The organism is Microbacterium sp. NPDC080005 (assembly GCF_040702445.1).
In the GTDB taxonomy this organism is placed as follows: Bacteria; Actinomycetota; Actinomycetes; order Actinomycetales; family Microbacteriaceae; genus Microbacterium; species Microbacterium oleivorans_D.
Window position 1 is genome coordinate 1 of record NZ_JBFBLD010000003.1, and the last position, 56,544, is coordinate 56,544.

Annotated in this window: 49 protein-coding genes, 3 tRNA genes and 1 pseudogene (1 of these 53 only partly in view); 29 read left to right on the forward strand and 24 right to left on the reverse strand. The window is 66.8% G+C overall.

The genetic code is table 11. The features are described 5' to 3' along the window. Positions 1-587 (reverse strand): DUF222 domain-containing protein (locus AB0259_RS13285; RefSeq protein ID WP_366222985.1); only part of this gene is annotated, 587 nt, incomplete at its 3' end. A gap of 219 nt (positions 588-806) precedes the next feature. On the opposite strand from AB0259_RS13285, the gene AB0259_RS13290 reads away from it, so the two are divergent. From AB0259_RS13290 to AB0259_RS13300, 3 genes are read left to right on the forward strand one after another with little or no spacing between them, the layout of a single operon-like run. Next, positions 807-1,577: an alpha/beta hydrolase gene (locus AB0259_RS13290; RefSeq protein WP_366222986.1), complete on the forward strand. Its 771-nt coding sequence runs from the start codon at positions 807-809 to the stop codon at positions 1,575-1,577. Further along, on the forward strand, positions 1,574-2,263 hold the full coding sequence (locus tag AB0259_RS13295; protein WP_366222987.1) for an alpha/beta hydrolase: 690 nt from the start codon (positions 1,574-1,576) through the stop codon (positions 2,261-2,263). Before AB0259_RS13290 ends, AB0259_RS13295 begins: the two co-directional genes overlap by 4 nt. A gap of 4 nt (positions 2,264-2,267) precedes the next feature. Further along, entirely contained in the window at positions 2,268-2,912 is a 645-nt protein-coding gene (locus tag AB0259_RS13300) for a hypothetical protein (protein WP_366222988.1), read from the forward strand. A gap of 12 nt (positions 2,913-2,924) precedes the next feature. Here the strand turns inward: AB0259_RS13300 and AB0259_RS13305 are convergent, their stop codons facing one another. Continuing rightward, positions 2,925-4,169 carry an isochorismate synthase gene (locus AB0259_RS13305; RefSeq protein ID WP_366222989.1) on the reverse strand — a complete coding sequence of 415 codons (1,245 nt, stop codon included), beginning with the start codon at positions 4,167-4,169 and terminating at the stop codon, positions 2,925-2,927. Between the two features lie 79 nt (positions 4,170-4,248). Between AB0259_RS13305 and AB0259_RS13310 the strand changes: the two genes are divergently transcribed. The 3 genes from AB0259_RS13310 to AB0259_RS13320 all read left to right on the forward strand — a co-directional run bounded on the left by AB0259_RS13310 (position 4,249) and on the right by AB0259_RS13320 (position 7,515). Then, entirely contained in the window at positions 4,249-4,995 is a 747-nt protein-coding gene (locus tag AB0259_RS13310; protein ID WP_251578640.1) for a demethylmenaquinone methyltransferase, read from the forward strand. Between the two features lie 23 nt (positions 4,996-5,018). Beyond that, on the forward strand, positions 5,019-6,080 hold the full coding sequence (locus AB0259_RS13315) for a polyprenyl synthetase family protein (protein WP_251578642.1): 1,062 nt from the start codon (positions 5,019-5,021) through the stop codon (positions 6,078-6,080). Positions 6,081-6,141: 61 nt separating this feature from the next. Then, the gene (locus AB0259_RS13320; protein ID WP_366222990.1) at positions 6,142-7,515 is read left to right on the forward strand and encodes an FAD-dependent oxidoreductase; all 1,374 of its coding nucleotides are present in this window, start codon (positions 6,142-6,144) and stop codon (positions 7,513-7,515) included. A gap of 9 nt (positions 7,516-7,524) precedes the next feature. Here the strand turns inward: AB0259_RS13320 and AB0259_RS13325 are convergent, their stop codons facing one another. Then, positions 7,525-8,724 (reverse strand): multidrug effflux MFS transporter, encoded by a 1,200-nt coding sequence (locus AB0259_RS13325; protein ID WP_251578646.1) that lies wholly within the window; start codon positions 8,722-8,724, stop codon positions 7,525-7,527. Next, positions 8,721-9,320: a TetR/AcrR family transcriptional regulator gene (locus AB0259_RS13330; protein WP_366222991.1), complete on the reverse strand. Its 600-nt coding sequence runs from the start codon at positions 9,318-9,320 to the stop codon at positions 8,721-8,723. The genes AB0259_RS13325 and AB0259_RS13330 overlap by 4 nt, the downstream gene beginning before the upstream one ends. A gap of 109 nt (positions 9,321-9,429) precedes the next feature. Between AB0259_RS13330 and AB0259_RS13335 the strand changes: the two genes are divergently transcribed. Then, complete coding sequence (locus AB0259_RS13335; protein ID WP_366222992.1) at positions 9,430-10,254, forward strand: sugar phosphate isomerase/epimerase; 825 nt, start codon at positions 9,430-9,432, stop codon at positions 10,252-10,254. Beyond that, on the forward strand, positions 10,251-11,378 hold the full coding sequence (locus AB0259_RS13340) for a Gfo/Idh/MocA family oxidoreductase (RefSeq protein WP_366222993.1): 1,128 nt from the start codon (positions 10,251-10,253) through the stop codon (positions 11,376-11,378). Before AB0259_RS13335 ends, AB0259_RS13340 begins: the two co-directional genes overlap by 4 nt. A 55-nt stretch (positions 11,379-11,433) precedes the next feature. Here AB0259_RS13340 and AB0259_RS13345 read toward each other — a convergent pair whose 3' ends face one another. The 3 genes from AB0259_RS13345 to AB0259_RS13355 all read right to left on the reverse strand — a co-directional run bounded on the left by AB0259_RS13345 (position 11,434) and on the right by AB0259_RS13355 (position 12,713). Continuing rightward, the gene (locus AB0259_RS13345; protein WP_251578654.1) at positions 11,434-11,877 is read right to left on the reverse strand and encodes a BLUF domain-containing protein; all 444 of its coding nucleotides are present in this window, start codon (positions 11,875-11,877) and stop codon (positions 11,434-11,436) included. Next, the gene (locus tag AB0259_RS13350; protein WP_366222994.1) at positions 11,874-12,125 is read right to left on the reverse strand and encodes a hypothetical protein; all 252 of its coding nucleotides are present in this window, start codon (positions 12,123-12,125) and stop codon (positions 11,874-11,876) included. Before AB0259_RS13350 ends, AB0259_RS13345 begins: the two co-directional genes overlap by 4 nt. A 96-nt stretch (positions 12,126-12,221) precedes the next feature. After that, positions 12,222-12,713, reverse strand: coding sequence for a YajQ family cyclic di-GMP-binding protein (locus AB0259_RS13355; RefSeq protein WP_217530714.1), 492 nt, complete (start codon positions 12,711-12,713; stop codon positions 12,222-12,224). A gap of 64 nt (positions 12,714-12,777) precedes the next feature. On the opposite strand from AB0259_RS13355, the gene AB0259_RS13360 reads away from it, so the two are divergent. The 6 genes from AB0259_RS13360 to AB0259_RS13385 all read left to right on the forward strand — a co-directional run bounded on the left by AB0259_RS13360 (position 12,778) and on the right by AB0259_RS13385 (position 16,762). Further along, entirely contained in the window at positions 12,778-13,623 is an 846-nt protein-coding gene (locus AB0259_RS13360; RefSeq protein ID WP_366222995.1) for a LysM domain-containing protein, read from the forward strand. A 51-nt stretch (positions 13,624-13,674) separates the two neighbouring features. Further along, on the forward strand, positions 13,675-13,989 hold the full coding sequence (locus AB0259_RS13365) for a hypothetical protein (RefSeq protein WP_366222996.1): 315 nt from the start codon (positions 13,675-13,677) through the stop codon (positions 13,987-13,989). Between the two features lie 52 nt (positions 13,990-14,041). Further along, complete coding sequence (locus tag AB0259_RS13370) at positions 14,042-14,530, forward strand: FBP domain-containing protein (protein WP_251578662.1); 489 nt, start codon at positions 14,042-14,044, stop codon at positions 14,528-14,530. Positions 14,531-14,617: 87 nt separating this feature from the next. Next, a tRNA-Tyr gene (locus AB0259_RS13375) sits at positions 14,618-14,702 on the forward strand. An 83-nt stretch (positions 14,703-14,785) separates the two neighbouring features. Next, positions 14,786-15,595, forward strand: coding sequence for an alpha/beta hydrolase (locus AB0259_RS13380; RefSeq protein ID WP_366222997.1), 810 nt, complete (start codon positions 14,786-14,788; stop codon positions 15,593-15,595). A gap of 177 nt (positions 15,596-15,772) precedes the next feature. After that, positions 15,773-16,762, forward strand: coding sequence for a hypothetical protein (locus AB0259_RS13385; RefSeq protein ID WP_366222998.1), 990 nt, complete (start codon positions 15,773-15,775; stop codon positions 16,760-16,762). Positions 16,763-16,765: 3 nt separating this feature from the next. Here the strand turns inward: AB0259_RS13385 and AB0259_RS13390 are convergent, their stop codons facing one another. After that, positions 16,766-18,331, reverse strand: a complete 1,566-nt coding sequence (locus tag AB0259_RS13390; protein ID WP_366222999.1) for an NAD(P)/FAD-dependent oxidoreductase — start codon at positions 18,329-18,331, stop codon at positions 16,766-16,768. 31 nt (positions 18,332-18,362) lie between these two features. On the opposite strand from AB0259_RS13390, the gene AB0259_RS13395 reads away from it, so the two are divergent. From AB0259_RS13395 to AB0259_RS13415, 5 genes are all read left to right on the forward strand, one after another. Further along, positions 18,363-19,151: an inositol monophosphatase family protein gene (locus AB0259_RS13395; RefSeq protein ID WP_366223000.1), complete on the forward strand. Its 789-nt coding sequence runs from the start codon at positions 18,363-18,365 to the stop codon at positions 19,149-19,151. Positions 19,152-19,347: 196 nt separating this feature from the next. Then, complete coding sequence (locus AB0259_RS13400) at positions 19,348-20,679, forward strand: peptidoglycan DD-metalloendopeptidase family protein (protein ID WP_366223001.1); 1,332 nt, start codon at positions 19,348-19,350, stop codon at positions 20,677-20,679. Between the two features lie 64 nt (positions 20,680-20,743). After that, a tRNA-Thr gene (locus AB0259_RS13405) sits at positions 20,744-20,815 on the forward strand. A gap of 23 nt (positions 20,816-20,838) precedes the next feature. Further along, a tRNA-Met gene (locus AB0259_RS13410) sits at positions 20,839-20,912 on the forward strand. A gap of 477 nt (positions 20,913-21,389) precedes the next feature. Further along, entirely contained in the window at positions 21,390-22,202 is an 813-nt protein-coding gene (locus AB0259_RS13415) for a hypothetical protein (RefSeq protein WP_366223002.1), read from the forward strand. 160 nt (positions 22,203-22,362) lie between these two features. Here AB0259_RS13415 and AB0259_RS13420 read toward each other — a convergent pair. Continuing rightward, positions 22,363-22,616: pseudogene (locus AB0259_RS13420) on the reverse strand (transposase); the annotation flags it as partial. A gap of 494 nt (positions 22,617-23,110) precedes the next feature. Between AB0259_RS13420 and AB0259_RS13425 the strand changes: the two are divergent. The 3 genes from AB0259_RS13425 (at position 23,111) to AB0259_RS13435 (ending at position 28,109) form a co-directional block, all read left to right on the forward strand. After that, a complete protein-coding gene (locus AB0259_RS13425; protein WP_366223003.1) occupies positions 23,111-24,556 on the forward strand; it encodes a methyltransferase in 1,446 nt (481 codons plus the stop codon). Positions 24,557-24,652: 96 nt separating this feature from the next. Further along, positions 24,653-26,983, forward strand: a complete 2,331-nt coding sequence (locus AB0259_RS13430; RefSeq protein WP_366223004.1) for an ATP-binding protein — start codon at positions 24,653-24,655, stop codon at positions 26,981-26,983. Positions 26,984-27,074: 91 nt separating this feature from the next. Then, the gene (locus AB0259_RS13435; protein ID WP_366223005.1) at positions 27,075-28,109 is read left to right on the forward strand and encodes a hypothetical protein; all 1,035 of its coding nucleotides are present in this window, start codon (positions 27,075-27,077) and stop codon (positions 28,107-28,109) included. A gap of 949 nt (positions 28,110-29,058) precedes the next feature. On the opposite strand, the gene AB0259_RS13440 is transcribed toward AB0259_RS13435, so the two are convergent. From AB0259_RS13440 to AB0259_RS13470, 7 genes are all read right to left on the reverse strand, one after another. After that, positions 29,059-29,259 carry a helix-turn-helix domain-containing protein gene (locus tag AB0259_RS13440; RefSeq protein WP_366223006.1) on the reverse strand — a complete coding sequence of 67 codons (201 nt, stop codon included), beginning with the start codon at positions 29,257-29,259 and terminating at the stop codon, positions 29,059-29,061. Positions 29,260-29,319: 60 nt separating this feature from the next. Further along, on the reverse strand, positions 29,320-30,381 hold the full coding sequence (locus tag AB0259_RS13445) for a site-specific integrase (protein WP_366223007.1): 1,062 nt from the start codon (positions 30,379-30,381) through the stop codon (positions 29,320-29,322). A gap of 411 nt (positions 30,382-30,792) precedes the next feature. Then, positions 30,793-31,665 carry a hypothetical protein gene (locus tag AB0259_RS13450; RefSeq protein WP_366223008.1) on the reverse strand — a complete coding sequence of 291 codons (873 nt, stop codon included), beginning with the start codon at positions 31,663-31,665 and terminating at the stop codon, positions 30,793-30,795. 355 nt (positions 31,666-32,020) lie between these two features. Then, positions 32,021-32,503: a hypothetical protein gene (locus AB0259_RS13455; protein WP_366223009.1), complete on the reverse strand. Its 483-nt coding sequence runs from the start codon at positions 32,501-32,503 to the stop codon at positions 32,021-32,023. Beyond that, complete coding sequence (locus AB0259_RS13460) at positions 32,500-33,333, reverse strand: metallophosphoesterase (RefSeq protein WP_366223010.1); 834 nt, start codon at positions 33,331-33,333, stop codon at positions 32,500-32,502. Before AB0259_RS13460 ends, AB0259_RS13455 begins: the two co-directional genes overlap by 4 nt. After that, the gene (locus AB0259_RS13465; protein WP_366223011.1) at positions 33,330-34,067 is read right to left on the reverse strand and encodes a hypothetical protein; all 738 of its coding nucleotides are present in this window, start codon (positions 34,065-34,067) and stop codon (positions 33,330-33,332) included. The genes AB0259_RS13460 and AB0259_RS13465 overlap by 4 nt, the downstream gene beginning before the upstream one ends. Positions 34,068-34,186: 119 nt before the next feature. Then, the gene (locus AB0259_RS13470) at positions 34,187-34,666 is read right to left on the reverse strand and encodes a helicase associated domain-containing protein (RefSeq protein WP_366223012.1); all 480 of its coding nucleotides are present in this window, start codon (positions 34,664-34,666) and stop codon (positions 34,187-34,189) included. 585 nt (positions 34,667-35,251) lie between these two features. Here AB0259_RS13470 and AB0259_RS13475 point away from each other — a divergent pair. Beyond that, positions 35,252-36,253: a DNA N-6-adenine-methyltransferase gene (locus AB0259_RS13475; RefSeq protein WP_366235852.1), complete on the forward strand. Its 1,002-nt coding sequence runs from the start codon at positions 35,252-35,254 to the stop codon at positions 36,251-36,253. 31 nt (positions 36,254-36,284) lie between these two features. On the opposite strand, the gene AB0259_RS13480 is transcribed toward AB0259_RS13475, so the two are convergent. Together AB0259_RS13480 and AB0259_RS13485 are read right to left on the reverse strand one after the other, a co-directional pair. Continuing rightward, entirely contained in the window at positions 36,285-36,731 is a 447-nt protein-coding gene (locus tag AB0259_RS13480; RefSeq protein WP_366223014.1) for a hypothetical protein, read from the reverse strand. 287 nt (positions 36,732-37,018) lie between these two features. Next, positions 37,019-38,200, reverse strand: coding sequence for a hypothetical protein (locus tag AB0259_RS13485; RefSeq protein WP_366223015.1), 1,182 nt, complete (start codon positions 38,198-38,200; stop codon positions 37,019-37,021). 1,525 nt (positions 38,201-39,725) lie between these two features. Between AB0259_RS13485 and AB0259_RS13490 the strand changes: the two genes are divergently transcribed. Then, the gene (locus AB0259_RS13490) at positions 39,726-40,037 is read left to right on the forward strand and encodes a hypothetical protein (protein WP_366223016.1); all 312 of its coding nucleotides are present in this window, start codon (positions 39,726-39,728) and stop codon (positions 40,035-40,037) included. Between the two features lie 545 nt (positions 40,038-40,582). Here AB0259_RS13490 and AB0259_RS13495 read toward each other — a convergent pair. Continuing rightward, positions 40,583-41,299 (reverse strand): hypothetical protein, encoded by a 717-nt coding sequence (locus tag AB0259_RS13495; protein WP_366223017.1) that lies wholly within the window; start codon positions 41,297-41,299, stop codon positions 40,583-40,585. A gap of 659 nt (positions 41,300-41,958) precedes the next feature. On the opposite strand from AB0259_RS13495, the gene AB0259_RS13500 reads away from it, so the two are divergent. From AB0259_RS13500 to AB0259_RS13510, 3 genes are all read left to right on the forward strand, one after another. Beyond that, a complete protein-coding gene (locus AB0259_RS13500) occupies positions 41,959-44,400 on the forward strand; it encodes a hypothetical protein (RefSeq protein ID WP_366223018.1) in 2,442 nt (813 codons plus the stop codon). 166 nt (positions 44,401-44,566) lie between these two features. Further along, a complete protein-coding gene (locus tag AB0259_RS13505) occupies positions 44,567-45,970 on the forward strand; it encodes a DNA polymerase (protein WP_366223019.1) in 1,404 nt (467 codons plus the stop codon). A 175-nt stretch (positions 45,971-46,145) separates the two neighbouring features. Continuing rightward, positions 46,146-46,685 carry a hypothetical protein gene (locus tag AB0259_RS13510; protein ID WP_366223020.1) on the forward strand — a complete coding sequence of 180 codons (540 nt, stop codon included), beginning with the start codon at positions 46,146-46,148 and terminating at the stop codon, positions 46,683-46,685. Positions 46,686-47,101: 416 nt separating this feature from the next. Here AB0259_RS13510 and AB0259_RS13515 read toward each other — a convergent pair whose 3' ends face one another. Then, on the reverse strand, positions 47,102-47,767 hold the full coding sequence (locus AB0259_RS13515) for a TetR family transcriptional regulator (protein ID WP_366223021.1): 666 nt from the start codon (positions 47,765-47,767) through the stop codon (positions 47,102-47,104). 110 nt (positions 47,768-47,877) lie between these two features. Here AB0259_RS13515 and AB0259_RS13520 point away from each other — a divergent pair, with 110 nt between their 5' ends. Beyond that, positions 47,878-49,353 (forward strand): DHA2 family efflux MFS transporter permease subunit, encoded by a 1,476-nt coding sequence (locus tag AB0259_RS13520; protein ID WP_366223022.1) that lies wholly within the window; start codon positions 47,878-47,880, stop codon positions 49,351-49,353. Between the two features lie 441 nt (positions 49,354-49,794). Here the strand turns inward: AB0259_RS13520 and AB0259_RS13525 are convergent, their stop codons facing one another. Continuing rightward, positions 49,795-52,206 (reverse strand): glycoside hydrolase family 2 TIM barrel-domain containing protein, encoded by a 2,412-nt coding sequence (locus AB0259_RS13525; protein ID WP_366223023.1) that lies wholly within the window; start codon positions 52,204-52,206, stop codon positions 49,795-49,797. Positions 52,207-52,248: 42 nt separating this feature from the next. After that, on the reverse strand, positions 52,249-53,577 hold the full coding sequence (locus tag AB0259_RS13530; RefSeq protein WP_366223024.1) for an MFS transporter: 1,329 nt from the start codon (positions 53,575-53,577) through the stop codon (positions 52,249-52,251). 94 nt (positions 53,578-53,671) lie between these two features. On the opposite strand from AB0259_RS13530, the gene AB0259_RS13535 reads away from it, so the two are divergent. Further along, the gene (locus AB0259_RS13535; protein ID WP_366223025.1) at positions 53,672-54,619 is read left to right on the forward strand and encodes a LacI family DNA-binding transcriptional regulator; all 948 of its coding nucleotides are present in this window, start codon (positions 53,672-53,674) and stop codon (positions 54,617-54,619) included. Positions 54,620-54,729: 110 nt separating this feature from the next. On the opposite strand, the gene AB0259_RS13540 is transcribed toward AB0259_RS13535, so the two are convergent. Beyond that, positions 54,730-55,707 carry an alpha/beta hydrolase gene (locus AB0259_RS13540; protein WP_366223026.1) on the reverse strand — a complete coding sequence of 326 codons (978 nt, stop codon included), beginning with the start codon at positions 55,705-55,707 and terminating at the stop codon, positions 54,730-54,732. A gap of 13 nt (positions 55,708-55,720) precedes the next feature. Then, on the reverse strand, positions 55,721-56,544 hold the 3' portion of the coding sequence (locus AB0259_RS13545) for a carbohydrate ABC transporter permease (RefSeq protein WP_366223027.1). 88 nt of this gene lie beyond the right edge of the window; the window shows 824 of its 912 coding nt (coding positions 89-912); its start codon lies off the right edge, out of view; the stop codon is at positions 55,721-55,723.

Sequence of the window (56,544 nt, forward strand, 5' to 3'; positions counted from 1 at the left end):
GGCAGGTTCGCGATCAGGTCGCTCATCCCGTCCCGTCCCGGAACCAGTCGCACGCAGCGCCGGGCGGCGGCTTCCTCGTGTCGTTCCGCGAACGAGCGCGGGTGCATCCGGTGTGCGAGGATCTCGAGCTCGCCGCGCACCCGGTTGGGGGTGTCCTGCTCGCACCGGGTGATCGCCGCTGTCTCGAACTCCGCCCACACCTCCGCAGGCAGCGACGTCCCGGTCTCGACGATCAGGAACGCGTGCCCGCGGACGATCCGGCCCTGCTCCCACGCCTCGACCGTCGCGGGGAACCCCTCGATCAGCGTCCGCGCTTCTCCGATGCGGCGTTGCACGGTCCGGTCGGTGACACGCATCACCCCACCGACCTCCGCCGCGATCGACCGCAAGGCCATGTCGTGCACCTGCACGCGCGCGTTGCGCTGCGCGACCTGCGCCTCCGCCAACCGCCCCGCCGCAGCCAAGGCGCGCAGCTCGCGGATCTGAACCCGAGCCAACTCGACGGCCACATCCCCGACGTCCGCGACGATGCCCGCCAACGCGGCGAGATAGTCCTCGCCACCGGGGGTTTCCATCGCGTCCGCCATACCTGCACTCTGCCACCGACCACCGACATCCACCCTCGCACAACCGGTCGAGAACACCCGTTATGCCCACCCTCAAGATGAGAGTCCTCTCATCTGCGGGAAGCGCGACGGGTACGCCCACGGAGTGGCCAGGGCACACGGGTTCCGCTCCTGGTCAAGCCCCGCGTCGACCCGCGGCCTCCCCGCTACCGTGAGATCTCAGGCTGAGGAAAGGACCGTGTGACCCAGCACCGAGACGCGTCGTCGACCCGAGAGGTCGCGATCGGAGACCTGCAGTTCCGTGTCATCCAGTCACCGCGCGTAGACGCGGCTCGCACGTATCTCCTCGTCCACGGCATCGGCATGTCGCACCGATATCTCCGCCGCCTGCACACCTCTCTGGCCCCCGATCACGACGTCCTCTCGATCGATCTGCCCGGGTTCGGCGGGCTTCCGAAGCCCGTCGAACAGCTCGACGTCCCCGCCATGGCCGCGGCGATCGCCGCTCTCCTCGACCGTTTCGACCTCGCCCCGATCGTGGCGGTCGGGCATTCGATGGGCAGCCAGTGGGTCATCGAGCTCGCGGTGCAGCGGCCTGATCTGGTCAGCCACGTCGTCGTGATGGGCCCAGTCGTCGACGATCGTCATCGCACCCCCGGCGCTCAGGCACGGGCGCTTGCGATCGACGTCGTCCGCGAACCGCCGCGCGCGAACGGGATGGTCTTCAGTGACTATCTACGGTGTGGCATCCGGTGGTATCTGCGGCAGCTGCGACACATGCTCGCGTACCGCACGGAGGATCGGGCGCGCCTTCTCACACGACCGCTGCTCGTCGTCCGCGGCTCCCGTGATCCGGTCGCGGGTGCCGAGTGGTGTCGCCGGTTGGCGGAGGCTGCACCGGATGCCGCGCTCCTCGAGATACCGGGGAGCCCCCACGTCGTGCAGCACACCGCTCCACGGAACGTCGCCGACGCGATCGTCGCCTTCAGCGGATCGCGGAACGCGCGATGACCGCCGTTGTCCGCAACGCCGTGTGGTGGGCGCGCGACTACCTCTACGCGCTGCGCTGGCAGGTCGCCGCAACCTTCACCCGCCTCGATCCGCGAGAGCTCACGAACGGCGACCGCACCCCCATCGTCATCCTCCCCGGCGTGTACGAGACCTGGCGGTTCATGACACCGCTCATCCGCGTGATGCACGACCGCGGGCATCCCGTCCACGTCCTACCGGTGCTCCGACGCAACCGGCGACCCGTCGACGAGGCCGCCGCCCGGGTCGCCGAGTACGTTGAGGGGCGCGACCTCCGCGGCTGTGTGCTGCTCGCGCACAGCAAGGGCGGACTGGTCGGCAAACGCGCCATGGTCATCGACGCGCCCACCGGCCGGGTGCGCGCGATGCTCGCCGTGGCCACCCCGTTCGGCGGATCGCGTTACGGCCGCCTCATGGTCCTTCCATCGCTGCGGATCTTCTCGCCGCGCAGCGCGACGATCCTCGCGCTGTCGCGCGAGCACGAGGTCAACGCGCGCATCGTGTCGGTCTACGGCCGTTTCGATCCGCACATCCCTGAGGGCAGCGAGCTCCCCGGCGCCGCGAAGAACGTGCGTCTCGAAACGGGCGGTCACTTCCGTGTGCTGGCCCACCCGCGGGTCATCGCGGAGCTGATCGGCCTGTCCGAGGACCCGTCGACCGTACCCTGAACCCGTGCGACTGTACGTTCACAGCACCGACCGCGACGGGATGTCCGCGTGGCCGTCTTCGGCGCAGTCCGACGCGGAGCACCTGCCTCTCGATCTCACCCGCCCGCTGGATGAGCTCTCCCTCACGTTGACGGATGCCGCGCCGCGGGGCGCTGTCGTGTTCGCCCATTCCGCCGCTGCCGTCCCCGTCGCGCTCGCCGCGGCCCGGCTGTCGCCTCGCGCACTCGTCCTCGTCGAGCCCGCGCTCTACGACATCGCTCGCGGTCACCCCGCGATCGAGGCCCACATCGCTGAGATCTCCCGTGCGAAGAGCGTCGCGGAGGCGGGCGATCTCTTCGGCTACTGGTCCATCGTGCGCCCGCTGATGTTCGGTGGGGCGGCCGACCGCTCGCGGTGGGAGTCCGAGCGACCGGGGGCCGAACGGTTCGCCGCCCGGCGTCCGCCGTGGGGGTTCGGCGTGGACGCCGCGATGCTGCGCGGCATCGCCACCCTCGTCGTCACGGGCGGCTGGAACGCCGAGTACGACGCGATCGCGGACGTGCTCGAATGGCAGGGTGCGCGCCGCCTGACCCTGCCGGGGCACGGTCACCGTCCGCAGGACCACCCCGAGTTCGCCGCGGCGGTCGAGGCGTTCCTCGCGGGAGAATGACCCGTCCCGTGCTCAGGCGAGCGCGTCGACGATGGGACGGAACTTCACGCGGGTCTCGAGCATCTCGGTCTCCGGGTCGCTCCCCGCGACGATGCCCGCGCCGGCGTGGGCGGTGAGCGCGATGTCGCCGTCGCCGTGCACGTCGAACTGCGCGCAGCGCAGCGCGATCGCCCATTCGCCGTCGCCGTTCGCGTCGATCCAGCCGACGGGGCCCGCGTAACGTCCGCGGTCGAACGGCTCGACCCGCCGGATGACCTCGAGCGCGGCCTGCGTCGGGGTGCCCGCCACGGCCGCCGTCGGGTGCAGGACCTCGACCAGACCGAGTGCGGACGCATGCCCTGACAGGGTGCCCTCGACGTCCGTCGCGAGGTGCCACACGTTCGGCAGTTTCAGCATGAAGGGCTCGGGCTCGGCGACCAACGCCGTCGTGTGCGCGCGCAGCGCCGTCAGCACACTCTGCACCGCGTACCGGTGCTCGTCGAGATCCTTCGCGCTGGTCGCCAGGGCGACGGATGCCGCGGTGTCGGCGTCGGCGTCGGCGCCCCGCGCGGCGGTCCCGGCCAGCACACGCGCCGTGACCGTACCGCCCGAGACCGTGACGAGGGTCTCGGGGCTCGCTCCGATCGCGCCGTCGACGGCGAAGGTCCAGGTGTCCGGGTAGGCCGAGGCGAGGGCGCGGACGAGTCGTCGCAGATCCGATCCGGCGGGCACGGACCCGACGAGGTCGCGCGCCAGCACCACCTTGGCGACCTCGCCCGAGGCGATCGCTTCGAGCCCGGCCCGCACCTCCGCTTGGTAGCCGTCGGGTGTGCAGGCACCCGGCCCCACGACCGCCGACCAGTGCGGCCCGAAGGGGATGGACTGCGGCTCGGGACGCTCGGGCTCACCGTCGGTGAAGACATGCGTGACCCAGCTCGTCTCGCCCCGACGGCCGATGATCATCTTCGGCACCGTCAGCGTTGCGCTCGACGAGCTGTGGGCGGGGTCGAACGGCAGGGCTCCGAACGCGACGAGGCCGGACCCCGGCATCCGCACCTTGTCGTCGACTTCGGCGACCTCGGACACCGCACGCCACCAGGCCACGGCGGATGCGCCCGCCGGCAGCTCCGCGGCGCGACCCCAGCCGACGAGCATGTCGCCGCGCCGAGACCAGACGGTCGGGTCGTCGGGCGAGGCGTAGGCGAGGGGGTCCTCGACCGCCTCGATCCGGCGGGTGACGGCCCGCAGTCGGGGGGCGCTGAGCGCAGACGAGGTCACCGTGTCAGCCTAATCCGGCGGCGGGCGCACCAGTCTCGTGCACAGCCCGGCGTCATCCCGCCCCGATTAGGCTCGACACGTGACCGAACAGCCCTCCCGCACCCCGTCCACCCGCGCGGACCTCGGCAAGGACCCCGAGCGCGTCAGCGGCATGTTCGACGAGGTCGCCGCGGCTTACGACCGCACCAACACGATCCTCAGTCTCGGCAACGACAAGCTGTGGCGCATCGCGACGACGCGCACGATCGCGCCGCGCCGCGGTCAGCGGATCCTCGACCTCGCAGCCGGCACCGGGGCCAGCTCGGTCTCGCTCGCCCGCTCCGGCGCGGAGGTCGTGGCCGGCGACTTCTCGGCGGGGATGATCGCGGAAGGGAAGCGGCGACACGGCGGCATCCCGAACCTGTCCTTCGTCGAGGCGGACGCGACGGCGCTGCCGTTCGCGGACGAGGAGTTCGACACCGTCACGATCTCCTTCGGCCTGCGCAACGTCAACGACCCCGACAAGGCCCTGCGCGAGATGCTGCGCGTCACCAAGCCCGGCGGCACGCTCGTCATCTGCGAGTTCTCGCGCCCGCCGGCAGCGCTCATGCGCGGGCTCTACCGCTTCTACAACGACCGCGTCCTGCCCGTCGTCGCGCGCGCGTTCAGCTCGAACGCCGACGCGTACGACTACCTCAACGAGTCGATCCGCGACTGGCCCGACCAGCGCACGCTCGCCGGCCGCATCCGTGCCGCCGGGTGGGAGCAGGTCGCCTGGCGCGACCTGAGCTTCGGCATCGTCGCACTGCACCGTGCGCGCAAGCCCGCAACCCCGGGCCGGGCCTGAGGCGCGACGGGTACGCTGGAGGCATGACCCCCCGTCCCGGTACTCCGGGCTCGCAGATCGCGAGCCGTCTCGGCGTCACCGAGCGCATCTTCGTGGGCCCGCGCATGCGGAAGATGCTCGCCACGGTCGAGGAGGGGCTCGATCTCGTCGAAGCCCGCCTCGCCGGTGAGCTCAAGGTCGGCGATTCGCTCGCCGACGTCACCTCGCGCTACCTCTACGAGGCGGGCGGCAAGCGGATGCGGCCGATGCTCGCCATCCTCACGGCGCAGCTCGGCTCCGGGGTCACCGACGACGTCCTCGCGGGCGCGACCGCGCTCGAGATGACCCACCTCGGCTCGCTCTACCACGACGACGTCATGGACGAGGCCGACCGTCGCCGCGGTGTGCCCAGTGCCCATGCGGTGTGGGGCAACAGCGTCGCCATCCTCACCGGTGACCTGCTGTTCTCCCGTGCGAGCCAGCTCATGGCTCAGGTGGGGGAGCGTGCCATCCGGTTGCAGGCCGACACCTTCGAGCGACTCGTTCTCGGTCAGATGCACGAGACCGTGGGCGCTCAGCCGGGCGACGACCCGGTGGACTTCTATCTGCAGGTGCTGAGCGACAAGACCGGCTCGCTGATCGCCGCGGCCGCTGAGACCGGCGTCGTGTTCTCCGACGCCTCCGACGAGTACGCCGCCCCCGTGCGCGAGTTCGGTGAGCGCGTCGGTGTCGCCTTTCAGCTGCTCGACGACGTCATCGACCTGTCGGCCGATGCGGAGGAGACCGGCAAGGTGCCCGGCACCGATCTGCGCGCCGGCGTCCCCACGATGCCCTACCTGCTCCTCGCCCGAGCGACCGACCCGGCCTCGCGCGCGCTCAAGGTCACGATCGACGAGGGCGTCGCCCGTATCTCGGACGGCGCCGACCCCGTCATCCTCGACGCCCCGCTCGCGCAGCTGCGCGACCACCCGGCGACCGAGGCGACGCGCCGGCTCGCCCACGAATGGTCCGACCGTGCCGTGGCCGCCCTCGCGCCCCTGCCGGACGGACTCGTCCGCGAGGCGCTGACGCGGTTCGCGCAGGTCGTCGTCGACCGCTCCAGCTGATCACCGGCGGAACCGCCGCTTCTTCGTCACGCCCGTGCGCGGGCTCTCGGAAAGGACACCCATGACCAAGCTTCGGCTGGCCATCGTCGGCGCAGGACCCGCCGGCATCTACGCGGCGGACATCCTCCTGAAGGCGGAGCGCAAGTTCGACGTGTCGATCGACCTCTTCGACCACCTTCCGGCGCCCTACGGCCTCGTGCGCTACGGCGTCGCACCCGACCACCCGCGCATCAAGGGCATCATCAACGCCCTGCGGGACGTCCTCGACCGTGGTGACATCCGCATCTTCGGCAACGTCCGGTTCGGCGTGGACATCACCCTCGCCGACCTGAAGAAGCACTACAACGCCGTCATCTTCGCGACCGGCGCGATCAAGGACGCCGACCTCGACATCCCCGGCATCGACGCCGAGGGCTCCTTCGGCGCGGCGGACTTCGTCAGCTGGTACGACGGCCACCCGGACTTCCCGCGCGAGTGGCCGCTGGACGCGGCATCCGTCGCGGTCCTCGGCAACGGCAACGTGGCCCTCGACGTCGCGCGCGTGCTCGCCAAGCACGCCGACGACCTGCTGCCCACCGAGATCCCCGCGAACGTCTACGAGGGTCTGAAGTCGTCGCCGGTCACCGACGTGCACGTCTTCGGCCGCCGCGGCCCGGCGCAGGTGAAGTTCACCCCCCTCGAGCTGCGCGAACTCGGCGAGCTGCGCGACGTCGACATGGTCGTCTACGACGAGGACTTCGACTACGACGAGGCCTCGAAGACGGCCATCGCCTCGAACAAGCAGGTCATGGTCATCGACCGCGTGCTGCAGTCGTGGCGACAGCGGCCGAGCGTCAACAACGCCGGCGGCGAGGCCAGCCGCCGTCTGCACCTGCACTTCTGGGCGCGACCGGTCGAGGTCAAGAAGGATGCCGACGGCCGTGTCGCGGCGATCGTCACCGAGCGCACGCGTCCCGACGGCTCCGGCGGGGTCGAGGGCACGGGCGAGCTCCGCGAGATCCCGGTCGGCCAGGTCTACCGCGCCGTCGGATATTTCGGCTCGCCGCTCCCGGACGTGCCCTTCGACAAGCGCCACGGTGTGATCCCGAACCACGAAGGCCAGGTGCTGAAGAAGGGCTCGAACGAGCGTGTCCCCGGCGTGTATGCGACCGGCTGGATCAAGCGCGGCCCGGTCGGTCTCATCGGGCACACCAAGTCCGATGCGATGGAGACGATCCGTCACCTCATCAACGACCAGGCCTCGTGGTGGAACCCCGAGGACCCGTCCGACGACGCGATCATCTCGCTGCTCGCCGAGCGCCAGGTCGCGTGGACCGACCTCGACGGCTGGCACCGGCTCGACGCGCACGAGGTCGCTCTCGGCGCGCCGCACGAGCGTGAGCGGGTCAAAGTCGTCGACCGCGACGAGATGGTGCGGGTCTCGCGCGGCGAGTGAGGCCCGCCGTCACGCCGAGCGGTGCGCGGCGCGGTTCGAGGCGAGCCCGAGCGTCAGACTGATCACGGCACCGGCGAGCATGACGCACGCCATGGGCACCGCGGTCTCCTCTCCCCACAGTCCCACGATGGGTGTCACGAGGGCGCCGGTCGCGAACTGGCAGGCGCCCATCAGCGCCGCTCCTGCACCGCGGTTGCTCGACGTCGCGCGGGCGAGCCCGAGCGCGTTCGCGTTGCCGAACGTGAGTCCGGCGGCGCCCATCGTGGTGAAGGCGCAGGCGAGGAAGAGCGGGATCGACAGGATGCCGGTCGCCGCCGACGCCGTCATGACCGCCGCGGCGGCGACGCCGAGCGAGGCACCGATCACCAGCATCCGCTCGGGGCCGATCCGCGGCGCGTACGTCGCGTTGATCAGGTTCGCCACCAGGAGGGCGACGCCGCCGCCGGCGAAGCCGAGCCCGTAGAGGAAGGGCGGCATCCCGAGGATGACCTGTCCGACGAACGGGGATGCCGCGACGTAGGCGAAGAGTCCGGCGAACCCGGAGACGTAGGCGCCGGTGTATCCGAGGTAGATCCGATCCCTCAGGAAGTGCGCGAACGAGGAGCGCATCGCTCCGAGTCCGCCGGTGTGCCGGAGCTCGCGGGGAAGGGACTCCGGCACGACGAGCCAGGCCAGGAGGAGCATCAGGACGGCGATGACCGCAAGAGCGGTGAGCACCCCGCGCCAGCCCGAGAACGACGCGACGAGGCCGCCGATGGGAGGGGCGACGAGAGGACCGAGTCCGCCCACGGTCGCGATGAGGCTGAGAGCCCGGACGGCGGTCCGGCCGGTGCTGAGGTCGACGGCGATGGCCCGCGCGATCACGACACCGGCCGCTCCCGACAATCCCTGGACGAGCCGCAGGACGATGAACACCTCGATCGTGGGGGCGGCCACCATGGCGACGCTCGTGAGGGTGAAGGCGCTGGTCGCCAGGAGCAGGACACGGCGCCGCCCCCACATGTCCGAGAGCGGACCGAGCAGCAGCTGCCCGGCGCCGAGGCCGAGCAGGAAGGCCGTCAGCGTGAGTTGCACGGTGGCCGGCCGGGCGTCGAGCTCGCGGGCGATCTGCGGCAGCGACGCGAGGTACATGTCGATCGCGAACGGGCCGACCGCCGACAGGAAGCCCAGGACGACGACGAGCCGTCGGGTCAGGAGCGGCGCCGTCATGCCGGCGGTCGCAGGAGCGCGCCGAGGGTGCGCAGCGTCGATTCGAGTCCGACGGTGGGATCGAGCAGCCACTGGATCTGCAGACCGTCGGAGGCCGCGATGAGAAGAGAGGCGAGATGCTCCGCCGAGACGTCGTCGCGGACGAGCCCTTCCGCCTGCTGCCGCCTCAGACTGTCGGTCATCGACGCGCGCAGCCGGGTGAAGCGCGCCGTGAAGAAGTCTCGGCCGACGCCGGAGTCGCCCTCGAGAGAGGCGGCGAGGAGGGTGGAGTACAGGGTCACGAGACCCGGAACCTCGACGTTCTTGATGGCGGCTTCGACCATGGTGTCGATGCCGGGACGCAAGCCGGGGGAGTCGACCCTGGTCTCCTCGGCGTGCTTGTAGACAGCGACCAGCAGCTGCTCGCGCGAGTCGAAGTAGTGCAGCAGGGCGGCGTGCGAGACGCCGATCGACTCGGCGATCCTGCGCAGGGAGGTGCCGTGCGCCCCGCGTTCGCGGAAGACCTGGATCGCGCGGTCGAGGATCTCCTGGCGTCGGGCGACACCCTTCGGCTGCGATCCGCGCCGGCCGATCACGGCATCGTCATCCTCACCCATGGGGACAGAGTAGGGCCGTCGAGGAAAAACCTCCAACTGGAGGTTTTTCTGCTATCGTCGTGGCCACGCCGCCCCGCGGCATCCGACAACGACGTACGAAGGAAGGCCCATGGCTCTGCCACTCGCCTCTGTCCAGCTCTACACACTCGCCAAAGAGTTCAGCGAGGACATGTCCGGATCGCTCGACAAGCTGGCCGCGATCGGCCTGCGCAACGTGGAGGCGTTCGACTTCGTGCGGCGTCCCGACGAGATCCGCGCGGCGCTCGACGCCAGCGGTCTCGCTTCGCCGACCGGCCACGCCCCGCTGCTGTCGGACGAGCTCTGGACCCCGGACGGATCGATCCCGACCCCGGGCAACGAGGTCGTCTTCGAGGCCGCCGCGAAGATCGGGATGACGACGGTCATCGACCCGTTCGTCGCCCCCGAGCGCTGGCTCACGGAGGAGGGCGTCGCCGACATCGCGGAGCGCATGAACCGCGCCGCCGCGAAGGCCGCGGAGTTCGGGCTGACGGTCGGCTACCACAACCACGCGCAGGAGTTCGTCGCGGACTTCGGCGGACAGACCGCCTACGAGCGCTTCCTCGAGCTCACCGACGACCGCGTCGAGATCGAGCTCGACCTGTTCTGGGCGCTCACCGGCGGCCAGGACGTGCCCGCGCTCGTGAAGAGCCTCGGCGATCGCCTCGTCGCGGTGCACGTCAAGGACGGCATCGCCCCGACATCCAACCCGTGGGCTCCCGGTGCCGACTCGTTCGGTTCGGACTCTCTCGAGCAGCTCCGTGCGGGGACCGGCGACGTTCCGCTCGCGGAATCGCTCCGGGCCGGCACGGGCATCAAGTTCGCCGTCATCGAGTACGACAAGGCCCCCGGTGACGTGTTCGAGGACATCGCGGCGTCCTACGCGTTCCTGAAGGACGGCGGTTTCATCGCATGACCGGTCCCGTCGGAGTCGGCATCGTCGGTGCCGGTGTCATCAGCCAGACCTATCTCGAGAACCTCACCTCCTTCCCCGATGTGAAGGTGGTCGCGATCGGCGACCTCATCCCCGAGCGCGCCAAGGCCAAGGCCGAGGAGCACGGCGTGCCGTCCTGGGGCACGCTCGAGGATGTCCTCGCCAACCCCGAGGTCGAGCTCGTCGTCAACCTCACGATCCCCGAATCGCACATCGCGGTGTCGTCCCAGGCGGTCGCGGCCGGAAAGCACGTGTGGACCGAGAAGCCGCTGGGCCTCGACCGCGAGGGGGCCCGCCAGCTGTTGAAGGATGCCGAGGCCGCGGGTGTCCGCGTCGGTTCGGCGCCCGACACGATCCTGGGCCCCGGCTTCCAGACCGCCAAGCGCGCGATCGCCGAGGGTGTCATCGGCACACCGCTGTTCGTCCAGACCGCATTCCAGACACAGGGGCCCGACCTGTGGCATCCCGAGCCCGCCTTCCTCTTTGCCAAGGGTGCGGGTCCGCTTCTCGACATGGGGCCCTATTACTTCTCGGCCCTCGTCAGCCTCCTGGGCCCGATCGCCGGTGTCGCCGCGCGCGGGTCGCGCTTCCGCACGGAGCGTCACATCCACACCGGTCCCCGTGCCGGCGAGGCCTTCCCCGTCGAGGTGCCCTCGTCGGTGCAGGTCCTCTCGACCTTCGAGGGCGGCCAGCACGGCACGCACCTGCTGAGTTTCGACTCGGCGCTCGAGCGTCACGGCGTCGTGGAGATCCACGGCACCGAAGGGTCGATCGTGCTGCCCGACCCCAACCGGTTCGAGGGGCGCACGGCCTACGTGAAGCCGCTCGGCATCTTCCGTGACGGCATGAAGACCGAGCAGGAGTGGATCGAGGTCGAGCAGCAGGGCACGGTCGTCGGTCGTGGCCTCGGCGTGCTCGACATGGTGCGCGCCGTGGCAGAGGACCGGCCGCACGTCGCGACCGGCGAGCTCGGCTTCCACGTGCTCGACGTGCTGCTCTCGGCGCAGGACTCGGCCGAGACCGGCCAGTACCTCGAGATCGACAGCACAGTCGCGCCCGTCCCGCCGGTGCCGGTCGACTTCGACCCCTTCGCCAGCACGCTCTGATCAGCGGACACGACGACGGCCCGGATCCTGAGGGATCCGGGCCGTTGTTCGTTCGTCAGTGCTGGGTCGACCGCACGCGGAACCAGAGGCTCAGCTCCCGCGCGGCACGCAGGGTGGCCGACGGGTCGCCGTGGGCCTCGAGGTCGTCGAAGGTGTCGCGGAATCCCTCGGGCGCTGCGCCGTCGGGGACATCGATCGGCTCGTACCCCATGGTCCATTCGGCGAAGTTGCGCTCTTCGATGAACTCGTCGATCAGAACACGCAGGTGATCGTGTCGGGGGTCCCGCTCGATCTTGCCCATCGTGTCGCGAACCGCCTCTTCGGGGCCCTCGAGGACCTGGATGAATCGGCCGGCCCGATACAGCAGCATGCCTGTCACGTCGCGCTCGGCATTCGACGAGCGGCTCTGCTCGAGGAGCTCGCGCAAAGCCGCGTCATCGAGCGGCGCGGTCGCCGTGCTCGAGTAGACGACGGAGAAGACGGTGGGGGAGTCGGTCATCGGTTCTCCCGGATGGTGAAGATCCCGGACGCCGCGGGCGGCTCGGCGGGGACGGAGAGGGTGCGCATCGCGGTGACGAGATCGGCGAAGGTCCCCACGACCGCCGACCGCATGTCGAACGCCACATAGCGGCCGTCCTTGCGCTGCTCGATGTAGCCCAAAAAGTTTCCGTTGCGGCTGCCGACGTGGAAGCCGTCCTCGACGCGCGCCCAGACCGTTCCGGGGGTGTGGTGGTGCTGCGGGGGCACGAGGCTCCTCACTGGTTCGTGGTGCTGACCTGCCACGCTAAGTGAGGTGCCGGGCGGTCGCCTGGGCTTGACAATCCGCCCGTGCAACCGCCTCTGTCAGCGGTAGTTGACGAACTGGAGATCGACGTCGAGGTCGGCGGCCTTCAGCATCCGCTGCACTTCCTGCAGGTCGTCACGCGACTTGGACTGCACCCGCAGCTCGTCGCCCTGGATCTGCGCCTTGACCGACTTGGGCCCCTCGTCGCGGATCATCTTGCTGATCTTCTTCGCGTCCTCGGAGGAGATGCCCTCCTTGAGGGTCGACACGATGCGGAACTCCTTGCCCGAAGGCTGGGGCTCGCCGGAGTCGAGGCTCTTGAGCGAGATGCCGCGCTTGATCAGCTTGGACTGGAAGACGTCGAGCACCGCCTTGGCCCGCTCGTCGCTGTTCGCCTTGATGAGGATCGACTCGCCGCTCCACTCGATGGAGGCGCCGGTCCCCTTGAAGTCGTATCGCTGTTCGACCTCCTTGCGCGCCTGGTTGAGAGCGTTGTCCGCTTCCTGGCGATCGATCTTGCTGACGATGTCGAATGAGCTGTCGCTGGCCATGCGTTCGAGGGTACCGCCGCAGGATCGTTGCGCGCCCGTGACCCGGGCGGGATAGCGTCGAGTCATGGATCGTCGGGGGAAGATCATGGTCGGCATCGCCGTGGGATCGGTGGTGGGGCTTCTCGCTCTCGCCGCGCCCGCCGTCATCGGGATGATCCCGACCGACGAGGTGGTCGCCGAAGCGCCGCCGACGTCCGCTCCGCCGCAACGGATGGTGACGCCTACCCCGACCCCGACGGTTGCTGTGCCGACGGCGACGCCGACACCGACACCGACGCCGACGCCGGAGCGCGAGAGCAAGTGCCTGGGTGTGCCGGCCGGCAAGGATCGGGGCGACATCTCCCCGGGTGCGACGGGCGTCGTCGAGCGGTCCAACGCGGACGGCCTCGCGACGGTCTACCGCGTGGTGTCGGGCGACTCGTACTGGGCGATCGTGGAGCGCTTCTGTCTCAACAGCGGCGACTTCAACAGGGCGAACAACTTCGGTGGCGCCGGCGAGATCTACGCAGGCGACTACCTCGCGATCCTCGCGGAAGGGCAGCCGACCGCGCTGGCGCTGAATGAGGCGGCGAAGGGCGGATACCGCACGCACCAGGACTGCGACGCCATCGCGCGAATCTCGCTCGCAGAGCCGAACGCCGAAGGACGGATCCCGGTCAGCATGTCGGGAACGATCGTCGACACGGGCAAGGGCGAGTACGCCGAGGGGTCGGTCGAGAAGGTCGACGGCAAGCCCACCTTCTATACGGTGCAGCCGGGGGACACCTACCGCGGCATCGGCGACCGCTTCTGCGTCGACGCGATCACCGTGCAGCAGTTCAACGACGCAGGCGGGCCGGAGCGCATCCTGCAGCCGGGCGATCGCGTGCAGCTGCGACCGACGAGCCGCACGATCGCGTCGCGGGGCTGACGTCCCGCGCGTCACCCACGCCCCCGCCGCAGCCGCACCTACGCTGGCGGGGTGACCACGCCCGCCGCACCCCTGCTTGCTCAGCGAGCCTGGGGCGTCGCCGCCCTCGTGATCGTCGTCCTGTCGGTCTTGCCGACGCTCTTCGTGCTGCTCATCGTCGCGACCGTCGACGAGCAGTACGGGTGGCTGTTGATCTTCACCTTCGTCCTGCTCGTGGCGGGCGGTTCGGCCGGAATGCTGGCAGGCATCGTGGGCCTGGTGTTCGCCGGGATCCGCCGCCGCGGCTTCCTCTGGCCTGCCATCGGCACGGTGGCCGGCGTCGGGCTGGTGGGCGTGTCGTCGCTGATCCTGGCGCTCGGCGCCTGACCGCCGCGACGGCGGCGGAGCCGCGGCATCCGTGCGTTCGTACAATGGGCTGATGCGGCCGCTGACAGAGGACCAGTTGCGGGACGTGCTGGTGAATGCGACGAAGGACGAGCGGGAACGCCTCGAACCGCCCCACGACTTCCCCCTTCTCGAGTGGGACCACCTGGACTTCCTCGCCTGGCGTGACCCCACGACGCGCAGCCGGGGTTACGTCGTCGCCGAGCTCGACGGGCAGCCGACGGGCATCGTGCTGCGCGCCGCGAACGGTGCCGCGCAGGGCCGCTCCGCCATGTGCAACATCTGCCACACGATGCAGCCGGGCAACCAGGTCACGATGTTCACCGCCCGACGGACGGGGGATGCCGGTGACCGCGGCGACAGCGTCGGCACCTACGTGTGCGCGGATCTGACCTGCCATGACAACGTCCGCATCGCCGGCCCGCTGGCCCCGAGCGAGATCCGGGCGAGCGTGGATCGGCGGATCGACGGCACGCGGCACCGCCTCGAATCCTTCGTCGAGCGCGTCGCCTCCGCAGCCTGACGCCGCGGTTTTCGTCCTGCCCTCGGGGAGGGTAGAGTAGGTCATCGCGCCTCCGGTCGACTGCACAAGCCGGGCGGGTGCGCACTTGGCGAGTTACCCAAGCGGCCAAAGGGATCTGACTGTAAATCAGACTGCATTGCATTCGGGGGTTCGAATCCCTCACTCGCCACCATCAAGGGCTGCGGAGATCTCCGCAGCCCTTTCTCGTTCCGCGCCACCGCGCCGTCGCCTACGGTGGCCGTATCTGGGGGTGCCATGGCCACGCACGAGGATGCCGCGTCGCAGCACGGGGCGGACGCACCGGTCCCGCGTCGGCCGCGCCGACGCGCTCGGCGCGTGTGGGCGGTCGTCGGAGGCGGCCTCGGCGCCGTCGTGGTCGTCGCGGTGGTCGCTTTCGTCGTCTGGGCGCTCAGCGCCTACCAAGCGGACGCATCCACATGGCAGGCGGTCCGAGCGGACGAACGGATCTCCGTCGCGACCGACGGTGACCTGGTGGTCATGACGCCGAGCGGCGAGTCCGACGGCACCGGACTCGTGTTCTTCGCGGGCGCCCGCGTCGATCCCGACGCCTACGCGGCGACATTCACCGACGTGGTCGCGGCCGGCTCGTCCGTCGTCATCGTGCGGCCGCCCCTGAACCTCGCGATCCTCGAGACCCGGGCCTTCGACGACTTCACGGCCGAGGTGCCGGGAGTCGAGCGGTGGACGGTCGGCGGTCACAGCATGGGCGGTGTCCGCGCGTGCGGTTACGCGCAGGACCCCGAGGTCACGGCCCTCATCCTCCTCGCGTCGTACTGCAGCGAGGACGTGAGCGGCCGCTCCGACCTCGCGGTGCTCACCGTCTCGGGGTCCGAGGACGCGCTCGCCACTGCGGACAAGATCGAGGCAGCCGCGCACCTCCTTCCCCGGGACGCGGAGTTCGTCCGCATCGACGGCGCCTCGCACGCGCAGTTCGGCGCCTACGGGCCGCAGGACGGCGACGGCGTCCCGACGATCTCGAACGAACGCGCCCGCGAGCTCATCTCCCAGACGCTCGTCGACTTCCTCTCGTCGGTGAACAGCTGACAGCCCGGATGCCCCGTCGGTAGCCTCTGGGGAAGCGCCGCGTCATCGTGCTCTCCGGCTGACGCACCCCCCTCGGTCCCGCGACCGCAATCCCCTGTGGACATCCGGCGTGCTCCTCGGCACGTCTGACAGGATGGGGCGAGTGCGGGGGAGGACTCCGCCGAAGGGATGTCGAGGATGAGCGAACCGATCACCGCCCCCCGTTCGAGCAAGATCTTCCGAGCCGCGATCTGGGTCGCGATCGGCGCGTTGATCGCTGCGGCGGTCGTCTGTGTCGTCTGGGTCCTGATCGGCGACTCGAACGGCATCGTCGGTCGGGCGTTCCTCACGATCCTGCTGCTCGCCGGGTTCGCCGGGATCTCGATCCTCGAGGCATCCCTGGCGAGCCGTCGACCCGCGTGGTTCGCCCTCGCGAGCATCGTCTCGTGGGTCGCCGCGCTCATCATCGGCGCCTTCATGATCTGGATGCCGGAGGCCGCAGGAGACTACGGCGTCGGGGCCGAACGCTTCTTCAAGTTCCTGCTCATCCTGCTGATCCTGCATGGGGCGCTTCTTCACATCCGCCTGTATGCGAAGGCGTTCGCCCGCTACCAGACCACCTTCACGAGCATCGTGACCTACGTCACCATGGGACTCGTCGTGATCCTCGCGATCATGCTGATCATCCCGCTGATGCTCGAGGAGTTCATCGAGTTCCGCGACATCTACTGGCGTGTGCTCGTCTCGGTCGCGATCCTCGCCGCCGTGGGCACGGCCCTCGTCCCGCTCGTGAATGCTCTGTTCGCCCCGAAGAAGGAGCGGCCGCAGGCCGCTGCGGCGTACGGCTCGCAGGCGTACCCCGCCGCGTCGCAGAACGACGGCGCCGCCTACGCGGCACCGGCCACCGCGCCCGCGCAGGCCTGGCCGACCTACGCGGACGGGCGGACGCCGCTGCCCGTCATGCCCGACGGAAGCCCGGACTGGAACGCCTACTACACCGGCTGGCCGACGTACCCGCAGCAGCCGTACGGTGCCGCGACGCCCGATGCGGCTCCGGCACCCGAGGCGGCGTCGCCCGCTCCGCCTGCGGCTCCACCGGCGCCGGAGTCCGCGCCGGCCGCGTCAGAGCCGGCGATCCCGCCGGTGCCCCCGCTTCCGGACTCCCCGCCCGCCCCGCCGCAGCGTTGATGGTCAGCCGGCCAGCATCTCCAACGCCGCCATCGCGGCGTTGTGGCCGCCGATCCCGCTGACCGCGCCGCCGCGCCGCGCGCTCGACCCGCACAGCAGCACACCGTCGACACCGCTCGAGACTCCCCACCGATCCGCGGGGGTCTTGAGCGGTTCGTCGTCCGCGGCCCAGGGCCAGGACAGGTCGCCGTGGAAGATGTCGCCACCCAGCATCCCGAGGTCGCGTTCCAGGTCAGCCGTCGTGCGCGCCTCGACGCACGGTGACCCGTCCGGCGCGCGGTACAGCACGTCGGCGATCGGCTCCGCGAGCACCGAGTCGAGGGAGCGCTGCGCGGCGCGCCACAGGGCCTCCCGGTCGGCGGACCCGTCCGCGACGAGACGGTGCGGCACCTGCAGCCCGAACAGCGTCAGCGTCTGCGCGCCGGAGGCTCGCAGCTCCGGCCCGAGGATGGACGGGTCCGTCAGGGAGTGGCAGTAGATCTCGGCGGGCAACGGATCCGGGATGCCGCCGCCCGCGGCCCGGTCGTAGGCGGCGTCCAGTTGCGTCAGCGTCTCGTTGATGTGGAACGTCCCCGCGAACGCGGCGCGAGGGTCCACTGAGCTGTCGCGGAGGCGCGGAAGGCGCGACAGCAGCATGTTGACCTTGATCTGTGCGCCTTCGGGAATCGGTGCGCCGGTGCCTGCGGCGCCGCCCGCCCGGAGCAGGCGATCGAGGACCCCCGCGCCGACGCCGCTGAGCACCACGCGGGCGCCGACGCGCTCACCGTCGGCGAGGTCGACCGCGCCGTCCGGCGAAACCGCGACCACCTCGGCACCCGTGCGGAGCTCGGCGCCGGCTGCGCGGGCGACGCGCTCCAGCTCGCCGCTGACCGCGCCCATGCCGCCGACCGGGACGTCCCAGTCCCCGGTGCCGCCGCCGATGACGTGGTACAGGAAGCACCGGTTCTGGCGCAGCGTGGCATCGTCCGAACGCGCGAACGTGCCGATGAGTCCGTCCGTGAAGGCGATGCCGCGGGCGACGTCGGTCCGCAGGTCGTCGCGCAGAAGCTCCCCGAGCGGACGCGCGGTGACCGCCTCCCACAGCGCGTCGTCGCCCACGGCGGCGCGGGCGTCGTGCTCCCGTGGCAGCGGTGCGGTCACGGTGGGGAACAGCGTCGCGCCGAGCGGGGCGATCCGTTCGTAGAACCGTGCGAACCGATCCGCCTCGTCGGTGTCGCCGGTGACCCGGGCGAAGCTCGCCGCCGTGGCCCCGGCATCCGCGTTGTCGATGAGGATGCCGCGGCCCGGGTCGTCGGGCAGCGGCGTGTACGACGAGTAGCGACGACGCTCGAGGCGGATGCGCAGGCCCAGATCGTCGATGACGGTGCGGGGGAGGAGGCTCACGAGGTACGAGTAGCGCGACAGTCGGGCGTCGACACCCGCCCACGGCCTCTCGGACACGGCCGCGCCGCCGACGTGGTCCTGCCGTTCCAGCACCGTGACGGTGCGTCCGGCGCGGGCGAGATAGGCGGCGGCGACGAGGGCGTTGTGCCCTCCGCCGATGATGACGACGTCGCGGATGGCGCTCATGGTGCTCAACCTAGCGGCGTAGCGTGGAGGGATGGATGCCGCTGCGCTCGCCGACCTCGCCCTCGACATCGCCCGCGAAGCCGGCGACCTCGCCCGGCGCCGTCGCGAGGAGGGGGTCGCGATCGCGGGGACGAAGTCCGTGATCGCCGACATCGTCACGGAGGCCGATCGGGAGGTCGAGGCGCTCATCCGTTCGCGGTTGGCCGCCGAGCGTCCCGAGGACGGCTTCCTCGGCGAGGAGTCCGGCGCCGAGCGCGGGACCTCGGACATCACGTGGGTGGTCGATCCGATCGACGGCACCGTCAACTACGCGTACGGGATGCCGCACTACGCCGTCAGCATCGCTGCGGTGTCGGGCGAGCCCACGCCGCCGACCTGGACGGCGCTCGCCGGTGTCGTGCACAACCCGGCGGTCGGCGAGACGTTCCACGCCGTCCGCGGCGGTGGTGCGTGGCGGGGCGAGCAGCGGCTCTCGGTGTCGCAGGTCGGCGAAGCCGGCGGTCTCGTGGCGACCGGGTTCGGATACGACCCGAAGCACCACGAGGGCGACCTGGCGCGCGTTGCGGCGGTCATGCCGCTCGTCCGGGATCTGCGTCGAGCGGGTGCGGCGTCGCTCGACCTCGCCTACGTCGCGGCCGGACGTCTGGACGGCTACTTCGAGCGTGGACTGCACCCGTGGGATCACGCGGCCGGAGCGCTTCTGGTGACCGAGGCCGGCGGACTGGTGGCGGGCGCGCCGGACGGGTTCCCCGGCCGGGACATGACGATCGCCGCGGGGCCGGAACTCTTCCACAGGCTCGTCGCCACGATCGGTCTGTGAACAGACATGCCATTCTCAGCCCTGTCGTGTAGCGTGTTTATCTGATCGTTACCTTCGCTGCCCGAGCGGAGGATTCTGACCTTGAAGCCCGCGGCCCCCGCCGCTCTACCCGAGAGCCCGCAGTTTGACTTTCGAGATCTCCCCGACCGACGCGCCCGCAACGCGTCGCGACCGGCACCCCGCTCCGTCCGACGCCATGCCGTTGACCCGCGCGGAACTCCGTCGTCGCGCCGCGGCGGCTCCCGCGGCGAGTGACACGGAGGTCACGGTCACGCAGGCGGCAGCCGCGATGGGCGAGGTCATCGCGATGGTCCAGGCGGTCGAGGCTCCGGCCCTGCGTCGTCGTCGTTCCCGCAACGCCGCCGACGAGGTCGCACCCGTCGCCGAGTCGACGATCCCGAGCGCAGAGGCCGCACCGGCCTCCATCGCCGAGTCGGTCGTCGCAGAGACCCTCGCCGAGGCGATCTCCGATACCTCGGCAGCCACCCTCCCTCTCCGTCGTCGTACGCGCTCCTCGCGTACGACGACTGTCGTTTCGCCCGTTCCCGAGGCTCCCGGCAGCCCCGAGTTCCTCGACGAGGCGATCGTCCTGCCGTCCGCATCCTCGACGCACACCGCTGCGGAGGACGCGGGTCCGACGATCGACGAGTTCGAGCTGGCCGCGAAGGTGTTCTCTTTTACCGGTGAGACGCCGATCCAGGTCGCTCGGGCCGCCGTCGACGCCGAGGAGCGCGTGCAGCGCACGACGCGCGTCCGCATGGCCGAGCAGCCCCGTCGCCCGCGGCGCGGCCGTGTCCTGCTGAAGCGTGCGGCTGCGGCATCCTTCTCGATCAGCGTCGTGGGTGTCGTCGGGCTCCTCGCCATCGGCACGACCACCCCCGTGACCGCCGTCGGCGCGTTCGGTCAGGACGTGAGCGGCGACATCTCGCTCGCCGCCGAGGCCACCGAGGCCGAAGCTCCCGAGATCCAGGCCTACGTCGCCAACTCCGACGCCGGCGCGACGATCCTCTCCCGCTCGGGTGAGTACGACATCGAGTCGATGACCGACGTGGCCGCCGAGTCCGGGGTCACGCAATTCGCCGGCACCTGGGTCAACGACGAGACGGCCGACGTGCAGTGGCCTTTCCCTGTGGGTGTGCCGATCTCCGCGCAGTTCGGCTCGACGTCGTACCTGTCGAAGTTCTCTCGCGCGCACCACGGCACCGACTTCACCCCGGGCGCCGGCGCCGAGGTCCACGCCGTCGCCGCGGGTACCGTGCGCATCGCGACCGAGGCCGGTGGCGACTACGGCGTGACCGTGGTCATCGACCACATCATCGACGGCCAGCTCGTCTCCACGCGCTACGGTCACATGCAGTACGGGTCGCTTCGCGTGTCCCCCGGTGAGACGGTCGACGCGGGCGATGTCATCGGTCGTGTGGGCAGCACCGGCAAGTCCACGGGTGCGCACCTGCACCTCGAGGTGCTCCTGGGCGGCACGACCCGGATCGACCCGCTGCCCTGGCTCAAGGAGCACACGCAGGGCTGACCCGTGACATCGAGGATGCCGCGACTCTGGTATCCTCTTCTAGTTGCCCGCGTGCGGGCAGCACGCCCCGATAGCTCAGTGGCAGAGCACTTCCATGGTAAGGAAGGGGTCGTCAGTTCAATCCTGACTCGGGGCTCGCAGCATCCCTCGGATGCTCGTGGCGGGGTAGCTCAGTTGGTGAGAGCGCACGACTCATAATCGTGAGGTCGCGGGTTCAAGCCCCGCTCCCGCTACGCAAAACCCCCGGCTCCACCCGGGGGTTTTGTTTCGTAGAGGGCGCCGACACCCGCTCTCGTGGCCACAAATTGGTCACTTATTCGATCGTGGTAGGCGTCCGTGAACGCGGACGACGGTCGGTGCCTATCATCACCGGTTAGTGCTGGATCGACGCCTGCTCGGCGAAGGCCCTGTGGTTTTCAACCCCGCAGAGCGTGTGCACTGCGTATCGCCCTTTGCCCCGTTCTCTCGAGTCAGGGAGTCAGTCGCGGTCTCTCGGGATCCGTATCCGGGCCTGATCCGGCGCGGGGACGTGGACGCGCGGTAGTCTTGCGCGCCGAGCATCGAGCGTTCGGATGTGACATCAACGCCCATCACATACAACATCTACGTCAAGGGGCAGCGGCTCAGGTCCAATACATCCACCAGACCGTCTGCGATTCTCAGGTGCGGATGACGACGGATCTCTCCTCGGCAGTGAGTACGGTTCAACAGTGACGTTCGACTCCGACGGCCTCGCCGACCTGGCGCTCACGCTGCGCGCACGCATGAACGCCGCCGGGTTGAAAGTGGCGCCCGCGCCACCGTCTTCCACCCGACCACCGGATGTCATCTTCGTCCATCCGACGGCATCCGTCGAGGCATTCCTAGAGACGCTCGACATGATGTCGCCGACCGTCGTGTTCATGCTCGCCGAGTCATTCGACCCGGACGAGATCGACACGGAAGATACCGGCCTGCGGGCGGCCGCTGACCAGCATGCAGGTGAGACTTTCCGACTGTCCGTGCTGTGGGCGCGGGACGGGATGCTGCACACCTGGTTCATCACCACCGACTGGCACGACGCGCTCAGCGACGAGTCGGAGATGCAGCAGTACCAGGCTGAAGGGCTACAGCAGATGGACCGCGAGCTGATGCGCGAACGGAGTAGGAACGCGCACCGCCAGCTGATGGAATTGGTCGTCGAATCGCCGGACTTCCGAGGCGCCACAATCAACAGGCGCACGGTTCAGCTACGGCTGATGATGGACGCAAACCCTGCGCTTGTTGACGACCTGATCTTCCCGCGCGAATTCGTCACCGCGGCGCGTCGCACCGCAGCCGACGAGGTGGCTCGGTGGGAGGCTCGGCTTGCCGACGACGAGGATGTGATCAGTCGTCTCGCGTTCGAGCTCCGCGGCGTGCGTACCCAGCGCGAGCAGAAGGAGTGCGCAGCGAGGATGTTGCGCGAGCTTGCCGACGGATGGGCACTCACCGAAACGTTCGTGGATCAGATGCGCCGCAAGGCTCGGGATGCGGATACGTGACCCGCTCTGGCCGCTGTCGAGGCCGTGCTCCTCTATCGGGGCGGCGCTAACGAAAGTCGCGTCCCCGTCGGCTCGGCAAGCACGCGGTCGTTCTCAGGACCGACGGGGTTGCCCCGGTATGTGCTGTAGCGGTGAGTGATCCTTTAGCCGTTGGTTTCGGTTAGGCGGTGAGTTCGAGGACGGGGTCGGTCACCTCCTCGCTCTCGGTGTCGGTTCGGTGACGAGGGTGAGGTGGCTTTTGGCGAGGATGTCGAGGCCGAGGTAGCGGCGTCCTTCGGCCCGTTCGTCGGTTTGCTCGGCGAGGACGACGCCGACGCGGCGGATGATCGCGTCCCGGTTCGGGAAGATGCCGACGAAATCGGTGCGGCGGCGGATCTCGAGGTTCAGCCGCTCGTTAGGATCGTTGGACCAGATCTACTGCCCGCCACTGGCAACGCGGAGATTCGGCGTCCGCCGGCAGGCTAGCGGTGCCAACACCATCGGTGATGTTGCCCGACGGTATCGGGCGCCGTGACTTTACCAACGCCTTCTGAGTGGAACGGGTGCGCAAGCGCGATCTACACAGAAACCGGCGATTCCGTGCTCCCGCTCCCCGCTGGGTAATCTGCTCTCATGGTTTCTGATCTGCCTCGACGTGCTCACGGTGAGACAGCTTGACCACCGGGATTCTCGTCCACTCGCAGGTAATTGAGTCAACGGAGGGTCAGCCCGACCGCCGCGCCGACTACCGAGACGTCTTGGCGTGGGTGACCGCGGACTCCGCGCTGGCTTTCTCGGTCGCTGGTCTCAGCGGTGTCACAGAGGCACAGGGCGCTCATCTCGGACGCTTATCGGCTCTCATTCTTCGTGCGATGAAGGATTCACGACGGCACGAGAACGTTGTGCGTGCGTTGAGGAAGCACTCAGAGGTGACAGCTCCGGACGATGTGTACGACGCGTTCGAGCGGGTTGTTGCTGCGGATCCGCTCACGAACCTCGCGGCGCTTTACGCAGACATCGTCAAGGCTGCCAATCGCCGACGGCTGGGCACCTTCTTCACGCCCACGGCTGAAGCCGCGAGCATGGTCGCCGGGTACGCGGAACGTCATCCCGCGCCCGGTTGCGTGGTCGACGTGGGCGCGGGCGTGGGAGTGTTCTCTGCTGCATCCCGAGATCGCTGGGAGTCGGCGACGGTGAAGGCCGTGGACATCAATCCTGTGACTCTTGGGCTGCAAGCTGTCGCGCTCAGGGCATTGGATGATGAGTCCACCGACCTCGTCCTGGCGGACTACTCCGCGTGGATAGCGGCACGAGAACCGGATTCGTCGACTCTGTACCTCGGCAACCCGCCCTACACCCGGTGGCAGCTCATCCCCCGTGCTGATCGGGAGGCTCTCGTTGAAGCAACCGATGGTCGAGTGAGCGCCAGAGCGAATCTCTCGACTATCTTTCTCGCAATCACGCTTCTGAAGCTTCGGCCCGAAGACGGGCTGAGCTTGATCGTTCCCGCCGGGTGGATGAGTGCGGGTTACGCGAAGAAGCTGCGTGCGTACGTCCGCAGCCTGGTCTCTCGCCCCATCACTCTCCGACTCGCGGACTCGTGGAGGTTCGACGGTGCGATTGTGGACGCTGTGGTGGTCGAAGTCGGCCCGGAAACTCAAGGCGCGAACCCGCTCAGAGTCACTGACTGGACCGGTGCGACGAACACGCTGCTGGGTCGAGAGCCATCCGATGAGTCGCCGTTTGTTCGTGAACCCGAAAGCCCAGCGAGAAGCGCGCAAATCACGGGCGCGCCGTTGAGTGAGTACGGCCGCTTCTCTCGGGGAGTGGCCACAGGTGCGAATGGGTTCTTCGTTCGCACCGCCGAGCAGGCGGTCAAGGACGGCATTGATCCTCGGTGGCTGACCGCCACGGTTCGGCGAATGCGACCTGGCGGGAGTCCCTCAGAGCCTGCGGTCGAGACCTCGATGATCCTCAACCTGGGGGACTATCTACCGGGTGATGACATCGTGATCGACAATCTGATCGCAGGTGCAGTCAAGGACGGGATCAATGAAGGGCACTTGTGCGCAGCGCGAGACCGGTGGTTCGACCTTTCGGGGGAGATCTGGATTCCGGACGTGATCATCTCGTCTCTTGGTCGCGGCGCTTACCACGTGTGCGTCAACAAGGACCGCCGAGCGATCACGAACAACCTTTTCGGTTGGACATGGAAGGAGTCGGTATCGTCAGATCGCCGCGACGCGATCCTGGAATGGCTGAGAAGTGACGAGGGTCAGCAGTCTCTCGCGGAGAGCTCTACCCGCGAAGCAAACGGCCTTCACCGGCTCAGCCCACGAGCACTCATGAACGTCACATACCCGCAACCGAACTAGACGCCGCTTCGCCGCTAGTCTGAGTCCAACTCGCCGTCACGAAAGACCTGAATGCCGAACTCAGACACGTCTGGCCCAGACGCTCTTGCTTTCTCGGTGGACACGCATCTGCTTCGTGAGCTTGGCACGCTTCTGGTCGGACGGGACAGCACCGCCCTCGTCGAACTCATCAAGAACGCTTATGACGCGGACGCACGCATCGTGACGATCCACGGGGAGTCCCTTGCGAACCACGGTCTGATCTCTGTACGTGACGACGGTCACGGGATGACATACGAGACCTTTTCCGACAGCTTCCTCCGGATCGCCGGCCGCAGCAAAGAGGGAGGTGATCGTCGTAGCCCTCGTTACCGTCGCAAGTACACGGGCGCCAAGGGCATTGGACGATTGGCCGCTCACAAGTTGGGGGAGCGACTGGCGCTGGAATCCACCCCCGACAACACGGTGCTGGGACGGCCAGTCAACGCTAACGGGGTCGCCGCGAACATCAACTGGGTCGAGATCGAAGCGAGCGAGCAGAGCATCGACGAGACCAAGCTGATTCAGGCCACCCGCACGCCGCCGGCCCTCGGCGAGAGCGGGACCGAACTCACCATCTCGCGGCTCCACAGCGAGTGGTCGACCCGTCAGCTCAACGACTTTCTCGCAGAGGTGCGATCTACCAGGCCAGATGAGGTGATGTGGGGAACGCTACCGAAGACAGTGTTCGAAGAACCGCTCCTCATGCCCACGCTCGACATCGCAGACAGTGATTCGGAAGATCCTGGCTTTACCGTCGAGCTCTCCGGAGAGTTTGCGGGCTCGGAGTCGCAGTGGCCGACTCTGCTTGCTCACATCGCTTGGCTTATCGAAGTGGACGCACGTGACGAAGAAGTCGTCGCTTACCGGATCACGCCGTCCCGCAACCTGAAGAAGCAGCACCCTGGCGCGGAGCAGCGCGACTTTACCTGGAGGCGAACTCAGCTAGGGCCTCGCTTCACGGCTCGAGTGCTCGTTCGGGGCACTGATTCTTTCCCGCGAGCGCTCAAGGATCTGCTCACCACCTTTGCGAATGCTGCATCGGGAATTCGCCTGTACTCGGAGGGGTTCCGTGTACTGCCGTACGGCACGCCGAGAAACGACTGGTTGGGGATCGACCGGGGTTACAGCCAGCGAGCGGAGCTCGGACTCGGTACAGACTTCGAACGTGAGCTCCCTAGCGCTGACAACCGGGAGGCGAAGGTCCAGGAGAAGACATATCGGCTCTCTAACCGTTCGTACTTCGGAGCTGTATTCCTCCATGACGAGTCGAGCGCAAACCTTCAGATGGTGGTGAACCGGGAAGGATTCCTCCCAAACGACGACTTTGACCAGATCGTCGACATCATGAGTCGCGCCGTGAGTCTCAACACGCGCATGCGAGCCGCTCTCGGCGTGGAGAAGAAGGAAAGGGACGAGGCGGAGGAAGCAGCCGCGGCCGCGGCACAGCGCGAGGCAGTGCTCAACCGTGCCAGACATTCGGAGAGTCGTACCTCAACCACCCCCCGCACTGCAGCTCAAGAGCTGCGGACGCTCCTCGAGGTCGGCCGTGACTCGGTGGCTGCTTTGCGCGCCGCAGGCGGCTCGGGTTCGCCTCCCGAGGGGCAAGATGTTCACGCGAAGGTACTCCAGGTCGTGCTTGACGAGATCGGCTCGGCCTCGCTTGCTGCTGCCGATGAGCAGGCCCAGTTGCGAGTTCTCGCTAGCCTCGGCACGCAGCTGGGTGCCTTTGTCCACGAGGTGAACAGTCTGCTCGGACAGGCTCGCCTTGTAGAGTCGGCGCTCGGTGACTTGCTCGAACTGGACCTCCCCGCGGAAGCGCGCACGCGCATCCAGCGGATTCGCCGTGCGCAGATCGAATTGCTCTCGACGCTCGAGCGTCAATCCGTCTACCTTTCGGATTCGTTCGGCGCAGAGTCCAGGCGCCGCAGAAGTCGCCAACGACTGAGCGAACGGTGGGAGACAGCTAAGCGGCTGCTCTCCGCCGCGGCACAACGGCGCGAGGTCACGATCAGCGATTCGCTCCCTCCTGGTCTGCGCACCCCTCCAATGTTCTCGGCGGAGGCGAACATCATCCTGACCAACCTGCTGAGCAATGCCGTCAAGGCCGCCGCATCCGGCGACGCCTCCGAAGAACGTCAGGTCAAACTCACCGGTACGGAGAGCGACGGGGGAGTGCTACTTCGTGTGGAGAACACCGGCGCTCGTGTCGACATGTCCAACAGCGATCGATGGTTCCGTCCCTTCGAGACCACCACCAGTGACATGGACGAGACACTCGGGCAAGGCTTGGGGCTCGGGCTCACGCTCACTCGACGAATTGTCGAGGACTACGGCGGGCGGATTGCGTTCGTCGAGCCAGGCCGGGGCATGGCAACTGCAGTTGAGATATGGCTGCCGGAGAGCTGAGGAAGTCTGATTGGGCATGGGATCCACTGAAGCGCGCGTTCTGATCATTGACGACACTCCGGGGCGGCACACACTGATCCCACAAGGAGACGTGAAGTTCCGGATCCTCGACCCCGGCGATGTCGACGATTCTAGTCTCGATGGCATCGACCTCGTCTGCGTAGACGAGTACCTCGGCGATGAGTGGGCCGCGACGATTGAAACGCGCGTCCATGACCTTCCGGCGTTGAAGAACGGGGATGGGCTCTCCGTCGCGGCGGCGCTGCGTAGTCGTGCTCGACTTGCAGATCGCGCGGGTGAACCGGGGTTCGCCGTAGCGCTCTTCACCGCCGAGCTCGACAAGCTGTCCGAAGACCTTCCCAAACCCTGGCAGGAACCGCTCACCGCCTCGATGCACGACCTCGAATGGGTCTTCCGGTTCGAGAGCGGTCCTGCGGCTTTCGGTGATCGCGTCTCGGAATTGGCGCAAGCTTCCCGTTCGATCATTGGCATCAACGTCTCCGAGAATGGTGACTCGTGGCTCGGCCTCGGTGACGCGGCATGGGCGGACCTAGCTCGTGCGCAGATCGATGACTGCAGGCCCCCGCAGAACGCGCTTGCTCAATCGACCTCGGGCAGGAGCTACCTCAGGTGGTTGGCGCAGCGCGTGATTCCGTACCCGACTTTCCTGCTCGACGACGTGTACGCCGCCAACTTGATGGGTGTCGACGTGGATACCTTCAAGAGCGATGCCGTGCAAGCCTTGCTTGCTTCCAAGAACGCAAAGTACGACGGCCCCCTGGGCACGAGCTTTCTGGGCCGACGATGGTGGCGAGCGGCGCTGCAGCACATCCTTGAAGAAGTCGGCGCGTCTGCATGGGACGACCCTGGCGAGAAGGGGGCTGCGCTCTCGGCCGCAATTGGCTCGCCCATAGCGCCCCTCGCTGCGGCAAACCCAGTCGTTTGTTACGGCCCCCGTGGCGAGGTTGTCGCACTGGACGCGGAATCGTCAGAGTGCGTCCGAGTCCAGTTGGATGGCTGGCCGCTTTACGCCGACGAAGCGTGGGTGCTGTTGGACGTCGCCCGAACTGTCCCAGAAGTCCGTGCACTCGTCGCGCACGACGATCTGCCCCGGTTAAGCGAGTAGTCCGAGTAATGCCACGTCAGATCACTCATCTCGTGGATACGAGCTATCTCCTTTGCTTTGGGGCGGTGCCTCGGGGTATCCAACTCTTGAGTCAGCTCTTCGAGGGTGGCCTCGGCGCGCCACCGGCCGTGAAGCAGGAGCTCGAGAGACTACCGCGTTCCAATCGGCCCGCAGCCGTTCGCGAAGCAGCGCAGGCTTTTGGAGGCCGTAGCCAAGGCGTCCTTCTCGACGCCCCGCTGTATGAAAACGACCGTGGCGAACGCGACCTCGCGTTGGCTTGCATTCCGTGCCAATCTGACCCCGGCCCACATCCCGGCGTTTCGCAGGAATCCGGCGCGATTATCGCCGAGGTGACTGCGGGTCCAAACGCCGGAGAATCGGAAGCGATAGCTGCTGCGTTCCGTAGAGCAGTTCCGCTGCTGATCACAGACGGACCCGCAACGAAGCACGCGCGAGCCCGACGCCTTCCAACAGAGGACGCCACGAACTCAATTCGGCGCTTGCCCCTCTCCTCTAAGCAGAAGTACCAGGTATATCTCGCAATGGAACGCTCCGTTGGAAACCCCGGGCTCCCGGTGAGGGGTCAGATGTGGTACCGCGAAAACCCATAGAAAGCGGAGCGATGACGCGCATCACGGGTCCATAGCGCGCATGACGGTCGTCCACTGGAACGGTCTCTGTCAGCTGGATTGATCGGCGCGATGTCGCGAGTGGGCGGGAGCTGATGTAGCGGTGGCCCGCACAGCTCGACCTTCGTCTCTCTCGCAGAGCGAGCCCTCTGAGAGACAAATCGTTGGTTCGTCCGTCGAGGCGCTCGGACCATAATTGGCGGTCGCGCGTACGCGAGTCGAGTCGTCTACCCGCCTCAAGGGATCGCTCACCGCGGACCTGAGTCTCCGCGTGGTCGAGGCAGGAACGGATTTCGTTCACTGCCTCGACCTGATGCGATTCAAGCGGACTGCTCGAGGCTGCTCAGCCACTGCTCCACTGCGGCCAGTCGGTATCGGACGTGCTTCCCCAGGCGGAGCCAGGCAGGCCCCGCACCGCGGTAGCGCCAGTCGTCCAGTGTCCGTTGGGGGAGCTGCAACATGGAAGCGAGTTCCTCGGGCGTGAGGAAGGTCATGGTGGGGATTGCGGTGTTCGTAGACATGTCATCCCTATGCGCGGCGCTGGCGCGCTCGAGCTACCGGTGACTGCGTAATGATGTTGCTCACCAGTCGACATCCGTGCCGCGACCGAAGATGGTGTCCAGGACATCCGACTCGTCCACCTGACGCCATGCCACACCGACGTAGTGACGCTTCGTCGTATTGACATCCGTGTGGCCGAGAAGGTTGCTGGCTCGGCTCAGGTCGCCTGTCTCGATGGCTGAGAGCGTGGCGGCGGTGCGGCGGAGGATGTGCGGGGTGAGGTCGTCCGGCGTGAGTTCGGTGCGCGCGAGTGCTCTCACGAGGCCGGGGTGCAGTCGCACCTCTCGAAGCTGTCGTCGGAAGTTGCGGGCGGCAACGAAGGTCCCGTTCCGGCTCTGGAGGATGGGCGCCAATGGGTCAGGGTCCTTCCCGGCAGCGCTGGCCTCTCTCAACGCAGCGATAGCGAAGCGGCTGGCCCGCTGTCTGCGGGCCTGTCCGAGGACCTTGAGTCTGGTCTGGCGAGTGTTCTTCCAGCCGCCGTCCTCGTCGCCGTCGACGAGGGTGGCGCGGACGGTGAGCCACCGAGTATCCATGTCGACGTCGACGCGGCGCAGGGCGAGGACTTCACCGATTCTGAGGCCGGAACCCACGCAGGCTTCGATGCCCCAGCGAAGCAGGCCAGCGGAAGCGCCGGCGTTTGGTCGGGTCCTTTCTTCTCGTTCAAGCACGACGGCGCGCAGAATCTCCAACTGCTCGAGGGTGAGGTAAGTGGGGGGCGCGGCTTGGGGGCGCTCGCGCTCGATGTCTCGGATGAAGTTCCGGTCGATGAGGTCGCGGTCGATGGCCTGCGCAAGCGCACCGGTGAGTGCCACCTTGGCTTGTTGAGCTGCGGCCTCTCCGCCCCTACGGGTCTCCGAAACCCGCTGGAGCAGATTCTTGGCCTGCCGCAGGTCGAAGCTCCGGACGCTCAACGCGCCGCATTCTTCCTTCAGCCACTTCGCGGTGCCGGCGTAGGTCCTGGCGGTCTGCGGACGGCAGACGCGCTGGGAGCGCTGAACCCAGGCGTCAAGAAGCTCGCCGAGTGTGGCATCCTTCGTTTCGGCGAACTGACGGTGGACCAGTTCGCTCGCTTGGCGCTGCAACTCCTCAGTGACCGCCTCCCTCGTCGGAGCGACAGTGCTGATGCGACGCAGTTCTCCGCTCGCGTCGCGGACTCGAGCTCGTCCACGAACGCCGTCGGGCGCTTCCCCGAATGAGACGCTCCCGAGCTGCCCAGGCTGCAGTCGGGGGCGGCCAGCCATTACTTGGCCACCTTTCGGATGGTCCCCAATGCGGGGGATTGGATGTTGGGCAGTGGTTCGGGCGACGTCATGGCATCTGTATGCGCGGTCTTCTCTCGGGAATGTGACCACGACCGAGACGGCGTGGAAATCGTGCACAGGAGTGGGCGGGCGCGGCGTCTGTTCGCGCGAGTGGCGGAGCGAGTCCTGACGACGGTCGCTCCTCCGACACCGCGTGTTCGGAACTTCAAGCAGCGCCGGGCAGGGCTGACGTTATCGCTCGCCCGAGTGACTCGATCTCAGGGTCCTGAGGATGTTCTCGACAACAACCTCCCCGTCGACGCCATGCCTACGGCAGATCTCAGCGACCAGTTTGTCGGGAGGTGGACTCGTGATTCGAGCGAGAGTCACGGCGAGGTCGTGATGATCTGGAAGTAGCTCTTCCAGGGCGCCTTCCCACCTCCACCTGCGTTCCGCCATCTCCCACTCACGTCGCCGTGCCGCGGCCAGTGATCGGACCTCGCGGGCGCGTCGTCGACGTAGCTCCACGTGACCAGCCGCTGTCGATGCCAGTGCGAGCCAAGCGTCGAGTTCGGCGACCTCCCACGCACGAATCCCATCCCAGGGCGCCCCTACGCGGAATGACAAGGTCAGAGCGCGATCCTTTGGGCGGCGAGCGTCTTCGATCTTCCGGCCCGAGGGGATGGCGTCGTCCACCCAGGCCAGTGGACGGCCCGCCCACCGAGAATCGGTAGCGAGTTGGGCCGCCTTCCACATCCCGGGGTCGTCGTGACCACTCCGGTCATCTGAGACCGCGATCGGCAGCTCAGGGAGCCCAAGGACCGGCGCGAAGTAGGTGTTGGCGTGTTGCTGCCAGGTCGTGGCCCAAACCACGTCGATGCCGCGGCGGAGCAGATCTTGGACCCACTCGACGCCGACTCGGGAGAAGGCCTCGCCGTGCTCATCGGTGTACCTCCCTCTCGAATTCCAGGGTGGCTGGGAATGATGCAGAGTCGGATACGCGTCGCGGCGGAACGTGATGTTGGCGATGACCTGATCAGGGTCGTGCCCGCCAGAACGAACCGGCACGCGGAGCACCCCGTCCATGTCGATTGCGACCACTGGGCGGAACTGGGGATCTGTCAAGGCCCAGCGACCCTCGCGCCGTCTCCAGCGGACGTGAACCGGTGCGGTGTCACCGCGCTGGCGCTAGGTGCAACCGGACCCCCGCGTTCGCCCGACAGGCGATCGTCGCCCAACTCGTGGGGCAGCTCGCTGCCGCCACACGCGCCAGCCGCAGAAGTTCGGATCGCGGCCTTCGGTCGGCCCGAGGGGGCGCAAAACTCTATTTCATTTCTTCTGTTTTCTTCGCCCACCGGACGCCGCCGAGGCCATGTGGGTGCGGTGGGGGCACGATGACGCGATCCCGGCTGCGTGGCGGCAGCCAGCCCGGCCACGTCTATCGTCGTCCACTTCGGCTCTGCACAACTCGATACGTCGCTCACCGCGAGTCACTGCCCTTCTCCCCGTCCCGCGTGTCCGCCACTTCGATCAGCGCCGGCCTCACTGGCGCCAGCTGGGCATGCCGTGGGTCGTCGCTGTGCCATGCAGCCGCGGTGTTGCGGGCTTCGAGGACGAGGGCATCAAGTTCCCCAGCGGCGAGCTCGTCGATACGCCGGCGCGTGCTCCCGTCCGGCCGTCTTGTGGACTTATTTAGCCACTGTGCCCACATCGGCGGGCTGTACGGACCCTTCGTCAGTTCGCGCAGGACAACGTTGAGTCCGGCCATTATCTGGTGATTGCGCACCTGGAACGCGGGATAGACGCTCACTCCCTCGGCCGTGACTAACTGGAGGATCTCCAGTCGGTGGGCCGCGTCGGTGATGTCCGCCTCCTGCGTGCCGAGCTCGCGTAATAGTGAGTCGTCGGTGTAGCAGGGTCCGATGACGTCCGGCCACGGGTTCGGCTCGGGCGGGCGGGTCATAGGTCGCCCCCTCTCAGTCGGGTCTCGCGCGGAGTCTCACTGCGGATCTCTCTCAGCGACGGGGTGTCGATGCTCAGATTCGCGAGATCGACGATCGCGAGGTTCGATTGCTGGCCGTTGCACCCGAGGCTGATGATCCGGCGGCCGTCCGCCAGGACACCGGCGCCGGGGGCGTGCATATGGCCATGCAGGTGAATAGAAGGCTGTACAACCTCTGACACCTTCGCAACGCGCACCCGTGACGCCGCAGATTCGACGAGGGACTCCTTCGGGAACCCCAACGGATTCGTGCGGAGGATGCGCTTCACTGCCTGCACCGGCGTACGGGCCGGACTTTCATGGGTGACGAAGATGTCTGCTCGTCCGCCGGCTTGCGCGGTCGCGACCTGCTCATCCGTGATGGACTCCTCCGGATGCCACTCGCCCGGGCTGCGCCAGTACCTGTCGACAGACGTTGCCCCGCCGAGGCTGAGGATCTGACGGCCACCCACCGTGAATCGGAACGGACGGGGGAGTAGCCACACCGACTGGCTGACCCGGATTGCTTGCCCCGGGTGGGCCTCGGCGAGGGGGGTGATGGCTGGGAACGGTTCGTGGTTGCCCACGGTCCAGAGGACACGTTCGATGCTGAAGGCATCAGCGATCTGGTCCATCTTTCTCAGGTCCATCCAGAAGTCGCCGACGTGGAGCACGGTCACGACCTCGGGTGCGGTCCTGGCGAGTGCCCGCAGGACGGCTTTTGCCCATCCCGCGTCTCCATGCCAGTCCCCGACAACGGCAATGTGCGTGTCCGGGAGGATCAGCGACTCTGTTGTTTCGAGCGCTCTCATGAGATCGTCTGGTCCGCGTGGGGGACGTTATAGGGCGCGTCGCTGATGTCCTGCCACGCTGCGGCGGGTACCAATCGGAGGTCGATGATGCCCGAGCCCGTCGATAGCGGGAAGTGAGCGGGTGGACGAAGGTGAGGGTGGGAGATTAGTGCCAGCGGTTCTCCTTCGAGGGACGACGAGAACCTCGAGATGAACTCATCGGCGGCGAGGACGTCTGTTGCCAGATGGATCTCTACCGCGAGCTCATCGGTCTTCGTGGGGTAAGGCCACATCCTCGAACTGCCACCGACCTCCGGCATGACAGCACTGAGAGAACGCATAGCGAGGCTGATGAGGGCTGTTGTCTTCCGCTCGGTCCGCTTCTGCGGCTTCGGGGAGGATGAACTGGCGAGCGCTATCAGGTTCTTCGCATGGCTCTGCCCGAGCCTTTCTCGTGCAGCTTGATGCAACTCCCCGAAGGGGGTGTTGCTGATGCGGATGGAAGCCTCGAGGTCGTCGCTGAAGATCGTGACGCCGCCGCACTCCGATTCGCGTAGACGCAATCCAGGGACCGAGTTCGTGTCTCGAGGACCGAAGATGGGCAGAACCGAAATAAGAGGAATTAGCCCTAACGTTCGATCGATCTCGAATACCGCCCTATCGGACGCGACTTCGACGATGCGAAAACCCCCGGCGCTGCCGGGACCGATGCCTGTTGCCGTGGCCCAACGAACGCTCGACTGGAGGGCACCCATCACGAGGCCCTCGAGGAGGCCCTGGTCTTCGCTTGGTCGGACTACTTGACCCGCATCTTGCTGCATGGAAGCTCCTCTCGCTGTCTTCGGGAGGTTAGCGAGAACGGCTGGCGGAGTTTTCAAATAAGCGGCCGGTGGCGTGCCCAAGGCAACGGCAGCTCGTCGAGGGCCTTCTTGCGACGGGCGGTCAAGGTCTGTTTGCTGAGGGCTTCGCGCTGGCGTTTGAGCCAGCCGCCTAGGCTCTGTTCTCCCGGCAGGAGATGCGTTCCCTCCGACCGCGGAGGACGGCCGTGCGTATCCATGAACTCCCTGACCTCACCGAGCGTCTTGTGCCACTTGTCTTCGCGCTCGCCCCACGACCATCCGGGGACGGCGTTGAGGCAGTCGATTTCCATCTTGCTCAGATGCTTGCGCGTGCGTTGATAGTGGATCCAGTTGACCAGGGCTTGGGGGAGGATGACACGCTCATCAGTGGATGCTGACGAGTTGATGACGAACAGCTCGCGGCACCGTGTCGCCCATTTCTGTCTCACCGGGCTTGTCGGATCGATGGCGAGGTACTCGGCGAGAAGCTTGTCGAAGGCTGAAGACTCATTCACGCAAACTCCATGCGCGGTCCGCGAGTCGAACGAGTGACAGCACCCCCAGCCCGCGAGAGGATGCCTCGTCGAGTGCTCGCCCGGCGCCCGTATCTCCGCACCTCTGCTGCGGCCACGAGTTCGCCTGCGGGAGTTTGGCGGAGCATGGCCAGCGGGGTTCCCGCCCGGCTAGTCCTCTAGAACTTCATCTGCTGATGTGCGAGCCCCTCCGGGCGGAGTTGACGGACTCGATCCTTGACAACAGGCCAGGCGAGTCGACCGCGTGACGCGGCTTCCAATCTGGAGGCAACAGTTGGGGCTCGCACTGCGGAATAGCTGAAGTGGAGCGCCACCTTGGGGAGTTTGGTCCTGAGGAAGAAGCCTGCCGCTTGGGTTCCACCGGAACGCGGCTGCCGCGCCGTAGCGCCTGTGAGCACCTCACGAGATCGGGGACTACACGTCGGATCTGTGATGGCGACTTATGCGAGCACGCCATCGCCTCGCGGCGCCGCAGATCTGGGCCGATTGGTCGGCGGAGTGAGTCAGCGACATGATGGTGGAGTGCGGCATCACCCGGTCAGCCCGATTGCTGAGCTCTACCCGCTGATGGATACCGCATCCCTCCTGGAGCTCGCTGACTCGGTGCGTCGAAATGGCCTGCGCGAACCGATCGTTCTTACAGCCGACGGGGCCGTGCTGGACGGACGGAACAGACTCCGAGCTTGTGAGATCGCAGGTGTCGAGCCCCATTTCGTAGAGTTCGCGGGCGCGGACGAAGACGCTCTCGAGTACGTTGTCGATACGAATTCCGCTCGCCGTCACCTCTCTGAAAGCCAGCGGGCTTTGATTGCGGCCCGACTGGCGGACTTCCGGCACGGCGGGTCGCGGTCGCGACCGACGGGAAGGTACACGCAGAAGGCCGCTGCAGCGAAGTTGGGTATCGGGGAGCGCACTGTTCGGGATGGGAAGCTCGTGCTCGAACGTGGCCCTGTCGAGCTTGCAGAGGATGTTGAGCGCGGTTTGATCGCGGTGCGCGCGGCTGCGGAGCTGATCAGGTCGGCGGGTAAAGAGCGGGTGTTGGTGGCGGAGTACCACCGCCTCCGACGCCAGAGCGGGTCCGTGGAGTGGTACTCGCCCCCGAGCATCCTCAGGCTTGTGACGGAGTTGTTCGGCGAGATCGACCTGGACCCGGCCTCTAACGAGGGCGAGCCCTGGGTGAGCGCGAAGCATCACTACACCCAGTCGGATGATGGGCTGAGCCGACCGTGGGAGGGTCGGGTATTTCTCAATCCCCCTTGGAACGCTCAGGGGTCACCGGCCGCGTGGGTGAAGAAGCTCCTCGATGAATACGAGGGTGGGGGAGTCACAGAAGCGGTCTGCTTGCTGCCGGCGAGAACCAACACGGTGTGGATGGACTCGTTGAGCAAGTTCCCTCGATGCTTCGTGAAGGGTCGGCTCAAGTTTGGAGATGCGGCTGGAGAGGCTCCGTTCCCAGTTGTGCTGGTGTACCTGGGCCCGCGCACCCAGGACTTCGTAGACCTCTTCGACGACCTGGGGAGCTGTTACGCCAAGGTGAGCCCGTCGATACCGAGGGACTGCCCCGCCTGAGGCTCTCGTAGCAGCAGGCGGGGCTGAATGGTCACGTCATGCGCTTCGAAACTGCGACGAGCGTCTCCCAGGGATTGGGGCGCGCTCGGTCGAACCACGCCGCGATGCGCGACTGCACGAAGAAGCTGTGCATCCCGACCGTGAACTTGGGCAGCTCCCCTTTGTACGTGCCCGCGAGGATGGCGAGGACGTTGTCGTTCAGCGCCCCGTTCAATCCGAGCTCCCTGTCGGCGATGAAGAGCGCGTCCTTCATTACGAGCCAGACGAGCTCTCGCGGTCGGATGCCACGAAGTGAGAAGGCGGCCTGCCGAGCCCACTGCTGCATGAGACCAGACGCGGCGATGGAGTCGATGTGGCCGATGTCGCGAAGGCTGACCGTGAGGTAGCCGTCTCGAGTCGTCGGCGTCTTGACGTGTTCGTGGACGACGGTCCAGAGGCCATGGTCGTTGTGTGCGGGCGTTGACTGGGAGGCGGTCATGGCTGTCCGTTCGTGTGGCCCGGTGCGGTTGCGGTGGGCGTTAGAACCTCTATGCGCGGTCCTCTACGCGATCGATTGACACGACCGAGATCCGGCGCCGGGAGTGAAGGAAGGAGCCAGCACCTCCCGAACTGGCCCCTTCCCAGGGTCGGACGAAGTGATCGCCCGTCCCTCGCCGATCCCCATCGGCGGCGGCCAAGCCCGGCCGCACTAGCTACATGCGCGGTCTGGCGGCCGCGGTGTGTCACGTGTTGATCAAGCGGTGCATGTGCCGCTTGATGCGATGTTCAGTAGCGCAGTCGTGACGGGATCTGTCGGGGACCGCTTGCGCCGCGCGCCGCGGTGAGTGATGTCCCGTCCACATGGAGCAGGCGGGCCATGTCGAGTCGTTCCATGGCGCGGTCGCTCAGGCTTGGTCGATTCTGCGATTCCCGCAGCATGTGAGGCACCCCTCGTAGGCCCGCGGCGTTGTCGATGACAGCGGTCAGGGCGCTCGGCGACTTTGCCTCGAACGGATTCATCGCGGCGTCGAGCAGGTGGATTGGCTCCCAGACGTCGCGTCCGCGGTCTGAGCCCAAGTAGCCGCGCCCGGTTGGTTGCTCCGCCGGGAGAACGGAGATGTTCGCGTTGACGGTTCCGGGCGCAGGAAACAGGGTCCGCCAGTTGGCAACGGCAACGCGACGCGCTGTCGGGTCGCGAAAGGTCCCCGGGTTTCGAAACACCGCTCGCTGCACAGCCGCCTTGACCCTCTGCTCTGCTACGGACGCTTCCGACCGGCTCGCATCCTGCTGTGGCGCGGTCGCGAACAGAATGCTGAGGCCCGTCTCGGAAAGAGAGCGTCGCGCGAGGATGGTGACCAGCTTCTCGACTTTGTCGTCGAACCACCTTCCGACCTTTGACGCGGTGATCTCTACCGCGATCCGAAGGCCATCGTCGCGGACGAGGGTGAGGTCTGAGCCGTTGCTCGCTCCCGACGAAGGCACCGGCGCTCCCACCCCGGAGTAAGCGAGCATCGCCATGGTTGATAGCTTCTCGCCCAGCACCGTGGCGACCCGTCCGGTCTCTGCGACGCGCAACCCGAACTCGGCGGCGAGAACGTTGTGGCGGGCGTACTGACGGTCGCTGTCGAGACCGAGGCCGGACGTGACCGACACCCACTCGACCCACGACAGCGAGTCCTGGAACTGCTTCGCCGCCTTCTTATCGCGCCCGGGCCGGACGAGGATCGAGTCTCGCTCCGTCCCCACTTTCGAGAAGGAGGCCGCCGGAAGACATAAGTCGATCAGGCCAACGGTCCACAGCGCGGCGATCAGCGAGGGCTTCCCCTCCGTCGCCTGGGCGATGTCGGTGATGGCTTCGAGCTGTTCGACGGTCAGGGTTCGCCACGAATCGAGCGCTGCGATCGCGCGCATGGCGGACTCGCGGAAGCGTGTCCGCTCGAGGGTCCGCCGTGCCGTCTCGGGATCCATTCGGAGCCAGGCGGGTGCCTTCGCGATCCCCGCGCTCGAGAGAGCTTGGTAGTCGCGGATGCTGAACCAGTCGCCGACGGATCCGGCTCGCCACAGGCTCGACCAGTACGGGTCGATGCGTATGGCCATGCGTCGCGGGTGGAAGGGCGTGCGTGACGGAACCCGGCCGATCGCGATCGTGGGAGGGATGTTCATAGACGGCGGTGACTTCCGACAGATGGGCGAATATTGCGGTGCGGTTTACTGCACTAGATACCCTGCGGCGACCGCGTATTTCGCCCATCCAGAGCCCGTGATCGCACGGCGACCGCTCCCTGCCTTTGGTCGCTTGTCCTCGCAGCGGTGAATGCAGGGACATCCCTACGCGGTCATCGGGCGACCTTCGACCGCGCCTCACCCGACCGCTGCTTCCCTCGACGTCGCGGCGCGGTACTGTTCGCGGCGACGCGCGAATCGGCATCTGACGCCTTCATAGATCAGCGGCGACAGTACGGCGCCGCGATAAGCGAGCACAGGTGTCTCACTCCACTGAGCCCTTCTCCGCCTTCGTTCTTCAATCGCGCGATCGGATCTCTGACGACGTCCGGATGCGGGACGCCTCGTCGTAAATGCGGCGGAGCTCACCCGCATGTGGAGAGAGCCTCACCCGCAGATGAGCTGCGGGCTGGATTGACGACGAGGCATCCCAAACTGCACGCATCTCACCCCTCTCAACTTCCGGGCTTTTCGCTCCCCAACGTCGGTGCGCGCTGGGTGACAGCGAGTCGCTCACGCAGGTCGGGGTCTTGCGACTTCGCGCTTTGCAATTTACAAATCTTGCGCGTTACAACTTCGAAAGTGGTACGTGGCACCTGCCAACTGGATACATGGCGAGGGCGCACGACGCTGGGAGTTTCGCAGCTCATCGCCCGTCCCCTCTGCGATTCGTAACCTGCCAACTCGGCAGACGAGTGACGGTCGCCCTCGGCGCTTCTGCCCACCACAAGTTGGAGCGCACTTCGCGAAACCTCGGAATCTCGGAACCGGGGGACTTCGTACTTCGGTACGTGGAACCTTCAGTACCTCGGTACTCCGTACCGTCGAGCATGGTGAAACGTCGAGAACCCCGACGCTTCGGGTGCGTCTGGTCGATCTCCTACGGGCGTGCCTGCGGCGCGATGACTCTCCTTACTATGCCTATCGCGCGCAGCTCAGGGATGTGACTTCGTCCCAGCCCGCGACTTCCTCTCCTGCTGCTCGGAATGGAGGTTGCGTCCTGCGTCGTCGGGGCGTCACGCTGTCGCGTCAATCCACCGCCGCGCGGACGCGCGGTCGTGGGTGGCGCTCTGGTGCTACGGCGCCGGTCAGCGACGTACGGGCGTGAGGGTGCACGCCCGTACCCCGATCTTGTCGTTCGGTGCCCGAGGCGCCGAGCCCGTTCACCGGGCGGCGCCGTCACCTCTTGACTCGCTGAGTTGGGTGCGGCGCCCGCGATACGCGGACCAGGAGTCTCAAGGCGAGCCTCACGTCAAAGAAGTATCTGCGCATGTTGGATGGCGTCGTCGCGATCGCGGGCGTGGTGGTGAACGCTGCCGTCATAGAGATTCTGTCGAGCGGCAAGACGCAGACCGTGCACTTCACGGTTCGACGCGTCAAGGGCGGGGCGGCGGGTCTGGAAACTCGACGATCCCGTCGCGGCCTGGCCATCATCACGCGCCAAGGCGTGAGGCACGGCTACGTCGGTCTCAACGGCGTCACCGTCTTCTCGAGCTCGCATGGCAACACAGATGCGGAACTCAGTGCGCACAATCCGGAGGAGCGCGGTTGTCATCGTCCGCGTCGACGGAGGCGTCGCTGAATCGACCGTCCCGGCCGACCGGGTGCCACGGTCCGGAAGTGGTTGAGCGCGGGAAAGCGACCCTCGCGCACGTCCGAGGGGGAGCGCCAGGATGAGACATGACCTACCACGACAGCATCCGCCAGATGGCCGAGCGGATGATGCAGAACGCCATCGCGCAGGCGATGGTCAACGTCGAACGGGAGCATCAGGCGAAGTACGCCCCGGACACGATCGACCACGGCAATAGTCCGGACTTTGCCGCGGGCGCTCGCGCAGGTGTGGGGCAGATCGTGAGCCTGATGTTCAGTGGGAAGGCATTCAGCGCGCTGTCGACGCCTATGCAGCGCGAACTGACCTCGATCCGTCGAACCGGATGCAGTGGGCGATGGCGGCCGCCATCGAGGCGACCGGGCACACCGTCGAGGCGGGCTAAGTCCGGTAGAGCTTTTTGCCTCTCGGTGAGTCATCCTCGAGGGGGTTCGATCTCCTCCCAACGCGTGCTGGCCGCGACCAGCTCACGCCCGGCAACGCACGTATCCGGCGTTACAGGGCTGAGGGTCTGGTCAGTCCCGTCGCCGGGTTGCCGCACTCGCAAGTGCAAGGGCGCGGCGGTCAGGGGCGATGAGGTCGCTCAGGGCGTCCCAGGCGACGTCCGCCTCGTGCTCGATGTGCTGGTAGTGGTTGCGGACACGGGCTGCGATGGCCTCGGCTTCGGCGAGCGAGGCGACCCCATCGAAGTCCGCACTCAGAGCATCCACATCGTCGACGCCGTCGAGAGCGTCTTCCAGGTCGCGGAGCAGGGGCGCTGCGGTTGCGTCCCGGTAGATTGCCAGGGTGTCGATGACATCCTCGATGCGCTCAAAGGTCTGATCCTTGATGAGCTCCTCAGGGAAGTCTGCGACGGTACGGTCGGTCCCGTTCAGCTCCCAGCCGGTGTCGGTGGGCGCGAGCTCGCCGCCCGCGAGGGGTAGGGTCAGCTGCTCGATGATTTCTACGAGAGCGAGCTCGGCGCACTCGACCCAGTGGTCCGGAGCCAACCAGAGGCCATCGCTCTCACCGCGCTTTGCGGCGCGGCCGTAGGCGGTGACAGCCACGTGGTCTGTGAACTCGACGACGACGCCGAGCTTCTGCGCTGCCCAGCACTGAACCGCGTCGTTGATGAGCTCGAAGTGCTCGTCGAGGGCGATCTCACCGGCAGTGGTCAGCCCTCCCTCCTCGCTGAGGTAGCCGGGGACGCTCGCGTCGAACTCGACCGTCGAGGGGGTGTATTGGTTAGTCATGCCTTCTCCTAGGACCCGGGGCAAGTCTCGTGCCCGCCCTCGCTAACCCCCTATGCGGCGGATCGCGGGGGTTCTCGAGTGTCAATACGGCCGACACCCGCGCCGACCCCCAACCCGGTCCGTTCGCGTGTGCAGCGTCGTAAGTGCGCGCGCCAGCTGAGGATCGAGCCCGCTTGCGAAAGCGACCCGGTTGCTCTCTGGAGAGACGTCGATCCGGCAGTGACTGTCGCTGGACGCCTCGCGACTGCGACCTTCGACGCGGGCGCTGTCCTGCGGTGACAGGTCACCTTCAGGTCATCATGCCGGCCGTGACATCTTGGCACCCGATTTAGCTGCCTTCCAGGTCCCGGACGGGCTTCAGTCACCAACGTCACCATTTCTCAGAAATGGTTCCTTCTCTTTGGGCCTTCGCTTTCGTGTTGGGCCAGGAGTCGATTCATGAGCGAGGTCCGTCATGGTTTTTCGTAGCGGTGACTGTGGTGACAGCGGTGACAGGTGAGCGCGGGTTAGGGAGGGGCGCTCGAGGTCTCTGGACCTCGCGCATAGGGGGCTCGGGTGTCGCGCTGACGCAGTCGACGCGACACCTCCGGCTCTGGAAAACCAGGGGCGGAGCCCGGTGCGGAGGTGGCCCCTCCTCGCCTGCATGAAATGACGACATTATGCAGTTCACCCACCCCCAGCCGTTCGTGCTCGAGGATGGCCTCCACGAGTTCACGTTCGGCGGCACCCAGGTCCTCATGGACCCGAACGACCCATACGAAAGCACCATCGCCGGCAACGCGCCGGTGCTCATCGGGTACGCGCGCGGACCACACTTGCTCGCCGTTGAAACCTGGCAGGCCGCCGCGGCAATCGCGCACGCGGCCGACTCACACGAGTACACCGTTCTCGCGTTCACGAACCCGGAGCAGCTCGCCCGCGCGGAGCGAGTGCTGCCTCCCTCATACTCTGCGACAGACATCACCGTCGTGCTGGCTCACCCCGGCGACGTCGACCGAAACCGCGGAAACTGGCGGCGCGCAAAAGCAGCAGTCTCCGCGCTCGGACAGCTCCAAGGCATCAAGCCTCAGGCGGTCGCGGGCACACTCGACGCGTGGCCGGAGTGGTTGGACGGGCATCCCGCCTCGCTGAGCACCCACCTTACGAAACGAGCCCGTGTGAAAGCGGCTCAGCCGCCGGCGGAGACCACGAAGGGAGCGGTCGCTCCGGTCGTCGACTGGAATGGTTCCCGCATCACGCTCTCCTACGCCGGACAGGAGGAGGTGCTCATGACCGCCGCGGTGAAGGTGGTTGCGAGCTACCGGGTCACCGACGACATGAACCTTCTCGACGCGGCCGGGAACCCAACCCAGTACCAGCTCGCTTTCGACCTGAAGGTGGCAGTTGGCACGGGCCCGGGACGGCGTGAAGCTGTCGTGACGCAGGTGCGAGACGAGGACCTTGACGCGCCGCGCCGGTGGCTCAAGCGAGTCCCGCACAGCCTGGGAACGTCCGTCATCGTTCAACCCGGGCTGAACGCATCCGCCCACATCGCCAACGCCATCCGACTGAGCGCCGCCGAAGCGCCGAGCTTCGAATACTTCGCTCGCACGGGATGGACCGAATGGGAAGGACGGTGGGTCTACCTTCACGCCGGCGGCGCAATCGGAGCGGCGGGTGAGACGCACGCCACAAAGACCATCTTCACGAAGAACCCGGGATACAACCCGCTGAGCTTCCCCGCAGTCGCCGACGCGGGTGCGGCGCTCCAGCACTCCTGGGACATGACCAAACAGGTCACTAACCGTGCAGCGCTGTGGGCGATGCTCGGCACCGCCGTCTATAGCGTCGCCGGTCTCGGAATCGGCGGCGTCCCCTGGATATGGGGTCAGCACGGGTCCGGCAAGACCGTTCTCGCCAGCGTGCTCCTCTCCCACCTCTCGCAGGAGTGGGCGAAGCGTCCAATGACCAAAATCGACCAGACCGTCGCGGCCGGCGCGAAAATCGGCGCCGGCCTCGAGAGCGGTTTCACGGTGGTCGACGACTTCCGTCGCAAGACGAACCCGCGGGCGATGGAGACCCAGATGCTGCTCGCCGAGAACCTCGTCCGTCGCGGGTTCGAACGCGGCGCGGCACACGTCGGCATGGTCAGAGACGCAGCGACGAACGAATGGGTGGTCCCGCCGGCGGAGATGACCGCGCCCGCCATCATCGTGGTCGCCGAGATTCTGCCGAGCATCGCAGCGCTCGGTGCGTCCTCGGCTGAGCGACTCCTCCCCGTCGAAGTCCGCAAGCACCACATCTACCGCGACGACGATTACGAGGGGCTCATGGAGAAGGCGCTGTCACCCCTGCCCGCCCAGGCCATGGCGACCTTCATCCAACGCGTTGCAGCGTCGCTCGACCAGGACACTCTCGTTGCATGGCAAGAAAGGTGGGCGGCAGTCCGCTCGGGACTCGGGAAGCGATTGGAGAGCGACCTCGGGGTGCACTTCGGACGGACGGCACGCATCGGCGCCCTCGCGCTGACGGGTGCGCGGCTCTGGCTGGAAATGCTCGAACAGGAAGGCGTCCTCAGCGCGTCCGAACGCGACGCCGAAGAAGCGAGCGCCTACCTCAGCATCAAGAGGACCCTCGCAGGGCACGTGCGGGCGAACCTGAAGGATGACTCTCCCGCGAACGCCATACTGCATGCCCTCCGGGCAGCGGTGGCGGACCAGCGGGTGGCCGAAATCGTCAGCGGCGCCAAGCGGGACCCCCACGACGCCTACCGTCCCGTGCTCATCCGCCACATCACAATTCAGAAGCACGGCTCGGTCGTCGCCATTCACCCCGAGGTCGCCCTCGAGGTCCTCCGACGCACTGACCTCGCCCCCACCGACCTGGCCCGGGAACTCGGTGACATCGTCATCAAAGAAGGCTCCCGCCCCATGCGTCAGGTACGCCTCAGCCCTGGAGAAGGCGGAAAGCGTGTCCGCTGCATCGTCATCTCCACGGCGGCATGGGCCGGCGACGATAGCCAGGAGGACGACGCTGAAGACGCCGACATCGAGGACGACGCTGTCGCGACGAACGTCACCGTCGCGGTCGGCGCCGAGGAGGACGACGAGCATGCGTTCTGATAAAGGCGTAGGAAGTTCGCTCCCCGCCGCGTACATCACACATGAAGGCCCCTCGGGCATCATCGAGACGCCTAGCCAGCGACTCGCGGAGGCAGGTCCCACACGGTGGTCGTCAACTGCGGTGGGACCAGCCCCGGCACTCGTGCTCCACCGAGTTCGAAAGACGATGGTGCTCGCATCAGCCGACCGTGTCGTAGCCAACAACCCCCATCCCGAGGACATACCCCAGGCGGAACTCCTGTTCGCGACCGAGACCAACCATGACACCCCGGCAAACGTCCTCGACCTCGCCGTGGTCTGGCAAGCTCGCAAACCCGGCACGCCCACCCCCTGGCTGAACACACCGGAAATCTCAACACAGCTACTCGCGCAGGCAGCTGACAGGCTGCTCGCCGCCGCCCAGGGTTCTGGGGCGGATAGCATCAGCGCCCGAGCCGCACTCACGGTCGCCGAGGAAGATACGTTGTGGCGGGCGCGCCGCGAACGTGGATGGCGCGTCGACCGCAACGCAGCACACGTCGCGCGTCAGGAACTCGAGGACGTCATCGGGGCCTCCGCGCGGAACCTCGGACTCGACCTCACCCGCAACAACGCGGCGACCCTTGGATGGCTTCGAGCCCATCACGTCGTTGCCGAACTGACGACGAATGAAGCGGGCTTCGCGGAGTTGTCCGCCAGCATCCCCGACGACACCACCGACCCGCAACTGCAAGGCTTCCTCCACGTCCGTGCTCTCGGAAGCGAGTTGAATGCCATCCGCCAAGTGACCAAACACCTGCAAGCCGGACGACTTTACGCAACCCTGGACATCAACCGCGCAGCCACCGGACGTGCACTCATCCGCACCCCAAACCTGAACGCCATCAAACGAAGCCGGCGCGGCCTGCTCCTCGCCGACGCGGGCAACGAACTCATCTCCGCCGATATGCAGAGCGCGGAGGTGCGAGTGTTGGCAGCGCTGCTGCCGACACTCGCTGTACCGCGAGACGACGCCGCCTACCTCAGAATGGCTCGCACCTTCGCCGATGAGGTAATGAGTACCGACCCCTATCGACGCATCGCCGAGGCCGCGGGACCGGACGTGAACCGCGATACCGCGAAACGAGCACTGGTCGCCCGCATCTACGGCGAGGGTTTCGCTTCTCTCTGCGCACGCCTAGGCGCGGACCGAGCCTCCCGAATCCGACGCGCTGTCGACCAGGTCTACCCGGTCATCTCGCAATTCTTCGAGCGCGCTAGAGCGCAAGCGCTCCGCGGTGAGTCTCTGGTCACGCTGGGAGGGCGACCCCTCCCGTCGCTCACCCCGGAGACCGCCTATCGGGCAGCGAACTACCTCGTGCAGGGGAGCGCGAGAGACGCTTTCGGCGTTGTGATGCGCCGTGCGGCGCGGGCGTTCAGCCCCGAGGCTTTGTGGCTCTGCGCCCACGACGAGCTCATCATCGAAGTGTCGCGAGGCGACGTAACGAGTTCCGCCTCCGCGCTCGAGGAATGCTTCGCGGTCGACTTGGGGGAGGGAATCCTCCTGAGAGGCGAAGCTCAAGCCCTCGGTATGTCCTGGGCGAAAGCCTGAGTCGTGACCCAGTGTCCGAGGTTCTGGTGTCTGCTTCCCACGTAAACCCGAATGCGACGACTCCCAGACGCGTCAGGCTGGTTCATCCGCGCACGGTTCACCGTCGGCGCGGCGCCGCGCATAGGGGTATCAGCTCGCGGCGCCGCCTCGACACCCCAACCGCTCGGAACACCTCATGCCTAAGACCGTCATCTCCGACACCACCGCTTCCGATGCCCCGCGATTCCGTTACATCGGTTCCGACTTGGAGTGGTCCTGGACCGCGCCCGTCGAGCACGACCGTCGCATCGTCACGGACAACGGTGACCTCATCCTCCAGCTGCAGGACCTGTGGGACCTCGACGCCATCCGCGACCTCGAGAGCCTCGACGACCTCGAGGAGGGCTGCAGCTTCGGTGAGTTCATCGACGAGAACGTGCTGCAGCGCTGGGCTGAAGGGTGGCACTTCAACCTCGGCGACATCAACATCGTGGACGCGCTCTTCAAACTCGTCTTCGCCTTCCTCGTTCCTTCTATCGAGGACCTCAGCGACAACAAGCTCATCCGCGACGTTCGTCGAGCCCGCCGCCGCAAACTCGACCCCAAGACCCTCCCCGCGTACACGCTGAGGGTCGATGGTGCCACCCTCCGCCTCCTCCTCATCGACCTGTACGACGGCCCCTTCGACGACGACGAAAGCTTCAAGGGCGCCGTGTTGCTGCGCGTCTCAATGTGACGCTGACCACACCCTTCCCCGGCGACGCCGCGCGGGGAAGGGCAACGTGGAGCGACAGTCATCCGTTCGTCCAGAGAGCCGACTCGGGCTTCAGTAATTAGCCCCGCCTCGAGACTCCCTAGCGGTGGATAGCGGATATCGTCGTCGCCATCGCTGCCAGCGTCAGGACTACGGTAGCCAGCAACCCAGTCCGCTGCGTGCGGGTGCCGACGCGAGCCCGCGACGCGGCGGCTCCGACGAACAAGACTGTCGCTGCCGCCGTCCCTCCAACGCCGAACGCGGGCAGCCAGACGCCGGCCATCAGAGCGAGCACGATGAAGAGCTCAAACACGCCCATCAGATTCCATACTGATGTGGCGATGCGAAGCGAGTCTCGGATACCGCCTTCCCGACGGAGCGGCTGGAACTCCTCGCGATCAGGCGGGCGGATCGCCCAACTGGTCGCTCATCGCGACGGTGCTGCGCCGGATTTCGAGGTAGATTTCGCGCACGCTGGCCGAGGTGCCGAGCTCGGCGCGACGAGCCCACTCGTCGAAGGCGAGCCGGACGATGAGGAAGATGATCCCGATCGCCGCGCGAGCGGTGAGGACGTCGGCGTCGGCACCGGCGGCATCCACCGCGGTGTCGGTGAGCGCATCCACCTGTTCCGCCTCCGTGCGCAGGACGAGCGCGAGCAGGGTCGGCTCGTGGCCGACGAGACGGCGAACGCGGAGCACCCGGTCGTGCTCGTCCGGACGCGAGTCGAACCACGCGATCTGCGCCAGCCAGCTGCTCTCGAGGGCGTGCAGCAGCGGCTCTCCGCTGCCCACCGCCTCGCTCACCGCACGCAGCATCGACTCCGACTCCTCGGTCGGCTGCAGGACGGCCGCCTCTTTGGTCGCGAAGTAGCGGAAGAACGTGCGCGGGGAGGTGCCGGCGCGATGCGCGATGTCGTCGACGGTGGTTCCGGACACGCCGTGCTGCTCGAACAGCTCGATCGCGGCATCCGACAGCTCGCGCTGGGTCTCGCGCCGCCGCCGCTCCCGCAGCCCCTCGGTGGGGCGGTCCGCAGGCGCCGCCTCGTCGGGGGAATACCGGTCCATGCGCCCATTGTTGCACCCATCGTCAAATCTGCAGTTCACGCCAATGTGGCAGTCACTGTCAGATAGAATCGACCGAACCTCGCGCCGCGCACCGACCTCGAAGGCAGCCCATGACTCTCAGCGACTCCCGTCCCGACACGGCGTCCGCCCCCACGATCCCCGCGTCCGCTCCGAAGACCGGGCCGGTCATCGCGCTGCTCGTCGTCGCCGCCTTCGTCGTCATCCTCAACGAGACGATCATGGGCGTCGCGCTGCCGAGCCTGATGATCGACCTCGACATCACGGCCGCCACCGCGCAGTGGCTGACGACGGGCTTCCTGCTGACAATGGCCGTCGTGATCCCGCTCACCGGATCGCTCCTGGCCCGCTTCACCGTGCGTCAGGTGTTCTTCACCGCGATGACCCTGTTCGCGATCGGCACGCTGATCGCGGCGCTGGCGCCCGGGTTCGGGATGCTGCTGGTCGGCCGCGTCGTGCAGGCCTCGGGCACCGCGATCATGATGCCGCTCCTGTTCACCACCGTCCTGAACGTCGTCCCTCCCACCCATCGCGGGCGGATGATGGGCGTGATCAGCATCGTCATCGCCGTCGCTCCCGCCGTCGGGCCGACGGTGTCCGGCCTCATCCTCTCGGCCCTCGACTGGCGCTGGATGTTCTGGCTGGTGCTCCCCATCGCCCTCCTCGCCATCGCCCTCGGCGCCCTCTGGGTGCAGAACGTCACCGAGACCCGCGACGCTCGGTTCGACGTCCTGTCCGTCGTCCTCTCGGCCGTCGGCTTCGGCGGCCTCATCTTCGGGCTGAGCTCGATCGGCGAGTCCGCGTCGGGGCACGCGCCCGTGCCCGTCTGGATCCCGCTCGTCCTCGGCGCGGCATCCCTCGCGCTGTTCGTCGTCCGTCAGCTGACGCTACAGAAGACGGATGCCGCACTGCTCGACCTGCGCACGTTCCGCTCGCGCTCGTTCAGCCTGGCCGTGGTCCTCGTCATCGTGGTGATGTCGGCGTTGTTCGGCTCGCTCATCCTCCTGCCCATCTACCTGCAGCAGGTGCTCGGGCTCGACACCCTCGCCGTCGGCCTGATGCTGCTGCCCGGCGGAGTCCTGATGGGCGTCATCGCGCCGATCGTCGGATCGCTCTTCGACCGCTTCGGGCCGCGCCCCCTCGTCCTGCCCGGCATGGTCGTCGCCGCGGCGGCGCTGTGGGGGATGGCGACCTTCGGCGAAGGCACCTCGGTCGCCTGGATCGTCGCGGTGCACATGGCACTGAACCTGGGGCTCGGCTTCGTCTTCACGCCGCTGCTCACCTCAGCGCTCGGCTCGCTGCCGCAGCGGCTGTACTCGCACGGCAGCGCGACGGTCAGCACGCTGCAGCAGGTCGCCGGCGCCGCCGGCACGGCCCTGTTCGTCACGCTCATGTCGGTCGGTGGTGCGGCGGCCGCGGCATCCGGTGCCGACGCCGTCGGCGCAGTCGCGTCCGGCGTCCACACCGCCTTCACGGTCGGGGCGGTCATCGCGACGGTCGCCGTCGTGCTGGCGGCGCTCGTCCGGAAGCCCGCCGACGACGCGCAGGCGACGACCATCGCGCACTGACCTACCCGACAGCTAGCATCATCGTTGTCAGCTTCTCGACGGTCGCCACCCCACTGTCGGTGATGGCGTCGATAGTTGCCGCATCTTGTGGGGGGTCCGCCTCGAGGCGCCCACCGAAATCGCCGTCATCGTTATCGCGCTCGCAATGAGGGAAGGAATCCCAATTGCTTCATTCGGGACTCCGCTTGCGCTGAACCTCAGCGCTCCATTTCCGGATACGAGTGGGTGTTTTTGTGCGGACGGCGCTCTGAATCTGTCGGGTAGGGGCTTGGGTTGCGGTACACGTCGTTCCCCGAGATCGCAGGCTCTAGCTGTGTCGTCAACGCGTCGGCCGGTGTCAGAACGAGTCCGCTGACGCACGAACAGCCCTCGTGCCTGCCGTAGGCACAGAACGTGTTCTCCGAAGATCCAGCTAGTCTCAGGCTGCAGCCCACCGGCTCGCTAATGAGCCGCCGTGATTTCTACCGTGGCGGGAAGAAGACCTTCCGCGGTGGCGGTGAGGGTGATATTCCCCGAGCCCGTGGGCCGGATAACGGCCAGGACTCGCCCGTCGTGGGTGCTTCGGCGTTCCGCATCGAATCGCTCCTCGGTAGCAGGCGCTGCGCTCGCAAATCCTGCGAGCACAGCTGGCCCGTCCAGAGCGACGAGAATTTGCTCTTCGACGTCGTTGTGGACGACGCCTGCATCATCTCCGATCGAAATCTCGACGTAAGCCAAATCGGTGCCGTCTGCGCGGAGCTCCTGTCGATCGGCGGAGGCGTGCAGTCGAAGATCGCCGCGCGCGGTCTCAAGAGTACTTCGACCAACCTCCTCGCCATTTCGGTAGGCAACGGCGATGACTGTTCCCGGCGAGAAGGTCGTCTCGATACGGGCGATGAATGCCTTGTCCTCACCGACACGGGCACGGCCCACGGTCGTGCCGTTGACTTGCAGCTCGACCTCCTCAGCGTCGGTGTAGACGTCAACGGTAATGGGGCTGCCTGGCTCGACGTTCCACGTCCAGCTGTTGAGCGCGTCGTGCCAGGACCAGGGGCCAATCTTGACTTCCTGACCATGGCGCTGGGGACGGTGAACGGCGATATACGGTTCGCGGCGCAGGCCCCAAACGACCTGGCGCCAGTAGGCGATCGGCTTTAGTCGCCCAGTGATATCGATGGTCCCGGATCCGGCGGTCAGGTGGGGGTATGCGGCGCCGAAGCCTCCCGCTTCCTCATCCTGATAGACGACTCGCCCAATGCCCGCCTCGCCCAGGTAGTCCCACGCCGTCCAGGCGAAGTCGCCGAGAACGGTCGGGTACTGTTCGACGAGAGGCCATAGGCGGTCGAGGGCTCCCGGGAACGTTTCGGAGCCGATCAGGATCCGGTCGGGGTGTCGTTCGGCGTCGACGGCGTAGCGCGACTCCGAATAGTTGATGCCGGACGCGTCGAGTTGGGCGTGCGCCTCCTCAGTCCGATGACTTACCTCTTCCGACGACCCGAGCGTATTCATTCCCTCCTCCATGGAGTCGATAAGGGCGTTGACGTCGAGGGGCTCGCCGGGGTTCGCCGACGCGGCGAGGTCCAAGGCGGCGACCATCCCGTTGATGGCGTTCGTCACCAGTCGGGTTGGGTCAAGTGCTCGCACCTTTTCGGCGAGGCGTCGCCCCCACGTGGAGCCGATCGGCCGCCCAACTTCGAAGATCTCGTTTCCGATGGAGTAAAGAATGACGCTCGGGTGGTTGAAATCTTTCGCGATCATCGACTCTACGTCCCGCTCCCACCATTCCGGAAAGGCGAGGGAATAGTCGAAGGGCGCCTTTCCCTCCGTCCACACATCCGAGAGCTCGTCCATCACGAGCATCCCGTAGCGATCGCAGGCCTCGAGGAACGCGCGACTCAAGGTGTTGTGCGCGCTGCGCACGGCGTTGTAGCCGGCGGCCTTGAGGATCTCTACGCGACGCTCCTCGGCTCGATCGATGGCGGCACTGCCGAGGGGGCCGTTGTCGTGGTGAATGCAGCCTCCTCGGAGCTTGATGCTCTGTCCGTTAATGCGGAGGCCGTGGATCGGGTCCAGCTGGAGACGGCGAATCCCGAATGCGGTGACGTGTTCGTCGAGGAGTTCATCATCTCGCACCCGGGTCTGCAGCGTGTAAAGGTTCGGGTCGTCGACGTCCCAGAGCTCGGGCTTTCGCACGTAATGACGGAGGTGAAGCGTGCCCGTGTGCGCCGGCAGGAGCGTTAACGGCGCCGAGGCGGACGCCGCTTCCCTGCCGTCGGGGCCGATGATTTGAGTTTCGACACGGACGGTGCGGGTGTGACGGGTGTCATTCACTACGTCGAGCTGGGCGAGAACGACTGCGCGCTCCTGATCGATGTCTGGCGTCGTCACCCTGACGCCGCTGAGGGTAAGGTGCACAGGCTCGCTGACGGCCAGCCACGTGTTGCGGTAGATTCCGCCGCCCGTGTACCAGCGACTGTCCTGGTGGGTGCGCGCCTCGACACGTATTGTGTTGGCTTCGCCGAAGCGGAGGTATGGTTCCAGCCGGAGCTCGAACGCGGAGTAGCCGCTCGGCCGCTGCCCGGCGAGATCGCCATTGACGAACACCATGGCGTCGCGATAGACGCCCTCAAATTCGAGCATGACCGCCTTGCCATGCCAGTCCGCGGGCACCTCGAACGTCTTCTCGTACGACAGATGAGTTCCGGGGTAGTAGCCCGTGTGACTGCCGTTGGGGGTGTCGGCAGTGCGATGCAGGTCGCGGACCCCATCGTGCGGGAGGCGCACCGGCTTTCGCACGGTGCCGTCGTCTTGCGTACCGAAGACACCGAGTTTAGGGCCGGCGGTCCAGCCGTCGTTGAACAATTGGCGGATCATAGGTGCTTCTTTCGTCTAGTTCGCTGCGTGTGCAGCAAGGAGTTATCGGACACCTCGAATGAATCGCACTGAAAGCGCGCCCAGGACGGTGGAGGCGATGAGGATGATGAAGATGACCTGATAGTTCCCCGTAGCACCAACGATGGCGCCGACCACGGCGGGAGCGACGATCTGGGGGCCGGCGTTGGCGATGTTCATGATGCCGAGGTCACGCGCGGCGTTGTCGAGGTTGGGCAACACGCGAGTGATAAGGGCCTGGTCTACCGCCATGTAGACGCCGAAGGCCGCGCCGACGATGGCGGATGCGATCCACGCCCCGGTCATGGTCGGCATCAGCAGGTACACCAGGCCGGCGGGGGCGAACATCGCGGTGGAAAGTGCGACGAAGATGCGCAGCCGTCCGAACTTGTCAGATACCCACCCGCCGATTGCGGCGAAGACGAGGCTGAGCAGGGTGCTCATGCCCGAGATCGCGACGAGGGCTACTCCGGCCTGGTCGATGTCACCGACACCGATGTAGTCGCGCAGGATGTAGAGCTGGAAGCTCGTGACGGAGAAGTATCCAAAGATGAGGAAGGCGCGGCCGGCGAATGTCCACCAGTAGTCAGGGGCCGTGCGGAAGCTGGGCATCCTGGTGCGCTCTCGACGCTCTTCGCGAGACAGGGCCCGAAGGTCTGGCGCCGGACGGTCCTTCGTGGTCAACGCGAATGTGACGGCGGTGAGGAGGAAGGCCGCGGCAATCAACAGGTAACCCTTGAAGACCTCTTGCGAGAGGCCGGCCAGAGCCACACCGGCGTACAACCCAACGAGGGTGGACGCGCCGACCATTCCGGACATTGTTCCGCGCCGTCGCAGCGGAATGCGCTCCGGGAGAACGGCCGTGAGTCCGGCCTGAGTGGCGTTAAGCGGCCACATCATGATGGCCCACACGACGGCGATGGCAACGATGGACGTCAGCTGGGACATCACGATCAGGCCGATGGCGCTGACGATGCCTCCGATCAGGATCCAGATGTTGCGTCGCCCGAGGAACCGCGTCCGAGTGCGGTCGGACAGTCGACCGAGAATGGGTTGCGAAATCACACTTGAGACGGCTGCGACGGTCAGCGTGAGACCAAGGACTCCGGCTGCCGCCGCGGGCTCGGGCAGGAGCTGTGCGACCTGCTTGCCAAGCAGCATCTGCATAACTCCGCCCCACACGGCGTTCATCGCCACCATCGCGAGTGGGTAGATCACCCACAACCAGCGCGACGGATCGGAAATCGTCTCCGGGGCGGGCGCGGTGCTATCCGTGCCGGGAAGCGACGTCGGCGTCGCGGGCGGAGTGGCGATCGCCGCAAAGCGGTCATTCGGGGTCAGCTGGCTCGACATTGAGGCTCTCCTAGTCACAGGTGTGAACACACGTGTGAACGATTATGTGGCGCTAGTTCACAGCTGTCAATTAGGCTCGGTGTAGGAGGAACGGATGCCTGTGAACAGCTTTGACGTCGCGCGCCGCGCTGGTGTCTCGCGTTCGACGGTGAGCTACGTACTCAACGGTCAAGGCCACCGCTTCACCGAAGAGACCCGACGTGCAGTCGAAGCGGCCGTCCAAGAGCTGGGATATCGTCCGGCCGCTGCCGCCCAGGTGCTCGCGCGTGGTCGCAGCGACATCGTCGTCCTTGTGATGCCGCTTGCCGCATACGACGAGTTTTGGGAAGGCGTCGACAGGTTGACCGCGGACTTATCTTCCGCCGGAATATCGTTGCTCGTGCGGTCGGCAACGTCGTCGTTGGAATCCTTTCGCGGTGTCATAGCGGCGGTGCGCCCACGAGCGGTAGTCTCTTGGACCGCACTCTCCGCCGCCGAGACATCGATGCTCGAGCAGGCGGGCACCAAAATCATCGACCTCGCCCGCGCCACATCCACGATGGGCGGCTTCAACTGGGGGGTAGGGTGCGCCCAAGCTGAGCATCTGAGCAGCCGGGGGTTCGAGCGGCTTCGGTACCTACGACTCACGAATGCACGGGACGATGTCATGCAGCAGGCCCGAGAGGCGGGATTTCGTGCGAGGGCGCTCGAACTTGGCGTCACCGTCGAGGACAGCGTCTCGATCGACGCGCGATCGGAGACCGCTGTTGACGTCGTTCGACTCCTGGAGCAGGGGACGGGCCTGGGGGCATACAACGATGTCGCAGCTGCGGCCGCGTTGGCGGCGGCGCAATCCATAGGGATCCTGGTTCCTGGCGCGCTAGGTCTCGTTGGCGTCGACGACTCGTCTGTTGCGACCCACACCACCCCACGCCTGAGTTCCGTCGAGGTCGACGTACTTCCATTCGTCCACCCCGTCGTTGAAGCGGTCGTCGAGGAATCGGACGTGGATTTCACCGTGCCCCCCGTCGCCTGGCGCGTCGTACCCGGTGGGACAACGTGACTCTACGAATACGCCCCGACGCTCGACCAGATCGATCGAAAAGTGCGACCGTAAGCCTGTCGACGCGGGTCGCCAGTGCGGACGTGGAATGCCGTCAGGCGACGGTGGCGTCACTGTCGAGGACGATGTTCAGGACCCCTGCCCAAGTAATCAGCAATGACTTGGAGGGAGCGGTCGGTCTCTGGAATGTCAGCGGGCATGGCGAGATGTCCGTGAACGACCCCACGTGCTAGGTACTCTGAAACATCTACCCCCGCGAGCCGCGCCGAATCAGCGAAGAACTCACCGGATGCGCGAAGGTCATCGAATTCGGCGACCATCACCAAAGTGGGAGGAAGATCGTTGAGGAGGTGCCCCTCAACCGACGCGTAACGCGCGCCCCCGGAACTCGACGTCGCGAGGTAGGTGTCGTACATGAGGTTGAACATCGCGGCGGGGAAGCGGAACGACGCTGGGACCTCGTCGAAGTCGGGCGGACCATCCCGCCACGGCGGCAGCTCCTGGTGAAGCAACGGATAAACCAACACCAACCCAGAGGGCGCTGGCTCCGCCGCATCACGAAGTTGGAGAGCTGCCGCGAGCGCAAGATTACCTCCCGCTGACGCGCCGCCAAGAAGCAAGCGGCCTGCGTCGATTCCCAACTCGTCTGCATGCTCGTGTGACCATCGAAACGCGCATGCCACCTCTCGGTGCAGCGTCGGGTATCCCACTCGGCCGTCAGCGAGGTGGTAGTCGACTGCGATCACGACGTTGCCGCTGCGCGCACTGATCTCCCTGGCCACGAGGTCGGATTCGATATCGTCGAGTCCGCCCGAAATGAAGCCGCCGCCGTGCATCCACAACAGTGCCGGTCGCGGTCCGGCAGCATTGCAGGCCGAGTCGTAGATGCGAATTCGCAGGGACGCCGGGCCTAAAGGCCCGTCGATGAGGCGCTCTACGAAGGCTACGTCCGGGCCCACGTAAGTGCTGTCCCCAACATAGGACTGCAACACCCGGGTCGCCAGGTCCGGGTCAGTCATCATGGTGTGCAAATCAAGCCCTCGCATCCAGCCAATGCGAGCGTTGAGCGTGGCATCAAGCGCGCTCACGTGCGTATCCCCTTCACGCTTTCACGCTGCCCGTGGTCAGACCGCTCTGCCAGTAGCGCTGGAGGTAGGCGAACGCTAGCAACAGGGGGATTACAGAGAGGAGCGAACCGGTGAGGATGAGCGAGAACAGGGCATCCGCGCCACTGCCGCCGGCTAGTTGAGAGTTGAGCTGCGCCAGTCCGACAGTGACCGGATAGAGCTCTTCGCTGCGGATCATGAGGAGCGGGAGCAAGTAGTTATTCCACGCACCAACGAGTGAGAAGAGGAGTACCGTGACCAGGCCCGGCCCGAGGAGGCGAAGCGAGATCTGTGCGAAAATCCGCAGTTCCCCGGCACCGTCCACCCGAGCAGCCTCGATCAAAGCGTCGGGAATCGCGTCTTGGGCGTAGACCCGCATGATGAACACGCCGATCGGGCTGGCCAGGGCGGGCAAGATAACCGCAAGTGGCGAGTCCGTCATTCCGTAAGCGCTAGCGAGGACGAACTGAGGGACGGCAAGAGCGGTCGCTGGAATCATGATCGCACCGAGCGCAATGGCAAACAGGAGCCGTTCGCCTCGGAAGCGATACTTAGCAAAAGCGTAACCGGCCATCGTTGCGATGAGCGCAGCCCCGACGGCGGCTACGGTCGAGTACCACGCAGAGTTCCACATCCATTGCCCGAACAGCCCTTCCTTGTACGAGAAGACGGCTACCAGGTTGTCCCAAAGTGCGAAGTCATCTGCGAACCAGAAGCCGAACGATGTGAAGAGTCCCGTGTTGGTCTTCGTTGAGGCGAAAACCAACCAGATCAGGGGAATGACGAAGTATGCGGCACATATCCAAATAAGAGTGGTGG

What these genes read in the sequence shown, in the direction of transcription:
- AB0259_RS13295 (WP_366222987.1), top strand. Translation starts at nt 1,574, where the DNA reads ATGACCGCCGTTGTCCGCAACGCCGTGTGGTGGGCGCGCGACTACCTC.
- AB0259_RS13315 (WP_251578642.1), top strand. Translation starts at nt 5,019, where the DNA reads ATGACCCCCCGTCCCGGTACTCCGGGCTCGCAGATCGCGAGCCGTCTC.
- AB0259_RS13320 (WP_366222990.1), top strand. Translation starts at nt 6,142, where the DNA reads ATGACCAAGCTTCGGCTGGCCATCGTCGGCGCAGGACCCGCCGGCATC.
- AB0259_RS13325 (WP_251578646.1), bottom strand. Translation starts at nt 8,724, where the DNA reads ATGACGGCGCCGCTCCTGACCCGACGGCTCGTCGTCGTCCTGGGCTTC.
- AB0259_RS13330 (WP_366222991.1), bottom strand. Translation starts at nt 9,320, where the DNA reads ATGGGTGAGGATGACGATGCCGTGATCGGCCGGCGCGGATCGCAGCCG.
- AB0259_RS13335 (WP_366222992.1), top strand. Translation starts at nt 9,430, where the DNA reads ATGGCTCTGCCACTCGCCTCTGTCCAGCTCTACACACTCGCCAAAGAG.
- AB0259_RS13340 (WP_366222993.1), top strand. Translation starts at nt 10,251, where the DNA reads ATGACCGGTCCCGTCGGAGTCGGCATCGTCGGTGCCGGTGTCATCAGC.
- AB0259_RS13345 (WP_251578654.1), bottom strand. Translation starts at nt 11,877, where the DNA reads ATGACCGACTCCCCCACCGTCTTCTCCGTCGTCTACTCGAGCACGGCG.
- AB0259_RS13355 (WP_217530714.1), bottom strand. Translation starts at nt 12,713, where the DNA reads ATGGCCAGCGACAGCTCATTCGACATCGTCAGCAAGATCGATCGCCAG.
- AB0259_RS13360 (WP_366222995.1), top strand. Translation starts at nt 12,778, where the DNA reads ATGGATCGTCGGGGGAAGATCATGGTCGGCATCGCCGTGGGATCGGTG.
- AB0259_RS13370 (WP_251578662.1), top strand. Translation starts at nt 14,042, where the DNA reads ATGCGGCCGCTGACAGAGGACCAGTTGCGGGACGTGCTGGTGAATGCG.
- AB0259_RS13380 (WP_366222997.1), top strand. Translation starts at nt 14,786, where the DNA reads ATGGCCACGCACGAGGATGCCGCGTCGCAGCACGGGGCGGACGCACCG.
- AB0259_RS13385 (WP_366222998.1), top strand. Translation starts at nt 15,773, where the DNA reads ATGAGCGAACCGATCACCGCCCCCCGTTCGAGCAAGATCTTCCGAGCC.
- AB0259_RS13390 (WP_366222999.1), bottom strand. Translation starts at nt 18,331, where the DNA reads ATGAGCGCCATCCGCGACGTCGTCATCATCGGCGGAGGGCACAACGCC.
- AB0259_RS13395 (WP_366223000.1), top strand. Translation starts at nt 18,363, where the DNA reads ATGGATGCCGCTGCGCTCGCCGACCTCGCCCTCGACATCGCCCGCGAA.
- AB0259_RS13400 (WP_366223001.1), top strand. Translation starts at nt 19,348, where the DNA reads ATGCCGTTGACCCGCGCGGAACTCCGTCGTCGCGCCGCGGCGGCTCCC.
- AB0259_RS13440 (WP_366223006.1), bottom strand. Translation starts at nt 29,259, where the DNA reads ATGTCTACGAACACCGCAATCCCCACCATGACCTTCCTCACGCCCGAG.
- AB0259_RS13455 (WP_366223009.1), bottom strand. Translation starts at nt 32,503, where the DNA reads ATGACCCGCCCGCCCGAGCCGAACCCGTGGCCGGACGTCATCGGACCC.
- AB0259_RS13460 (WP_366223010.1), bottom strand. Translation starts at nt 33,333, where the DNA reads ATGAGAGCGCTCGAAACAACAGAGTCGCTGATCCTCCCGGACACGCAC.
- AB0259_RS13465 (WP_366223011.1), bottom strand. Translation starts at nt 34,067, where the DNA reads ATGGGTGCCCTCCAGTCGAGCGTTCGTTGGGCCACGGCAACAGGCATC.
- AB0259_RS13475 (WP_366235852.1), top strand. Translation starts at nt 35,252, where the DNA reads ATGGATACCGCATCCCTCCTGGAGCTCGCTGACTCGGTGCGTCGAAAT.
- AB0259_RS13480 (WP_366223014.1), bottom strand. Translation starts at nt 36,731, where the DNA reads ATGACCGCCTCCCAGTCAACGCCCGCACACAACGACCATGGCCTCTGG.
- AB0259_RS13485 (WP_366223015.1), bottom strand. Translation starts at nt 38,200, where the DNA reads ATGGATCCCGAGACGGCACGGCGGACCCTCGAGCGGACACGCTTCCGC.
- AB0259_RS13490 (WP_366223016.1), top strand. Translation starts at nt 39,726, where the DNA reads ATGTTGGATGGCGTCGTCGCGATCGCGGGCGTGGTGGTGAACGCTGCC.
- AB0259_RS13495 (WP_366223017.1), bottom strand. Translation starts at nt 41,299, where the DNA reads ATGACTAACCAATACACCCCCTCGACGGTCGAGTTCGACGCGAGCGTC.
- AB0259_RS13500 (WP_366223018.1), top strand. Translation starts at nt 41,959, where the DNA reads ATGCAGTTCACCCACCCCCAGCCGTTCGTGCTCGAGGATGGCCTCCAC.
- AB0259_RS13505 (WP_366223019.1), top strand. Translation starts at nt 44,567, where the DNA reads ATGGTGCTCGCATCAGCCGACCGTGTCGTAGCCAACAACCCCCATCCC.
- AB0259_RS13510 (WP_366223020.1), top strand. Translation starts at nt 46,146, where the DNA reads ATGCCTAAGACCGTCATCTCCGACACCACCGCTTCCGATGCCCCGCGA.
- AB0259_RS13515 (WP_366223021.1), bottom strand. Translation starts at nt 47,767, where the DNA reads ATGGACCGGTATTCCCCCGACGAGGCGGCGCCTGCGGACCGCCCCACC.
- AB0259_RS13520 (WP_366223022.1), top strand. Translation starts at nt 47,878, where the DNA reads ATGACTCTCAGCGACTCCCGTCCCGACACGGCGTCCGCCCCCACGATC.
- AB0259_RS13525 (WP_366223023.1), bottom strand. Translation starts at nt 52,206, where the DNA reads ATGATCCGCCAATTGTTCAACGACGGCTGGACCGCCGGCCCTAAACTC.
- AB0259_RS13530 (WP_366223024.1), bottom strand. Translation starts at nt 53,577, where the DNA reads ATGTCGAGCCAGCTGACCCCGAATGACCGCTTTGCGGCGATCGCCACT.
- AB0259_RS13535 (WP_366223025.1), top strand. Translation starts at nt 53,672, where the DNA reads ATGCCTGTGAACAGCTTTGACGTCGCGCGCCGCGCTGGTGTCTCGCGT.